Raw genomic sequence first — 57671 nt, forward strand, 5'->3', positions numbered from 1 at the left:
AGTCCGAACGTGAACGTCACCAGCGGTACCTGCGCATCCGCCGCCACCCGGACCTTCGCGGCGTAGTGATCCTGTCTTTCGTCGTCGCTGCCGAAGTCGGGAACCGGCGGGATGGTCACGTCGTCGGGCGCCGCCGAGACCAGCGTGTCGCGGTAGCGCTCCAACGCCTCCCGGCCGACCGCGTGCTCACCGACCACGAAGATGTTCACGCCGAATCGAACGCATCCGAGCTCGCGGACCGCGCCGATGCGTCGCGCCGTCTCCTCCGGCGACGCGTAGGCGGTGGGGAGCATGCCCAGACCGCCCACCCCACTGACCGCGGCCACCAGCTCGACCGTCGACGGACCACCGGCCATCGGCGCACCGAGGATGGGTATCGACAGCTCGTCCAACGTGAAGGTCATGTCCACACTCCTGACGTGCCGCGGCGATGTGAGTCCAGCAGGTGGGTGTCCACCAACCCGACCGCCTCCATCAGCGCGAACATGGTGGTCGGGCCCACGAAACGGAACCCGCGGGTACGCAGCGCCTTCGACAGCGCCACCGATTCCGGCGACGAGGTGGGGATCTCGTCCAGCGTCCGCGGCCGTGGCGTCTCGACCGGACGGAACGACCAGATGAACTCCGCCAAACCGCCATCGGCCCGCAGGTCCACAGCGGCCCGGGCGTTGCCGATGGTCGCGACGATCTTGGCGCGGTTGCGGATGATCCGGGCGTCGTCCAGCAACCGATCCACATCCGCGTCGTCGAAGGCGGCGACGGCATCGATACGGAAATCCGCGAAGTCCTCGCGGAACGCCGGTCGCTTGCGTAACACGGTGGCCCACGACAACCCCGACTGGAACGCCTCCAACGACAACCGCTCGAAGTGGGCGTCGTCGCCGTGAACGGGCATCCCCCACTCGGAGTCGTAGTAGTCCTGCATCAGACCGGGTGTGGCCGCCCACACCGGCCGCAGCAGGCCGTCGTCGCAGCGCACCGCGCCGGTCGCCGTGTCGCCGTCGACCGGGGTCGGGGAGTCGGCCATCAGGACGCGGCGGTGACCTGGGTGATGCCGGCCTGATAGGTCGACGAGGTGGCGCCCCGCGGGAGCGCGGTGATCCACACCAGGAAGTACTGGGTGGCCCGCGGGTTGGCGATGGTGATGTCGGTGGATGTGGAGTCGAGTGCCGCCGCGGCCACCTGGGTGGTGTCGTCGAAGCTCGCACCCGGCGAGGGCGCCGTCCGGATCTGTACCTGTGCACCCGGGGTGTCGGTGCGGATCGTGACCTTGGTCAACGGCGCCGAACGCTGCATGGTGAATATCAGCCCGAGACCCGATTTGAGGTTCCCGAACTGCGGCCCACCGCGGTAGGCGTCGGTGCGCCAACTGGGCGACGCCCCCGTCAGCACGTTGGGGAGGTTGGCGCTCGAGTCCGGTGGCTGGTTGGAGTAGTCCTTCAGCGCGACACTGGTGAGGGTGACCGGCCCGGCGGGTGCCGCCGGGGCCGGACGTGGCCCCGACGACGACGGGGTCGCCGCTGCGCTGGTGGTCGGGAAGAGTTGCGAGTCGATGTCACCGCTGCTGCTGTCGCTGTCGAGGCCACCGCTGAGCCACACGATCAGCGCGATGATCAGGAACAGGCTCAACAGCACCGCACCACCGATCAGCCCCAACGCGCGCATGGAGCGTTTGCGTTGCGGTCGACCGCCCCGGTCGTGGGCGCGGGAGACGTTGCTGGTCGGCTCCTGACGATCGGAGTCGACCACGGGCAGCAGGTCGGTCTTCTGATCCAGCACGGTGGCCTGGTCGAGCACGTGCTGGACCGTGGCCGCGGTCCGGATACCGCTGTCGCCCTGCAGTGCACGCGCGGCGACTGCCGAGATCTCGAAGGGGACCTCCGTACGGGCCGCACGCGGTTCGACGGGCTTGCCGTCGTCGTCGGGCTCGGCCACCGGCAGCCCGCCGATCGGTTCGCTGACGTCGCGGGAGGTCGCCAGGCCGGCGCCGGTCTCCGGATCCAGGGGCCAGTGGGCCAGCAGCAGGGCGTAGAGCACGGCGCCCAGCCCGCGCACGTCCTGCGAGTTGGCGTCCCCGGCGAGGGTGCCGGGGAAGGCCAGCACCGCGTTGCCGTCGCTGCTGATGCGGATGCGGTCGGGGTGGTCGATGGACAGTGACGTCCCGGTGCGATGAGCGGCCTCCGCGGCGGCGGCGAGGGCGCGGACGGCTCTCGCGGCGCCCACCGGCGACGGATTGGTCTTCGCGACCTCGGCCAGCGAACTGCCCGGCACCCACTCGGAGACCACGATGCCGCCCGACGAACCGCGCACCACGTCCAGCACCCTGGCGATACCTGATGAGTTCACCCGGCCCAGGCGCAGCGTGCGCGACAACACGGCCTGCGGTCCTTCGCGGCGGGCTGAGCCGCGGTCGTCGGGGTCCACCGGCGGTGCGATCTGTTCGGCGTCGACGAAGGTCAGGCCGACGTCGCGGTCGAGGTTGATGTCGCGCGCCCGCCAGAACTGCAGCCCACGACTGCCGCCGTGGTGCTGCAGCAGCCGGTACCGACCGCCGGCGACCGCAGCACCCGGGATCAGGCGCGGTCCGCGTCGCACCGAGTCGGTGTGGTCGGCGGCCGCGGGGGTTCGTGGACCCCCGACGGGAGTCGAGGGACCGGATGCCGGGGGGACGACTCCGGGGACCTCAGGGGTCGACGGCGCGGGTGTGGAGCGATCCGCAGGGGCGGCGTCGGTCGCGCCGGTGACCGGGGCGTCGGGGGTCGTGATCGCCGCGAATCGGCGGGTCTCCTCGGCCGCGGACGGGCGGCTCGGTCGGGCCACGGGACCGGACCCGGCGCTGGTGTCCACAGTGCCCTCGGGGCCTGTGCGATCGGTCGGCGACCCGGCACCCGGAGCGTTGCGGTCGGCCACCTGCCCCACTCCCCTCCTGCGGTATCGCAGATCGCGCGGCATGCCCGGTCGGACGGTGCCGACGGCCCCGCCGCTGTGCTCCGAATATGCCTGCCAACTGGCCGTTCCCTGGTCGAAGCGGCGCAGCACCTGTACCTGACCAGAATACGGGAGCGCCTCGTCGCCGTTGATCCGCGGGAACTGCACGGTCATCGTCGGGGCGACCTCGGTGTCGGGGGTCGACGTCGGCGCCAGCGCGGGGATGAATCGACCCAGCACGCGGCGCAGCGAGACGCTGATGGCGATGACGTCGGGCACCCGCAGCGCCACCAGGGCCAGGTAGGCGAGTCCGAGAGCGAACACCGCGGTCAGCAGCAGATAGCAGATCGAGCCGATCTTGCCGTGCCCGGAGGCGAGGCCGCTGAGCCCGGAGGCCTTCGACAGTGCCCAGATCACCGCACTCGACGCGATACCCGCGATGAGCACCAGTGCGGTGGTGCGGGACACGTTGGTCATGCGCACGTCGCCCAACCGGCGACGCAGCAACCAGTGCCCGACCACCGCACCGACCAGGTACCCCAGCCCGTTGGACAGTGCGAGCCATCGGACCACCAACTCGGGATCGCTGAACAACACCGGACCCAGGTAGGACGCGACCACCTTCACCGCGGTGATCCCGACGACCATCAGCGTCGGCGTCCAGGCATCCTCGCGGGCGTAGAACACCCGCAGCTGCACCAGCGTCATCGCGTACGGGATCATCGTGAACGCACCCCACGACAACACCGATCCGAGCTGGTCGGCGGCGTGCGTGTCGAACTTGCCGAAGTTGAACACGGCCAGCGCGATGGCCGGTCCGAAGAACGTCATGAAGCTGATCACGGGGACCAGTGCGACCATCGTCAGTCGGGTGGCCAGCGACAGGTCGTCGACCACCGCGTTGGTGTCCTTGGCGGCGGCGTTGCGCGACAGCCGCGGCATGATCGCGGTCAGGATGGTCACTCCGAGCACCCCGTACGGCAGCTGCAGCAGCTGCCAGTGGGTGGCGTAGACGCTGACGCCGGACGCCGTCGCGTGGGCGGCGATGCGATAGGTGATGATCAGCCCGACCTGCAGTACGGCCACGTAGAAGACGATGGCCAACGCCATGTTGCCGAACTTCTTGAGTCTGTCGTCGATACCCCACTGCCAGCGCAGCCGTACCCCGGCCCTGCGCAGGTGGGGCAGCAGCACGGTGGCCTGAGCGACCACCCCCAGGGTGGTGCCGATACCCAGGATGAGGAGTTTGGTGTCGCCCATCCGGACCGGGTTCAGCGAGATGTCCCCCGGTGCGACCGCGTAGGCGACCAGGGTGACGATCTGCACGATGTTGTTCAGGACGGGTGCCCAGGCCCCCGGTTTGAAGAGGCCCTTCATGTTGAGGATCGCGATGAACAGGGCCGACATCCCGTAGAAGAGGATCTCGGGGAGGAGCAGGTAGGCCAGGCCGGTGGCCAGTGGACGGTTGACCTTGCCGTCGCCCAGGTTGAGCAGCGTGAGCAACGGCGCGGCGATCAGCGCGATCACCGTGGCCGCCCCGAGCAGCAGCGACGCGACGGTGAAGATCCGGTTGATGAACCCGGCTCCACCGTCGTCGTCCTCGGCCTCCGCCCGGACCAGGACCGGGATGACGATTGCCGTCAGCACCGCCCCCAGCACCACCTCGGCGACCATGTTCGGCAGCACGTACGCGGCCTGGAACGACGAGGCGACAGCCGGTCCGAGCATGGCCAGCACCAGTACGGTGCGGATGAACCCGGTGATACGGCTGGTCAGGGTGGCGATGGCGATGGACCCGCTGGTCCGCAACACGCCGGCGTCACCCTGGTCGCGACGCCTGGCGGGCGCTTCCGGCGGGTCGGCGACGGCGGTGGGGGTGCCGGCCGTGCTGCCACCGGCGGTCGGTGTGTCCGCGACGGGACCCGGGACCGTGGTCTGCGCGCCGACCTGTCGGCGGCGGCGGGTGGACCCGGTGGGGGACGCCTGCGGGTCGGCGGGGGTGGCGGCCCGCGGATCCGGGCCCGCACCGGGGAGCACCCGACGCGGGGCCGCCCGCCGACCCGAGCCGGTGACCGGTGACGACTCGGATCCGGACACCGATGGGGAGGTGTCGGGGTCGCCGCCGTGACCGCTGCTGTGCCGGTCGGTCACGAGTCGGATCCCTCGGTCGGATGCGGTCGGGCGGCTCCGGAGGACGATCGAGACCCCGCGGTGTCCGGCGCCTCACCGGGGAGCAGCACCACGTCGTCGAGCGGTGGTCGCCGTGAACTGTGGTGGAAGTGACTCTGGGCCATCATGCGCTCCCGCTCGTCGGGTTCGGGGCGATCGAGGTCGGCGGGGTCGGGGCGACCGCGGAACCGACGCCAGAGACGCCGGCCCGAGAGCAATACCAGCAGGACCCCGGCGACCACGGTGATCCAGAAGAGTGGCTTTCCATATGCGTTGGAATGTACTGACAGCGACACACCGCTGCCCAACGTCACCCCGGTGGTGGTCGAGAGCGACATGTTGACCCGCACCGACCGCGACGAGTTCGCCGTGGCGGGCACCTGGATCTGCCGGGTGCCCCGTGGCGGGACCTCGATCACTCCGGCGTCGTCGATTTTCAGCTCCTCCGGAGCCGACGTGCTCAACCGCGTCCGGATGGGGACCGGGAGGTCGTTGCGGATGACCAACAGCAGCGGACTGCGCTCGGAGGCGAGCGTGTACCCACCGCCCGGGTCGAGGATGCTGACCGACGCCCGCATGGCCGACAGTGTCGCGGTGGTCGCGGTCAGTCGAGCCTGCGACGCGGCGGCACCGGTCTGCACGTCCGCGACGGTGCCCTCCGGGTTGGTGTGCATCGCCCGCAGCATGTCCTCGTGCAGCGGGGCCAGATAGGTCTGCGGTGAGAGGTCGGCGTCGGAGCGCTGCACCATCGAGCCCTGCAACTGCCACGTACGGTCGGTCACCCCTCGCACGGTGTTCACGGTGCCGGTGGAGACATACGTGCCACCGACGGTGGTGTCCGGCGGCAACACCGATCGACCGGTGGTCGTGGTGCGCGACAGCGCGTCGGACAGGTCGGGCAGCGAGCGGGGGTTGGCCACCCCCGATTCCACCAGCATCGATGCGGTGTCCAGCACCGCCGCGGCGTCGTCACCGGTGGCGTCCCAGATGGGGGGTGGCACCACCAACTCGCTGCGGCCCGCCGCGGACTGCCGCGCGGGGTCGGCGTCCGCGGCGGTGTCGGACGGGATCAGCGGGCTGTACGCCAGCGCCGCGGTGGCGGCGGCACGCCTGCTGACCGCCGACTCGTCGTCGAGCGGGAACCGTTGGTTCGCGCGGGTCAGCGCGGGTGTCGCCGGGGCCCGGCCCAACGCGGCCAACGCGGTGGTGACGGCCGGGTCGTAGGTGGCCACCGTGTCGTCACCGATCCGGAACCGTCCCTCGGCGGCCGGGTCGTCGGTGGTGACGGTGCTCTGGGCCACCACCGCCTTGGCCCCCTTGCCGAGCATGGTCGCGGCCGCGGCCGTGAGCACTCCGTTGGGCGGCAGCGTGAGACCACGCACGCTGCGCACCCCGAGTACCGCATCCACGATGTCCGCGGGAGCCGACAATCCGGCACCGGTCAGCCCCACGTCACCGACACGGGCCAACGCATCCGGGCTGACCTGCGCGAACGGCGTCGCGACGACGCACAGCCGGTCGGCCACCCGGCGCAGACGGTCCAGCCAGGTCTTGGCCGCGGCGGAACCGGTGCCCGCCCGCGTCGGTGCCCGAGGATCGGTGGGGTCGGTGGTCACCTCGTAGTCGCCGGTCATCGCCTGCACCGTGACCAGCAGGTCGGGGTCGACGGCCAGACACAGGCTGCGCGACAGTTTGGAATCGGCGTCGGCGGTCGCGTCGTCCACCGCCGACAACAACCCGGCCAGTCGGCCGTTGCTCAACGACCCGGCGAGACTGTCGCTGATCAGCCGCACCGGTTGGTCGCCCCCACCGGGTACACCCGCGGCGAGCTGCGGTGTCGCCGACAGCGGCCACAGCATGGTGAAGTCGCTGGGTGAGCGGGTGTCCGGGGCGATCGACCCGTTGGTCATCGGGGTCGCGCTGCTGCCGTCGGCGGCGGAGTCCCCGGTGTCGGAGTCGTCCGCGGTGGAATCCTGTGCAACCGTCTCGGCGCGCGCCTTGTCCGGCGGTAGCCCCAGCACGCTCAGCATGGTGCGCGAGTCGTCGAGGCGGGCCTGCTGTCCGTAGTCGGGGGTGCCGTTCACGTTGACCAGCAACGGGAAGACGCCCGGCGTGTCGATCCGCAGACCCCCGTCGGACAACGGGACCTGCAATCGGAACGACACCTGCTGCCCGGCGGCGAGGGTTCCGGGTATGGAGACGAACGGGGTGGTGACGTCGAAGGTGGATGCGTCGCGGGCCAACGCGGCGCGCAGGCCGGGGGCGGTGTTCACCGCCGGTGCCCGCTGTAGCCGGACCGAGATGTCGCGGACCGGTCGGTCGCCGACGTTGCGGATATCGCCGGCCACCGTGACGGTGTCGGGGCTCGTGGTGGTGACCGTCGACGGCGTCAACGACCCCACCTGCACCGACAGGAAGGTGCTGTTCAGGGCACCCGGCGCGGCGGCGGCTCGGGGCAGTCCCGCCGGCAACCATCCGAGCAACACCACGAGCAGCACCACGGCCACGCCGGAGATGGTCGGTCGGACCGACCTGCGCTTCGCGGTCAAGTCGGATCGGGGCCCGAGTCTGCCGCGCCGTTGTCCCGGCCGCGGTCTCCGGTGCCGCCGCGGCCCGCGGTCGCGGGTGACTGCCCGTGCTGCTTCTTACCGCCGCGCCGGCGCCGGCGGGGCCGCCCTGCCACGGGCGGTGTCTCGTTGCGCCGTTGGTTGCGGGCCGCGGCCGCCTTCTCGTAGGCGTTCGGCTGGGTGCGGATGGAGTCCGCCTCCGACTGCGCGATCCGCGACGGATCGGCGGTCAGGTCGGCGATGACGTCTTCGGCGGCCCGTGCCAGGCGTCGCTCGTCGGAGTAGGTCAGGGTGCGACCGAGATCGGTGAAGGGCACCCACGCCACCTCGGCGACCTCGTAGTCGGCGTCGGAGAGCTCACCACCGGTGAACCGCATCAGATAGTGGTGCACGGTCTTGTGTATGCGTTTGCCCTCGCTGACGAACCAGTAGTCGATCTTGCCCAGCGATGCGAGCACCGTCCCCTCGATGCCGGTCTCCTCGGCGACCTCCCGGATCGCGGTCTGCTCGGCGGTCTCCCCGGTCTCGATGTGGCCCTTGGGCAGCGACCACATCATCCGCCCGCGACGGTCCACCCGGCCGATCAACGCGGCGCGCAACGGCTCACCGTCACCCTCGATACCCGAGACCACCAGACCACCGGCGGAGGTCTCCCGCACCGTCCGCATCCGGGGGTGGTTGGCCCCCCGATCGCGGTTGTGGGCCGCCCGACCGCGATCGTGTCCGCCGACGGGTTCGCGTTTCGGGTCGCCCGCGCCCTTGGCCCGGCCGGCCCGGTCGGTCGTCGGCACCCCGGTGGGAGCGCCGACGCCGTCACCGCCCGCCGCGGCGTCGGCGGTTCGCCCGTTGGACCCCGACCGCTGGGCGGAGGTGCCGCGGGCCGCGTTCTGGGCCCGCAGCCGGTGATTACGGCTGACGTCGGACGGTTTCACCGCGCGATTACGGCGCGACCGGCGCGCGGTGTCGGTGGTCGTCAGATCGGCGGGCGAGGGCCCGACTGCCGCGTTGGGTCGGTTCGCCGACGAACCCTGACCCGACGGACCGGGTGTCGCGTGCGTGTCCGGGGCGCCGTCGTCCCAGGCTCCACCGTCGTCGACGTCATCGTTCTGGGCTCCCCTGGGGTGGGGGCCACTGTTCTGGGGGCCGCCCGATCGGTCGGCGGCCGCCGACGATTCACCGGTCGGCTGGGCCTTCTTCTTGCCGCGTGCGCCACGACGCCGTCCGCGGCGGCGCCTGCGCTTGTCACCTCGCTCGCCCGACTCCCCGGTCTGACCTGCCTCGCGGCGGGGTCCGGGCGGCGTCGGCACGGGTTGATGTGCCCCGCTCTCCCCCGCCCGTGACCGGGAGTCGCCCGACCGCGGCGCCGCGACGTCGCGGTTCGGGTCGGTGGAATCGGCGGACACCCCCATGATGCTAGCCGCCGGTAACCTGCTGTTCGTTGACCGGCGCACCTCGGCGAGCACCGTCACCGACCCCTGATCGGTGGGTCTCGCGGGGTCTCGATCCGCGCTCGGGGCATCACCTAAGCTGTCACCCCGTGACAGGTGTACCGGGCCCAGGCGTGTCGGAACCCGGGGCGTCCGAGCGGCGGATGCGGTTGCTGGCGCAGGCCGTGGTGACCTTGCGCGGGGTGAACGACACACTCGAACCCCTCGGTGACCGGTTCGCCGCGGCCGGACACGAGCTGTACCTCGTCGGCGGGTCCGTGCGGGACGCCGTCCTCGGCAGGTTGGGCCAGGACCTGGACTTCACCACCGACGCCCGCCCCGAGCAGGTGCAGGAATTGCTGCGCGGCTGGGCCGACGCGGTGTGGGACACCGGCATCGCCTTCGGCACGGTCAGCGCCCGACACGGCGACCATCAGATCGAGATCACCACCTTCCGTCACGAGGCCTACGACCGGGTCGGTCGCAATCCGGTGGTCACCTACGGCGAGACCCTCGACGCCGACCTGGTCCGCCGGGACTTCACGGTCAACGCGATGGCCGTGCGGATCGGCGCCGGCGGTGAGCAGGAGTTCGTCGACCCGTTGGACGGGATGACGGCCCTGCTGGCCGGGGTCCTCGACACCCCGGCCACGCCGCAGGAGTCCTTCGACGACGATCCGCTGCGGATGTTGCGGGCGGTGCGGTTCGTCGCCCAGCTGGGTTTCACACCCAGCCCGCGGGTCGTCGCGGCCGTCGAGGGGATGGCCCATCAGCTGACCCGCATCACCGTCGAGCGCATCGCCGCCGAGCTGAACAAGCTGATCCTCGGCGAGCACGCGGTGGAGGCGATGGATCTGCTGACGGAGACCGGACTGGCCGCGTTGGTGCTTCCTGAGGTGCCCGGGATGAAGCTCGCCATCGACGAACATCATCAGCACAAGGACGTCTACACCCACTCGCTGACTGTGTTGCAGCAGGCGATCGATCTCGAGACCGGCGACCCCGACCTGATCCTGCGATGGGCGGCCCTCCTGCACGACATCGGCAAGCCGGCCACCCGCAAGTTCGAACCGAACGGCGGCGTCAGCTTCCATCACCACGAGGTGGTGGGCGCGAAGATGGTGCGCAAGCGGCTGCGGGCCCTGAAGTTCCCCAAGGCGACCGTCGACGACGTCGCGCAACTGGTGTTCCTGCACCTGCGGTTCCACGGATACGGCGAGGGCACCTGGACCGACGCCGCGGTTCGCCGCTACGTCACCGACGCCGGACCGTTGCTCGGTCGGCTGCACAAGTTGGTGCGCGCCGACTGCACCACCCGCAATGCCCGCCGCGCGCAGAAGCTGCAGCGCGACTACGACGACCTCGAGCGTCGCATCGCCACGCTCGCGGAGCAGGAGAACCTGCAGAAGGTGCGCCCCGACCTCGACGGGAACGCCATCATGGAGTTGCTCGACGTCCCCCCGGGACCTGAGGTGGGCCGGGCCTGGCGATTCCTCAAGGAGCTGCGGCTGGACCGCGGACCCCTCGAACATGACGAGGCGGTCGCCGAATTGCGCGCCTGGTGGGCCCGCGAACACCCGGGCAGCGAACACCCGGGCAGCGACCATGCCGACGAGGGCCCCGGCTGACCCCAGCCGTCGAACGGGCCGTCATCCCCGTCGAGTGGGCCGAAACCCGCGTCGAGTGGGCCGTCACCGCCCCATCGCCCGCAGCTCGCCGACCAACCGGTCGAGATCGTCGTACCGCACCCCGAGATGGGGGCTGAACCGCAGCACCGACCCGTCGGCGGTCAGTGGCGCCCGCCAGCTATCCGCGCAGGTCACCAGGATCCCGGACGACTGCAATCGGACCTTGGCCGCGAGTACGTCGGCTGGCTCCCATCCGATCGGCGGGGCCAGCGTGACGATCGCCGACGGTTCGTCGACCGACTCACGCAGTACCCACCCGTCGACATCGGCCACTCGCTCCCGGGTCACCGCGCCGACGCGGGCGAGTTCCCGGTGCACCCGTTCGATCCCGACGTCGTGCAGTTCTCGCACTGCGACCCCCAGCCCGAGACGCCCGGCGATGAAGGTCTGTGGATCGTCGATCTCCGCGCGCAGCAATCCGTCGGATCGCACACCGACGAAACCCACGCCGCGCGGGCCGGTGAGCCACTTACGACTGGTGCCGTACACGGCGTCCGCACCGAACGCGCAGTCGGTCTGTCCGAGGGACTGGGCGGCGTCCACCACCACCGGCACCCCAGCCGCGTGGGCGAGCTCGACGATCCGCCCCAGCGGTTGCACCACCCCGTTGTACGAGCCCAGATGACAGAGGTGGATGACGTCGGGTCGCGCCGAGCGCAATCGGCCGGCCAAAGCATCGACGTCCACCCGTGTCCCGACCTCGTCGGTCGACGGCACGGTCTGCACCGTCAGGCCCCGCCGGGCGAATTCGTCGAGGTTCGGACCGTATTCGTTCTCGCCGACCCAGACGGTGGCCGCGGCGGGGAGATCCCACCGGTTCAGCAGCGCGCGCAGGGCGGCCGTCGAACCGTCTCGGAACACCACCTCGTCGGGCCCCATCCCGACCAACGTCGACAGGTCGGCACGGCATTGTTCGAGCCGGCCGGCCACGGCAGCCGCCGCGACATACGAACCGTGTTCGGCCTCCCGCCAGAGGTGCTCGGTCAGGGACTCGATCACCCGGTTCGACGACCGCGCCGCCGACGCCGAGTCGAGGTGGGTGAGGGCCGGCTCCACGCGCGCGCGATGCCACGGCTCGCCGAGCTCACTGACGTACACGGTCTCAACCTACCGACGCCGTACTCGTGGGCGCGCCGCCGCGACCCACCGGGTGTCGATCATCTCGACCGGGATCAGTTCAGTAGGCGTTGACGGCCTCGTAGTAGCTGAACCCGTGCGCGCCGTTGGCGCAGTAGACCGCCGCATGGAAACCGGTCTTGCAGTACGAGCCGCCGCGGCTCACCTCGGACCCCGACTCGGCGCCGGAGCCGACCGGGTGACCAACCTGCGTGATGGACGGATTACCACCGGGCAGGGTGTTCGGGGTGCCGTCGCCCGGCCCGGGATGTGCGGGCGTGTTCGGGTCGTCGACGACCACCTCGCGGACCTGCTCGACGGTTGTGGTGCTGCCGTCCGCGGCCTTGATGTACATCGTGGTCGGGCTGGTCAGGTCGCAACCCACCCGACCGGAGTCGTCGATCGAGCAGTTGAACGGCCCGGTGGAGAAGTAGGTGGTGGTGTCGGCCTGGGCGTCCCCGGCGCCGATCCCGACCGCGGTGAGCGCCAGTGCCCCCGACAGTGTGCCGATCAGTCGTGTCCGCAGAGCCATGTCGATCTCCCATCCCCGACCCGTGTGTTGTCCGACCCTTTCATTCGTATGTCGAACGAAAGGCATCCCGGTGTTACCCGGGACACCCATCGTGGGGTGAGCCTCGTGCCCCCGCGTCCCCTTCCGGGCCTGTGACGGCACCGCATCCTGCGTGCGGAACCCCCTCACCACCTGGCGCGTCCAAACGGCATGGACCCCGGAATCGCCTACGCGTTCGGCCTCGGTGACGGTGAACTGACGCACTGGCGATCGGCCTCCGACCTCGATGTCGACGGTGACGGCCGGCAGGACGCGGTGCGTGTCGACTTCGACGGCGACGGTCGGTACGACGACGCGATGTGGGACTCCGACGGCAACGGCGATGCCGATCGCGTCGGTCTGGATCTCGACGACGACGGACACCTCGACCACTTCTTCGCCGACGGTGGCCGGGGGTTGTGGGAGCGGTCGGTCGGCGGTCCACACTCCGATGCCTCCGGCCCGGACTCCCCCGCCGCACCGACGGCCACCGCACCCGAACCGGAACCGACCACCGGTCTGGATTACACCGACCCGGGCGGTGCCACCCACCACACCGACACGGCGACCGTGGACGGTGACGGCGACGGGCAGGCCGACGACCTGTTGGTGGACGACGACCATGACGGCCGGGCCGACGGGCTGCTGGTGCGCGGCAGGGTGGCGAGCGGGACGCTGCAGGTGGAACGGATGTACCTGGACACCGACGGCGACGGCGCGTTCGACGCGGTGGTGATCGACACCGACGGGGACGGCACCGCCGACCGCGCCCTCACCCCACGCGACGCCGGCTTCGGGTTCGGCGGACCGGTCAACCGCTGACCGCGGCGTCAGCTCAGCCGCGCCACCGTGCCGCGCGGTGTATCGACGCGGTCGACCACCCGGCGACCGCACAGCACCACCACGACCATCCCGATCGCGTACAGGACCGCACCGAGGGCTGGCAGCCCCGGTGACCGACCGTCGGGAGCGATGGTGAGTGCGGCGCAGGTGATCGCGGCGACGTACGCGACGTTGAACACCGCGTCCTGGAACGAGAAGACCTGCCCGCGGTGGGTGTCGTCGACGTCCATCTGCATGGCCGCGTCCCCGCAGAGCTTCGCTATCTGTCCGATGAGTCCCAGCACCAGCGCCGAGACGCAGATCACCACCGAGTCGAGGGTGACCAGCGATGTCTCCGCCACCACGCCGACCCCCAGTGCGACGAGCAGCGTGCGTTGCCGTCCGATGCGGTTGACGGAGAGCGGGGTGATGACCGCGGCCAGGAACAACCCCCCCGCGGTCAGCGCCGCGACCAGGCTGATACCGGTCAGTCCCCCACCACCGAGGGTGGAGTGTTTGGTCAGCACCAGGAGCATCAGCGTGTTGAGCCCGAAAACCAGCCGGTGCGCACCGATCGCCGAGAGGGCCGACACCACGCTCGGCGCCCGCCAGGCCGCTCGCGCACCGTGCAACAGACCCACGGCCACCGCATGCACCGCGGTGTGCGTCGACTCGTCCGGTTCGTCGGGACCCAATCGGAACCGTTCGAACCCGTTGGCCAGGGCGGCGGCGAGCAGGGCCAGCACCATCCCCGTGGAGATGGTCAGCGCGCTGCCCACGTTGTCGGCGCCGAACATCGCGCGGAACGCGACCGCGAGACCGGCGCCGACCGCCAATGCGACCGCGCCGATGGTGGTGAAGAAGGCGTTGGTCCCCACCAGGCGTTCCCGTTCGATCACATGCGGCAGCGCGGCCGACAGACCGGACGCCACGAAACGACTCGCCCCGGTGACCACCAGCGCCAGCAACAACACCACCGAGTCACCGCAACCGGTCGCCACCGCCACCGCGACCAGGGTGATGCTCAGGGCGCGGAACACGTTGGCCCAGATCAGCACCGTGCGCCGGGCCCAGTGGTCGAGCAGGGCTCCCGCGAACGGGCCGATGAACGAGTACGGCAGCAGCAGGACCGCGAATCCACCGGCCACGGCGAGCGGGTCGGAATGGCGTTCGGGATTGAACAGGATCGCCCCGCCGAGCGCGGCCTGGAACAGACCATCCGTGACCTGACTACCGAGCCGCACCGACAACAACCGGAGAAGCCCCGGCGCGGTCAGAAAACGGCGGAGGGAGGTCACGGTTCGAGAATAGTGCGATGATGACGGGGTGGGAGCGGACGACGAAAGTGATCCCGGGGGGACCGAGGGACCCGACCGACCACGCTCCGACGAGGACACCGTCGACCCCCGCCGCATCCGGGCAGGCACCGCGCTGGTGTCCGCCACGGACCTCTCCGAACCCACCTTTCGGCGCACCGTGGTCTACATCATCGAGCACAACGACGCCGGCAGCCTCGGCGTGGTCATCAATCGGATGAGTCAGACAGCGGTACACAACCTGCTGCCGAGTTGGACCGACATCGCGGCCTCGCCGCGAGCGGTCTTCGTGGGCGGACCGGTCAAGCAGGACTCGGCGCTGTGCATGGGAGTGGTGCGGCGCGGGGTCGACCCCGACCTGGTACCCGGGTTGCGTCCGGTCAACGGTCGGGTTGTGCTCGTCGACCTCGACACGGATCCGGATTTGCTCGCCGGTCAGGTCGAGGGTGTGCGGATCTTCGCGGGATACTCCGGTTGGGGTATCGGACAACTCGAGGACGAACTCGCGCGCGACAGCTGGATCGTGGCCTCGGCCATGCCCGGTGATCTGCTGGCGTCGCCGCAGACCGACGTGTGGTCGGCGGTGTTGCGTCGTCAACCGTGGCCGCTGCCGCTGTTCGCGACCCATCCGATCGACCTCGAACGGAATTGACGAGAGAGCGCGGCTCGACGTCATCTCGGCGACGGGGGCTCAGGCGCCTGGCCCGGCAACCACAGGCACCCCGTCGTCCCGCGACGGCGCCGTCCGGGAGTACCGCCCGGCCAGCCACGCGCAGATCATCAACTGCACCTGGTGGAAGATCATCAGCGGTAGCACGATCAGCCCGATCGGCTGTCCGGTGAACAGCACCGCGGCAATCGGCAGACCGGTGGCGAGGCTCTTCTTGGTCCCGCAGAACTGGATGGCGATCACGTCGGCACGGTCGAAGCCCCAGCGCCGCGCGACCCATCGGGTCGACGACAGCATCACCGCGACGATGACCGCTGCCCCGGCGATCAGCGCGAGGATCTGCCACCAGTCGACCTTCGACCAGATGCCCTCGCGTACGCCTTCGCCGAAGGCGGAGTAGACCACCAGCACGATCGACCCGCGGTCGACCAGCTTGGTGGGTCTGGCGTGCCGGGAGAGGACACCGGCGACCAGCGGTCGCGCCGCCTGACCGACCAGGAACGGCACCAGGATCTCCAGCACGATCGTGACGATCGAGGACGCCGAGATGTGTACGTCACCCGAGGTGGTCAGCAGGGCCAGGGCCAGCAGCGGGGTGACCACCACGCCCAGCAGGTTCGACACCGACGCGCTCACCACCGCTCCGGCCACGTTGCCGCGTGCCATCGAGGTGAACGCGATGGACGACTGCACGGTCGACGGGAGCAGACAGGTGAACAACACACCCACATACAGCGAGGTCCCGAACGTCGGTGCGACCAACGGACGCAGCGCCAATCCCACCAGCGGGAACACGACGAAGGTGAACGCCAGGATGGTCAGGTGCAGCCGCCAGTGGGTCAGGCCCCGCACCGCCTCCCGGGGATGCATCCGCGCGCCGTAGAGGAAGAACAGCAGCGCGATCGCGGCGACCACCACCCACCTGAGCACGTCCACCGCCTCGCCACGAGCGGGGAACACCGTCGCCACCGCGACGGTGGCGAGCAGGACAAGGATGAACCCGTCGACATGGAATCGGCCGGGGTGGAACCGCGCGGCCACGGGTCAGCCCGCGGCGGCGGTGCCGTCGGGGCTGCACGCACCCTGTAACGCGCAGCTGCCGCATCCCCCACCGACGCCGCAGTCGGTCGCGGGTTCTCCCAGCACGGACACCGCGCGGACCGCGTAACCACTGGCCACCCCGGCCACCACCGCACCGGCGACCACACCGAGCACCGCGAACAGCAGCCCGACGCCCCCGCCGATGCCGAGCGCGAGCAGACCGCCCATCGCCACGATCAACCCGGCCCCGATGATCCCGGGTCCGGCGCCGCGGTTGGCCAGCGCGAAATGGTCGGGCGACCGCATCGTCTCCGCCGACCGCACCCCCACCCAGCGGTTCCGCGGGAGTCGACCGACGAGACCGAGGGTGCCGATGCTCACCCAGCCGACCGCGAGCAGCAGGCTCAGGACGGCGACGACGACGGCAGCGACAGACACGCCGATCAGCATACGAGCCGGGAGCGGTCCGCTCCGAATCTGCGCCCGCGGCCCCGGGCCGACCGGTGGCGAAATGGGGTGTCGGCACGCTTTACGCTGGTCCGTGTGACGCAGCACCGCTACACCGCAGAGCTGGCAGGCGAGATCGAGGCCCGCTGGCAGCAGATCTGGAACGATCGCCATTGCTTCGAGGCCCCGAACCCGGTGGGCCCGCTGGGCGGTGACGTCGCGGCCTACGGTTCCGACGACGCGAAGCTGTTCATCCAGGACATGTTCCCCTACCCGTCCGGGTCGGGGTTGCACGTCGGCCACCCGCTCGGCTTCATCGGCAGCGACGTGTTCGCCCGGTATCAGCGGATGAACGGCCGCAACGTGCTGCACACCATGGGCTTCGACTCGTTCGGTCTGCCCGCCGAGCAGTACGCGGTCCAGACCGGCACCCACCCGCGCACCACCACCGAGGCCAACATCGAGCGGTACCTCGCGCAGATCCGGCGCCTGGGACTCGGCCACGACGAGCGGCGGCGGGTGGCGACCACCGACGTGGGGTTCTACCGCTGGACCCAGTGGATCTTCCTGCAGATCTACAACTCCTGGTACGACGCCGAACAGGCCCGGGCCCGGCCCGTCGCCGAGCTCGTCGACGAGTTCGCCGCGGGCACCCGTCCGCTCCCCGCGGGCGCCGTCTGGGACGAGCTGAGTCCGCAGCGTCGCGCCGAGATCATCGACGACCACCGGCTGGTCTATCAGTCCGATTCGCTGGTCAACTGGTGTCCGGGTCTGGGCACCGTGCTGGCCAACGAGGAGGTCACCGCCGACGGCCGCAGCGACCGTGGCAACTTCCCCGTGTTCCGGAAACGTCTGCGGCAGTGGATGATGCGGATCACCGCCTACTCCGACCGGCTGCTCGACGATCTGGACCGACTGGACTGGCCGGACAAGGTGAAGACCATGCAGCGCAATTGGATCGGACGATCCCGCGGTGCCCAGGTGGCCTTCTCCGTCGCCGACTCCGACGCCGTGATCGACGTCTTCACCACCCGTCCGGACACCCTGTTCGGGGCCACGTACATGGTTCTCGCGCCCGAGCACGAGCTGGTGGATCAGGTGACGGCGGCGGCCTGGCCCGCCGACACCGATCCCCGATGGACCGGTGGCGCCGACACCCCCGCCGATGCGATCGCGCGGTACCGCGCGACGATCGCCGCCAAATCCGACCTGGAGCGACAGGAGAACAAGGAGAAGACCGGTGTCTTCACCGGCGCCTTCGCCGTCAACCCGGTCAACGGTGAGCGGGTGCCGGTGTTCATCGCCGACTATGTGCTGCTCGGGTACGGCACCGGTGCGATCATGGCCGTCCCGGCCCACGACATCCGCGACCACGAGTTCGCCACCGCCTTCGGGCTGCCCATCCGCGAGGTCATCGGCTCCGACCAGGGTGTGACCGAGGAGGCCTTCGTCGGCGACGGGCCCGCGGTGAACTCCGACTTCCTGAACGGCCTGGGCGTCGACGCGGCCAAGGCCGCGGTCATCGAGCGGCTGGAGGCCGACGGCTCCGGCCGCGGCACCATCCAGTACAAGCTGCGCGACTGGCTGTTCGCCCGGCAGCGGTACTGGGGCGAACCCTTCCCCATCGTCTACGACGCCGACGGTCGAGCGCACGCCCTGCCGGAGTCGATGCTGCCGGTGCTGCTCCCCGAGGTCGACGACTACGCCCCGGTGTCCTTCGACCCGGACGACGCCGACAGCGAACCCGCTCCCCCGCTGGCCAAGGCCACCGACTGGGTCACCGTCGACCTCGACCTCGGCGACGGCGTGCAGACCTACACCCGCGACACCAACGTGATGCCGCAGTGGGCGGGTAGCTCCTGGTATCAGCTGCGGTACATCGACCCGACCGACGAGTCACGCTTCGTCGCGCCGGAGAACGAGGCCTACTGGATGGGGCCGCGCCCCGATCTGCACGGACCCGACGACCCGGGTGGCCTCGACCTGTACGTCGGCGGGGTGGAACACGCCGTGTTGCATCTGCTCTACTCCCGGTTCTGGCACAAGGTGCTGTTCGACCTGGGCCACGTGTCGTCGTCGGAGCCGTATCGGCGCCTCTACAACCAGGGCATGATCCAGGCCTACGCCTTCACCGACGACCGCGGTGTGTACGTGCCCGCCGAGGCCGTCGAGGAGACCGCGGACGGATTCTCCTACGCCGGCGACCCGGTCACCCGGGAGTACGGCAAGATGGGCAAATCCCTGAAGAATTCCGTTGCGCCGGACGACATCTGCCGCGACTACGGCGCCGACACCCTGCGGGTGTACGAGATGTTCATGGGTCCGCTCGATCAGTCCCGCCCCTGGGCGACCAAGGACGTGGTCGGCGCGCAGCGCTTCCTGCAGCGGGTGTGGCGGTTGGTGGTCGACGAGGAGACCGGTGCCGTCCGGGTCACCGGCGACGAGCCGTCCGACGAGGCGAACAAGCTGGTGCACAAGACGATCGCCGGAGTCCGTGAGGACTACGCCGCGCTGCGCAACAACACCGCGATCGCGAAACTGACCGAACTCACCAACCTGCTGACCAAGAACTACGGAGCGGGTGCGCCGCGATCGGCGGTGGAACCCCTCGTCGCGATGGCGGCACCGGTGGCGCCGCACCTGGCCGAGGAACTGTGGGCCCGTCTCGGCCACGACACCCCGCTGGCCGTCTCGGCCTTCCCCGTCGCCGACGAGACCTGGCTGGTCGAGGAGACCATCGAACTGCCGGTGCAGGTGAACGGCAAGGTGCGCACCCGTATCACCGTCGCCGTGGACGCCGACAACGACGCTGCGCAGGCCGCGGCGCTGGCCGACCCGAAGATCATCCCGCTCCTCGACGGCAAGGAGCCGCGCAAGGTGATCGTGGTGCCGGGACGGATGGTCAACGTCGTCGTCTGACCCCCGTCGGTGGCACGCTCCCGACCTCTCACGGCGCTCAGCTCTTGGGCGGCAGGGTTCGCACGACGTCCGCGGCACGGTCGATCCACTCCTGGAGTTGTTCGTCGGTACCGATCCCCTCGGCCGTCACCCGGACCCACCCGCGGGCCTGTCGTCCGCTCATCACCATCGGTTGCACATGCGGCAGCACCAGCAGCGCATCGGTGTCATCCGGCGCGACCCGGGTCATCAGCCCACCGTTGCCGCTCGCGGCCACGGCCATGTGACCCTGCACCAGGAAAGCGAGTCCGCCGAACATGCGCTTCTCGGTCACCACGCCCTCGGTCTCCATCAGGTCGCGGATGCGGTCGGCGAGGGCGGCGTCGTAGGCCATACCCGATTGTCACCCCGAGTCGACCCTGACGGGAGTCTTTCGCCGGTGAACATCACTCCCCGGTGAACGACGGGGGCCGCTTCTCGAAGATGGCGCTGATGGCCTCGCCGATGTCCTTGGACGGCAGGAATGCGGCGTTCCAGGCTGCGACGTAGCGCAGGCCGTCGTCCACGGTTCCGGTCAGCGGCCAGTCCAGGACGTCCTTGACCCCCTGCACCACCAACGGCGGATTCGCGGCGATCTGCGCCGCGGTCGCCCGTGCGGTGGCCAGCGCCGCGTCGGCATCGGGCAGTACGTCGTTGACCAGATTGATGCGCAGCGCGGCGTCGGCGTCGATGTCCTTGGCCGTGAACGCCAGCTCACGGGTGTGGGCATCACCGATGATGGCGGGCAGCCGCTGCAGCGACCCCATGTCGGCGACCATGCCCACCTTGGCCTCGCGGACGCTGAACGTGGCGTCGGCAGACGCGTAGCGGATGTCGGCGGCGGCGATGAGATCCACCCCCCCGCCGATGCACCACCCCTGGATCACCGCGACCACGGGGGTTCGGGACCGCGCGACCGCGGTGGTCGCACCCTGCATCCGCAGCACCATGCGATGGAACTCCGTACGCGTCTTGGCCAGGGCATCGCCGGCGAGAACCGGTCCCAGCTCACCGGCCATCGCGGACAGATCGAGACCGAAGGAGAAGTGCTTACCGCGGCCGGCCAGCACCACGGCGCGCACCTCGGTGTCGGCGTCGAGCTCGGCGAACACCTCCGGCAGCTCCCGCCAGAAGTCGGGACCCATGGCGTTGCCCTTACCCGGGCCGATCAGTGTCACCTCGGCGACGTGGTCGGCGACGGTGACCTCGAATGCTGTCCACTGACTCATCACCGCAGCGTATCGGCCGGGTCGGGAACATGGTCGTCGGCCTGCCGCCTGCTAACAGTACGCACGTCCGGTATATGACAACGAGCGTTGACGTGACAATCGGTGTTGACAAGAAATCAGATGTTACCTAGCGTCACAGGTAAGAAACCGACCTCGTACCCCGGGGTCGGCCGCGCCACAGAAAGGTCCCGGAATGTCGCAAGCAATCAAGTACGTGCCCCAGGCACCGGAAAGCGACGACACCGACTACGGACAGATCCTCGACGACCTGTCGTCGGCCTCCGTACATCGCAACTTCGACCCGTACATCGACATCCACTGGGACTCCCCCGAGATGGCGCTGGTGGACGACGACGAACGGTGGATCCTGTCCTACGACGTGGACCCCATCGGTCGGCACAAGTGGTACCAGGAGCAGCCGGTCGAGAAGCAGATCGCGATCGGCATGTGGCGCCAGGCCAATGTCGCCAAGGTGGGGCTGCAGTTCGAGTCCATCCTCATCCGCGGGTTGATGCAGTACAGCTTCAAGCTGCCCAACGGGGCCAAGGAGTTCCGTTACACCACCCATGAGGCCAAAGAAGAGTGCAACCACACTCTGATGTTCCAGGAGTTCGTGAACCGCACCGGGGTGAAGGTGCCCGGCGCCAAGGTCGGATACCGTCTCATCTCCCCGCTGGTGCCGCTGGCCTCCACCGTGTTCCCCACCATCTTCTTCTTCGGGGTGCTCGGCGGCGAAGAGCCCATCGACCACATCCAGAAGGACTTCCTGCGCACCGGGGCCAGCCTGCACCCGACGATGGCCGCGGTGATGCAGCTGCACGTCGCCGAGGAAGCTCGGCACATCTCGTTCGCGCACAACCACCTGCGCGAGACCATCCCCCGCAAGGGGCGGATCCCGCGGTTCCTGCTCTCGCTCACCTTCCCGGTGGTCATGCGTGTCCTGTGTGGTGCCATCTGCGTCCCGCCGAACGCGTTCCAGCGTGAGTTCGACGTCCCGGACTCGGTCATGAAGGACATCTTCTGGCGGTCGGACGAGTCGAAGAAGTTCCTGCGCAATGTGTTCGGAGACGTGCGCATGCTCGGCGAGCAGTGCGGCCTGATGAACCCGGTGTCGCGTGCGCTGTGGAAGTTGCTCGGCATCGGCGGCCGTCCGTCGCGATTCCGCAGCGAGCCGACGTACACGGCAGCGTAATCCGTGCCGCACGTCGTCACCCAGGCGTGTTGTGGGGACGCCTCCTGCGTCTATGCATGCCCGGTCAACTGCATCCACCCGACGCCGGATGAGCCGGACTTCCTGACCTCGGAGATGCTCTACATCGATCCATCGACCTGTGTCGACTGCGGCGCCTGCGTCAGCGCCTGTCCGGTCGGGGCCATCGTCCCCGGCCATCGGTTGGCCGACGAACAGCTCCGTTATCTCGACGTGAACGCGGCCCACTACGCCGAGCCCGAGCCCGACGCGGTGCGCTTCCCGGTCGATCCGGGATGGCGGTTGCCGCTGGCGCCGATCCAGAAGCCCAAACCCCTGCAGGTGCCGGGCGGTGGCGATGTGGAGGTGGCGGTCGTCGGCTCCGGTCCGTCGGCGATGTACGCCGCGGACGAGCTGCTGCGCTACCCCAATGTCCGGATCCGGATGTATGAGCGGCTCGACCGTCCGTTCGGATTGGCGCGGTTCGGGGTGGCGCCCGACCATCTGTCCACCCGCAAGGTCATGCGGTTGTTCGACGACGTGGCCCGCAACCCCAATCTCGAGATCCTGCTGAACACCGAGATCGGCCGAGACATCTCGTTGGCGGACCTGCGCGCGCGCTCGCATGCGGTGATCTGGGCCGGCGGTGCCGAGACCGACCGACGGCTGCAGATCCCCGGGGCCGACGTCGCCGGCGTGTGCAGCGCCACCGAATTCGTCGGCTGGTACAACGGTCACCCCGACTTCGCGGACCGCACCTTCGACCTCTCCACGCCGCGCGTGGTGATCGTGGGCAACGGCAACGTGGCGCTGGACGTGGCCCGCATCCTCACCGCCGACCCGGAATCGCTTGCGAGCACCTCCATCTCGCGCGAGGCGCTCACCGCGCTACGTGCGTCCAAGGTGGAGGAGGTGATGGTGGTGGGCAGGCGCGACGCCGGTGCAGCCGCCTTCACCCTGCCGGAGCTGATCGGACTCATCGACGGCGGCGCCTCGGTGACGGTGGACGCGGGTGACCTGGCTCAGCTGGGCACCGCATCCGACACGGTCACCGCGACCAAACTCGACCTGCTGACCGAGGCGGCCGGTGCACCGCACCGCGACGGCCCGGTCATCCGGTTCGCTTTCCTGCGGTCCCCGCACGAGATCGTCTCCGGAGCGAACGGATCCGTCGCCGGCATCCGGTTCATCCGCAACGAGATGTCACCCGCCGGGGCCGTGGTACCCACCGATCGGTTCGACGACGTCGACACCGGCCTGGTGCTGACCTCGATCGGATACCGCGGGTTGGCGTTGCCGGGACTGCCCTTCGACGAGGCACGCGGGGTCATCCCCAACGACGCGGGCCGGGTGGTCGGCGACGACGGCCCGATGCCGGGGATGTACGTCACCGGGTGGATCAAGCGGGGCCCGTCGGGGTTCATCGGCACCAACAAGACCGACTCCGCCGACACCATCGCCTCGTTCCGCGCCGATCTCGAGGCGGGTCTGCTGCGCGCGCCCACCCAGCCCGTGCGTCCCTGAACCCGCCCGCCGGCATCAGCCCCCGAAAAGCAGGTACAGCCCCATGAAGGTGTACATCACCATGGTCACCATCATGGTCAGCTGCCCGGTCAGCTGACGGCCGCGGGGGAGTAAACGTAGTGCCGCGTCGTGGGCGGCGGCGACCCCGACGATGTGTCCGCCCACCACGCAGACGACCTTCAACGTGACGGTCACCGTGGGATGTTCCGACATGACGAACTCGGGATGAGTGTCACTGAGCCACAGTACATTCCAGCCGCGGTCCAGCGGATCGCCGAGAGCGAACACGGCCTCCTGTCCGCGTTCCACCAGGTACTGCAGATAGTGGGCGAGCACGTAACCGATCACGATGGGGATCAGCGAATGCGCCATCGCACCGGGTAACCGCCGCCGGGTGGCGGACGACACCCCACCGACCGCACGGGCTGCCGACCAGAAGGTCACCGCGACCACCAGCACGAACACGAGCAGACCGGCGGTGGACACCGCGCACGCCGCGGCGGTGTGCGCCATGTCGGTGAGTCCGGACGTCAGCTCGGCGACGAACCGCTTCCACGACGGGAAGGCCGAAAAGCTGTCGTAGGCGGTCGATCCCAGCAACACGGCCAGCAGGGCCACCGTCCCCGGCCGTACCGGGAGCGACGGCAGATTGTTCAGCGGACTGGTGACCACCAACCGCCCGGTGCGCACATCACGACGAAACATCGATAACCTCGACGTCACCAGGCTGTACACACCGAACGGATCGGCGCGATCGAGCCAGGTCTCACCACAGATCACCGTGCCGAGCACCGTGACGATCAGATAGCAGAGCAACCAGGCGCGTATCGCGGGCACCGAACTCGGTGCAGGCGAGGCCAGCTCGAGCCAGACGAATGCGAACAGCCCCACGACGGCGGGCCGGTGTCCCCACGCGTCCGGGTAGCGCCGAAACCCGGTGAAGCGATGGCCGCCTCCGGTCAGCCTTACCACGGTGCGGATGGGGGACAGCAGCCGCCAGGCGGGACCCACCAGCAGAGATAGCACCACCAGACCGACCCACAGCAGGACATAGAACGCAGCGGGCAGGGGGTTCTCGTCGGCGTCCGGACCGAACAGCGCGGCCATGATCAACCAAGCGGTCAGGGTGAGCGCGAGACCGGCGACCAGACCCCGGGTGACGGACGAGTCCACCACCGCCGCCAGCCGGTTCGGTAGCGGGCGCCCGGCATCGACGCGACCGTACCGTGGTGTACGCCATGCGAGAGCGATGATGGCGAACGAGATGGTCAGAGCCCAGGCACCGCCGATCAGCACCCCGGTGAGGGGAACCGGCAGGTACTGCGAACCACCGAGTCCGTGCGCCAGCACCGTCACGGATCGGGGATCACTCATCCAGGTTGCCCTTCTCCGGACCGTCGGACGCGATCGTGGCGGAGCCGGTGTCGATCCCGTCGTCCTCGTCGGTGTCGTCGTCACAGTCTCCGTGGCGGCGGCGGTCTCGGACCGCGATGACGACGATGATGCCGACGAGCAGGAAGGCGGGCACCACGGCAGGTAGCGCCAGCAGCAGGGAGTGCGTCGCCAGGACGCCTGTGGTCATCGGTGCATCAGGGTTGCGGCTGCAGCGACGACGGTCGCCGCCGGGTGGTTCCGGCGCCGGAGGCCTCGTGATCGTTGACCCGACCGGCACCCCAGGACAGCGCCGCGATGAGGGCCAATGAACACACCAGCACCACCACGGACGCGGCCGGATACAGCCAGGCGGGCACGTCGAAGGTGCGTTCGCGCTGGAGGACCTTGATCTCGGCGATGAGGGGTTTGGTCGAATTCGGTTCGGCCGGTTCGCCCGCGGCGCCGATCGCGGCGTCGGAGGGCAAGTACACCGGCACCGCGGCCATCGTGTAACCGTCCTGGACCCGCAGCAGGGTCTTCCAGTCACCGGTGATCGGTACCGGCTCGGTGGATCGGTAGTGACCGGGCCCGACCTTCTCGAGACGGTCGATGACCAACCCGCGTTGGTTGTCCAGACCACCCTGCCAGGCCAGGAGCGTCACCCACTCCGGGTTATCACCGACCACGTCGGCCGGACGCAGTGTCACATCCGCGGTTGCGCCGAGTTGGCCTGCCGACGTCTGGGTCTGGGTGAGTGCGATGGTGGCGGTGGTGTTATCGGGCACCGTGGTCTGCAGCCCGTTGGCGACGGCACCGGCGATGATCAGCACCGTCAGCAACACGGCACCTATACCGACGGAACGCCGCGGGAGCTTCTCGCCGACCGCGACAACGGCGAGCAGCCCGCCGCACAATCCGGTGGCGACACCCACCGGGACCGCCATGGCCAGCCCCTCACCCCACATGCTGGTCGGCCACGGGTAGTGGTAGACGGCGTCGATCCAGAACGACTCGATCCACAGGCCGACGGTGGAGACTCCGAGTCCCGCGACGAGGCCGAACAGCAGCCGGCGTTTGACGAGGGGGGTCAGCGCCAGCACCTCGACGACCAGTGCGGCACCGAGGTAGAGCGGCAGTACGTTGATCGGCGCGCCCAACACCGGCCCGACGACAAGTGCGACCACCCCGCGGACAGCGATGGCGAACACTGCGGCCAGGATGGCGCTCCCCGGGCCGAGGGTGAGACGACCGGCCACCAGTGCGAGCGATGCCGCACCGGCGATCATCATGGGCTGCAACACCAGCCGGAACTGCTCCACGCCGAAGTCGTACTCGATCTGGAACACCGACAGCCCGATCAGCAGACCGCCGAACGCCAGGCAGCGGACCAGCCAGTTGCCTCGCTTGTCGGCGGGTGCGTCGGGACCCATTGCGGCTTTGCCCTCACGATCCAGGATGACCACCGCGATGAGCGACAGTCCCGCGCCACCGATGAGCATCAGGTGCGTAGGTCCCCACAGCGTGACGTCCTGACCGAAGATGCGGTGCCAGATGTCGTCCAGCGGGAATCCGAGAAGCGCGTAGAAACCGGCGGCGCTCAACAAGATCCCACCGACCGGGGCATGCCAGGTACGGGTGATACGCACCGCCGAACGGCCCGGCTTGTCGTAGGGCAGGAAGACCGAGAGCATGCCTGCGATGAAGAGCAGAAACAGACCCACCAGGATGAAATAGTGCGCCGGATTGGCCAGCGGGCCGGCGTCGCGGCCCTTGCCGATGTGCAGGCTGACATCCCACAGGAAGCCGAACAGCGCGCAGATGATGGTGCTGACGAAGAGAAAGATGGGCAGTGCGGCCCATGGTGGCCGATTGAGCCGTCGCCCCGCCCATTCGGCCAGGGTGGTCAGCCAGGTGATCTTGCGGGCGCGGTGCAGATAGCCCACCCAGAGCAGGCCCGCGGAGACGACGGCCGCAGCCGCCGACATGCCGAAAACCTGGTCGAGGGCGGCTCCACCACCCGCGGCGGCCAGAGGTTGAATGGCGACACCGCTCGTTGACATGGTCGAAGTATGCGGTATCCGTGGCGGTTAGGGAAGAAGTTCGTCATTGTTCACCACGCCGGGGCAGGATGATGCGAACGGGTCGACACACACTCGCCGATCTGTGTCACAACCTCGTCGAGAACCGGTGCGGGAGAAGAGCTCTCCCGCACCGGTTCGGCGGACCACAGTTCAGGCGGCGACAGTGCCCGACGCGACGGCGGGTTCGAGCGCGAGCGCGACGATCTCCGCGACGTCGGTCATCGGTCGCACCGTGAGGGCGTCGAGAACCTCGGCGGGTACATCGTCGAGATCGGGCTCGTTGCGCTGAGGGACGAACACGGTGCCCAGGCCGTTGCGTTGGGCGGCGAGCAGTTTCTGCTTCACCCCACCGATGGGCAGCACCCGACCGTTGAGTGTCACCTCACCGGTCATCCCGACGTCCGACCGCACGCGACGGCCGGTGGCCATCGACACCAACGCGGTGACCATGGTGACCCCCGCGGACGGTCCGTCCTTGGGTACCGCACCGGCGGGTACGTGGATGTGGATACGCCGGTCCAACGCGGCGGGGTCCACGCCGAGCTCGCGTGCGTGGGATCGCACGTACGACAGGGCGATCTGTGCGGACTCGCGCATCACCTCCCCGAGTTGACCGGTCATCTGCAGGGCCGGGTCACCGTCGGTCGCACTCGCCTCGATGTACAACACGTCACCGCCCATCCCGGTCACCGCGAGGCCGGTGGCCACACCGGGGACCGCGGTGCGCTCCTCGACGTCCGGGGTGAATCGTGGTCGACCCAGATGGTCGACGAGTTGTTCCACCCCGATCTGCACCGGTGCCGTCGTCGTGCCCGACGCGATGTTGGTGGCGACCTTGCGTAACGCCTTGGCCAGCAGGCGGTCGAACTGTCGGACGCCCGGCTCGCGGGTGTAGTCCGCCGCGATCTCCCGCAGAGCATCGTCGGTGATGGTCACCTCCGACTCCGCGAGCGCGGCGCGTTCCCGCTGCCGCGGCAACAGGAAATCACGGGCGATGGCGACCTTGTCGTCTGCGGTGTATCCGTCGATGGTCACCAACTCCATCCGGTCCAACAACGCCGCCGGGATGTTCTCGATCACGTTGGCGGTGGCCAGGAACAGCACATCCGAGAGGTCCAGGTCCAGATCGAGGTAGTGATCGCGGAAGGTGTGGTTCTGCGCCGGGTCGAGCACCTCGAGCAGGGCAGCCGCCGGGTCGCCCCGGAAATCCGAACCGACCTTGTCGATCTCGTCGAGCAGCACCACCGGGTTCATCGACCCCGCCTCACCGATGGCCCGCACGATGCGACCGGGCAGCGCGCCGACGTAGGTACGGCGGTGCCCACGGATCTCCGCCTCATCGCGCACGCCACCGAGGGCCACGCGCACGAACTTCCGGCCGAGCGCTCGAGCCACCGATTCACCGAGCGACGTCTTACCGACCCCGGGAGGACCGGCCAGCACCAGCACCGCACCGGACCCGCGACCGCCGACCACCTGCAGTCCGCGTTCGGCCCGACGGGCCCGCACGGCCAGGTACTCCACGATGCGGTCCTTGACGTCGACGAGCCCGTGGTGGTCGGCGTCCAGGATCTCCCGGGCACCCTTGATGTCGGTGGAGTCGTCGGTGGTCACCGACCACGGCAACTCCAGCACGGTGTCCAGCCAGGTCCGGATCCACCCGGTCTCGGGCGACTGGTCGCTGGCGCGTTCGAGTTTGTCCACCTCGCGCAGAGCGGCGTCGCGCACCTTGTCGGGCAGCTCGGCGGACTCGACGCGGGCGCGGTAGTCGTCGGTGCCGTCGGGTTCACCCTCACCGAGTTCCTTGCGGATCGCGGCCAGCTGTTGACGCAGCAGGAACTCCTTCTGTGTCTTCTCCATGCCGTTGCGTACGTCGTCGGCGATCTTGTCGCTGACCTCGGTCTCGGCGATGTGCTCGGCGGTCCAGTCGATCAGCGTGCGCAACCGGGCGGCCACGTCGGGAGTCTCCACCAGCTCGCGCTTCTGCACGTCGGTGAGCCAGGAGGCGTAACCGGAGGTGTCCGCCAGGGCTGACGGGTCGGTCATCCGGTTCACCCCGTCGATGAGCTGCCAGGCCTCGCGACGCTGCAGCAGGGCCAACACCAGCTTCTTGTATTCCGCGGCCAGGGCGCGGACCTCGTCGGTGATCGGCGGGTCGGCGACCTCGGTCACCTCCACCCAGAGTGCGGCACCCGGACCGGTGGTCCCGGCACCGATGTGCGCGCGTCGTTCACCTTTCACCACGGCCGCCCGCTGGCCGTCGGCCATCCGTCCCACCTGCACGATCGTCGCGATCACCCCGTAGGAGGGGTAGCGGTCCTCGAGGCGCGGGGCGACCAGCAGTTTGCCGGACTCGGTGGCCTGTGCGGCGTCGACGGCCGCGGTCGCGGTCTCGTCGAGGGGGAGTGGCACCACCATCCCGGGCAGCAGCACGGGGTCGGTGACGAACAGAACGGGGACGGTCGAGATCGGTGCGGAGTCGGGGTTGGTCATGGATCCTCCATCATTGAGCCTGCCGGACTCAACCATCGGTGCGGACCAGACCATCCCCGATCGGTGTTCGCCCTGAGCGAAGGGCGGCCCGGGCCGGGACGCCGCCGTCATCGGCGATACTCGGACCATGCCCCTCGACACCCGGACCACCCGGATCGCGACCCCCGCAGGCGAGCTGATCGCCGACGTCGCCGACGGTGTGGTCCGCGCCCGGGGGATCCCCTACGGTGTCGCCGAACGCTTCCGGCGTCCGCATCCGCATCCGGGATGGACGGAGCCCCGCGACGCCCGGGTCCGCGGTCCGGCGGCCCCGCAGATCTCGGCCGGGGTCGACAGCGTGGCCGGTGCCGTCGTCGACGATCTCGAGCAGAGCGAGAACTGTCAGGTGCTGTCGGTGTTCGCACCCGTCGACGCCGTCGACGCACCGGTGATGGTGTGGCTACACGGTGGCGCCTACATGTCCGGAGCCGGTGAGTCGCCGAAATACGACGCCGACGACCTGGCCCGCGAAGGCGTGGTCGTGGTCACCGTGACCTACCGGCTCGGCGTCCTCGGCTACCTCAACCCGTGCGATCCCGCTGCGGAGAACCTCGGTCTTCGCGATCAGCTGCTGGCGCTCGAGTGGGTGCGCGACTCCGTGGCCGCTTTCGGCGGTGACCCGGGTTCGGTGACGGTGTTCGGGCATTCGGCAGGTGGCGATTCGGTGGTCGCCCTGATGCTGGCGCCGCCGGCCACCGGGTTGTTCACCCGGGCGATCGTGCAGAGCGCTCCGCTCTCGTTGCGGAGCGGACGGGACCGGGTGACCGAGGCCCAACGTGTCGTGCTGCGCGACGAGCTCGCCGATCCGGTCGCCGCGTCGGTCGGCGAGGTGCTCGCCGCGCAGCTGCGGGCGGTGGTGCGGGCGGCCGACTTCGGGAGGGTCGGCGGGCTGCCGTTCGCGCCGGTGCAGGGGTGTCCGCCGGTGGCACCCACGACCGAGGCCGACGCCCGGTTGGCCGACGCCGCGTCCCGCATCGAGCTGTTGATCGGTCACACCGTCGACGACGCCACACCGTTCGTCGCAGAGGATCCACGGGCCATGCGGGTGGCCCGTCTCGGCCGAGTGGGCCGTGCCGTCCTGCGGGTCGTGGCCCGGCGGATCACCGCGCAGATGTTCGCCGGCCCCGCGCACGACTTCGCCGCCGCCTGGCGCCGTCATGGTGGTCGCTGCGCCACCTACGTCTTCGACTGGGCGCCGCGGGACTCGCCGCACGGTTCCTGCCACTCCATCGAGCTGCCCTTCCTGTTCGGAGCGGACGGTGCCTGGGCTGATGCGCCGATGCTGGCCGGTGAACGCCCCGACCCGGACCTGGCGGCCCGCATGCGTCGCATCTGGGCTGCTTTCGCTCGCGACGGTCTCCAGGGCCTCCCCGCCGACTCGCTGCGCCTCGCCGCCATTTGAGGCCGATCGGACCCTCGCCCGAGGTCACGAAGCGATAACGGCCGCGGAAGCAGTGTTGCGATTCGTCGATGACCGACCCCCGCGCATGCGTCGAACGGCATGTGTCGGCACACTCGATACAAGTGGGTTCGCCCCGCGGCAGATCGTCGCGGCGTGATGCGAACCCCCGAGGAAGGAATGCTGTGACCACGGTCAACGCATACGTCGCCACCGCCGCCGACCAACCGTTGGAGAAGCGCGCCATCGAGCGTCGCGAACTCGGCCCGAAGGATGTCCTCATCGACATCAAATTCGCGGGGATCTGCCACTCCGACATCCACACCGCCCGCAACGAATGGAAAGGGACCACCTACCCCGTCGTCCCTGGGCACGAGATCGCCGGCATCGTCGAGGCCGTCGGATCGGAGGTCACCGCCCACAAGGTCGGCGATCGCGTGGGCGTGGGGTGTTTCGTCGACTCCTGCGGTGAGTGTGCCGCCTGCAAGAACGGTGACGAGCAGTACTGCGAGAAGGGCGTCGTCCAGACGTACAACTCGAACACCTACGAAGGTGAGTTCACCAACGGTGGGTACTCGGAGAAGGTGGTGGTGACGGAGAAGTTCGTCCTACGGATCCCCGAGGGTGTGGAACTCGACGTCGCCGCGCCGCTGCTCTGCGCCGGGATCACGCTGTACGCACCGCTCAAGCACTGGGGTGCCGGCCCGGGCAAGAAGGTCGCGATCATCGGCCTGGGTGGACTCGGTCACGTCGGAGTGAAGATCGCCCACGCTCTCGGTGCCGAGGTGACCGTGCTCAGCCAGACGCTGAACAAGGAGGAGGACGGCAAGAAGTTCGGCGCCGACCACTACTACGCCACCAAGGACAACGATCAGTTGTTCTCCGACCATGCAAACGAATTCGACCTGATCATCAACACCGTCTCGGTGAACCTCCCGCTGGACAAGTACCTGCGCTTGCTCGCCGTCGACGGGACCCTCGTGGAGCTCGGGGTGCCCACCAAGCCGCTCGAGGTCGCAGCGTTCTCGTTGCTGGCCAATCGACGTTCGTTGGCCGGTTCCATGGTCGGGGGGATCCCGCTGACCCAGGAGATGCTCGACTTCTGCGCCGAACACCACATCGGTGCCGAGATCGAGAAGATCGGCGCCGATGAGATCAACGACGCCTACGACCGGGTGGTCGACAGCGACGTTCGCTATCGCTTCGTCATCGACACCGCCACCCTGGCCGGCTGAGCCGACCCCTCGTCGACCGGGCGATCTCCGCTGACCTGCCTGCCTGCCCGCCCGGCCCGCTTCGCGGCACTACCATGACGCCCATGGGCGAACCGGTGGGACAACGGGAAGCGGGCTGGCGGGACGGGTTGCGCGACGTCGACGACTCGCTGTTCGACGGTCGGGAACAGCAACCGGTCGAGTCGGAGTACGCGTCGTTGACCTACGAGGTGACCGACCGGATCGCCCGCATCACCTTCAACCGTCCGCACCGCGGCAACACGATCACCGCTGACACCCCGCGCGAGCTGGTGGAGGTGGTGGAGCGGGCCGACCTCGACCCCGAGGTACACGTCATCCTGCTGTCCGGCCGGGGCAAGGGATTCTGCGGCGGTTACGACCTCGGTATCTACGCCGAGGCCGACGGGTCGGAGACGGCGCCTCGCGGCCCGTCGACCACCGGCACGGTCATCGACCCCATCGTGCAGGCTCGCAATCACAACCCCCACGGTCAGTGGGACCCGATGGTCGACTACGCGATGATGAGCAGGTTCACCAGGGCGTTCTCCTGCCTGATGCACGCCGACAAGCCGACCGTGGCGAAGATCCACGGGTTCTGTGTGGCGGGCGGAACCGACATCGCGTTGCACTGCGATCAGATCATCGCTGCCGACGACACCAAGATCGGGTATCCGCCGACGCGGGTCTGGGGGGTGCCCTCGGCGGGGTTGTGGGCCCATCGGCTCGGCGACCAACGCGCCAAACGACTGCTGTTCACCGGTGACTGCATCACCGGTGAGCAGGCCGCTGAGTGGGGGCTGGCTGTCGAATCCGCACCCGCTGACCAGCTCGACGACCGCACGGAGGAACTCGTCGCGCGGATCGCGCGGATGCCGACCAACCAGCTGATGATGGTGAAATTGGCGCTGAACAGCGCGCTGGACACCCAGGGCGTGTCCACGTCGGCGATGATCAGCACGGTGTTCGACGGCGTGTCCCGCCACACCCGTGAGGGGTACGCGTTCCAGCAGCGGGCCGCGACCGTCGGTTTCCGGGAGGCGGTACGCGAACGCGACGAGGTGTTCGGCGATCACAAGCGGAACGCCATGAAGGACCGATCGGCCGGACCCACCGACTGAGACGAGCGCCTGGGGGGCCGGGGAGCTCGTGCGTGCTGGTGGCGCGCGATCAGGTGATGGCCACGGTGGCGGTCGCCCGCCCGAAGATGCGCTTGTCGTCGACGGTGGCGGTGATGGCCAGGACCGCGGTCTTGGCCTCCTCGTCCACCGACTTCACCCGCCCGCTGTAGGTGATCGCCGCAGGTTCCTGGGCGCTGACCGGCGCGATGCCGGTGAACCGCACCTTGTAGTCCACCAGCGCCAACGGATGCACCAACTCGTTGGTCAGATAGGACGCACCCAGGCCCATCGTGAGCATCCCGTGCGCGATGGTCGACTTCAGTCCCACTTTGTGCGCGATGTAGTCGCTGTAGTGGATGGGGTTGAGATCACCGGACACCCCGGCGAAGTCGATCAGGTCGACCAGCGCCACCCGCGGGGTCCAGGTCGGCAGCGGATCACCGAGCGCGATGGCCGCGGCGTGGTCGCGGATCGCCGGGTCGTCGCCGGTGGGGGTCTCCGGCAGTTCGGCCACCGCGGCCGGGATGTCGATGGTGTGGAATCCACCCGAGTCGTGCAACAAGGCGCGGTCGCCGAGCACCGCGTTGGCCGCGGCCATGATCTCGTCGTCGTTCGGATTGCCCGCCCGGCCCAGCACGGTCGACCGGGAGGCCGCCGCGACCGTGCCGTGCTGGTTCACCAGGTAGCCGTCGAAGATGATGATGTCACCGCCGGCCTTGGTGCGGATGGGCAGCAAGGCGATGATCGAACGGATCTCGTCGCCCGCGCGCATCGGGTGGTAGTAGGTGAACGTCTGATCCGTGTGGATCGTCCCGCTCATCCCGTATCTGGCGAGTTCGCCGGCAGCGAGCCACCGCATGGCGCGTGTCCCCATCTTCGACGCGAACGTCGGCGGGGTCAGCAGGGTCGCGTTGTCGTCCCCCTCGAACCAGTGCGCGGCGTTGTCGGCACGCACGGTGCGGGCGAAGTCACGGACGTCCTCCCGTCCGACGACGAAGATGTCGTTGGACTCGAAGAACTTCCAGCCGTCGAATCTCGCCAGATCGTTCACTTCGCGCAGGTGAATTGCATGACGTCGATGTACCCCTTACGGAAGAAATCTGCACAACCGGTGAGGTAGTGCATGTAGGTGTCGAAGGTCTCCTGCGACGCGATCTGCACCGCCTCGTCGTGCTTCGCTTGGAGGTTCTCCGCCCAGATGTCCAGCGTGTGAGCGTAGTGCAGCTGCAACGGCTGGACCAACTCAACGGTGAAACCCGCAGCCTCGGCGCGGGCCTCCACCTTGGCGGGCGGCGGCAACTCTCCACCGGGGAAGATCTCGGTGGCGATGAACTTGGCGAATTCGATCACCGGACGGTCGATCGGCAGGCCCTTGGCGCGGATGTCGGAACGCTCCCAGGCGACGATCGTGTGCAGCAGCATCCGACCGTCCGGTGGCAGCAGTCGGTAGATCTTCTCGAAGAACGGGTCGTAGCGCTCCTTACGGAAGTGCTCGAACGCGCCGATGCTGACCACGCGGTCGACGGGCTCGTCGAACTCCTCCCAGCCCTGCAGCCGAACCTCGGCCTGCTCGGGCCCGAGTCCGCGGTCGCGGAAGAGCTGGTTGACCCGCTCGTACTGGTTCTTGCTGAGCGTGAGACCGACGACCTTCACGTCGTACTGATCGATGGCACGCAGCATGGTGGCGCCCCAACCGCAGCCGACATCCAGCAGCCGCATACCCGGCTGCAGCCCCAGCTTGCCCAGCGACAGGTCGACCTTGGCCCGTTGTGCCTGCTCGAGGGTGTAGTCGTCCTCCTTGAAGTAGGCGCAGCTGTAGGTCCGCGAGGGGTCGAGGAACAGTTCGAAGAAGTCGTCGGACAGGTCGTAGTGCGCCTGTACGTTGTCGAAGAAAGGCTCGAGTTCGGCCATCGAGGTCGGTATCCCATCGTTGTGAGCGGCGGACCGTGGACTGACCGGCATCGCACGTGCGGGGACGCGCTGTGGTCGTCGGTGGCCATTGGCTGCGATCTGTGGACTGTGAAAAAGGGCGCACCGAGGGGCTACAGTGCTCAAGCCCGGCCGGCCGTTCACCCCCGTTGAGCAGGGGCTATGACCAGAGCGGTAGCTGCACCCCACAGCTACCGATCGCCGGACTCGCCTGCCCATTGTGCCCTGAGCAGGGCGGGTGTCAAACGATTCCGGCGCAGGTCGCCGAGTCGCCACATCTGGCGCGGTGATGGCCGGGCGCGCTATCTTACTGTGGAGTAAGGTAACCGCTGATCGAAGGGCCGTTCGCGATGACGATCAACCTCGAACTCTCCGAAGCACTGCAGCAGACCGTCGAGCGCACCCATCTGGCCGCCGAACACGTGTTGCGTCCGATCTCCCGCAAGTACGACCTCGCCGAACACACCTACCCGGTCGAGCTCGACGAGTTGGCCAAGGTGGCCGACGAGGCGCAACGGCAGGCGGCCGAGAAGAAGGCCGCCGAGAAGCAGAACGGGGCGTCGGTGAGTGGCGCCGCGTCCACCGACGCCGGTGCCACGATGCAGGCACTGTTGAGTTCCTTGGAGATGTCCTGGGGCGATCTGGGACTGCTGCTCTCCCTGCCGGGTCGCGGACTGGGCAACGCCGCGATCGCCGCGGTCGCCACCCCGCAGCAGCGCGAGAAGTTCGCGGGTGTGTGGGCGGCCATGGCGATCACCGAGCCCGGCTTCGGTTCCGACTCCGCCGCGGTGTCCACGACCGCCACCCGCGACGGCGACGACTACGTCATCAACGGGGAGAAGATCTTCGTCACCGCGGGTTCCCGTGCCGATCACATCGTCGTCTGGGCCACCGTGGACAAGAGCGCGGGCCGCGCGGCCATCAAGAGCTTCGTCGTCCCGCGCGAGAGCCCCGGCGTGACGGTGGCGCGGGTGGAGGACAAGCTCGGCATCAAGTCGTCCGATACCGCCGTGGTCCGGTTCGAGGACTGCCGGGTCCCCGCCGAGAACCTGCTCGGGTCACCCGAGGTCAACACCGAGAAGAGCTTCGGTGGTGTCATGCAGACCTTCGACAACACCCGACCGTTGGTCGCGGCGATGGCGGTCGGTATCTCGCGGGCAGCCCTCGAAGAACTACGCCGGCTCCTCGAGGAGGCCGGTCTCGAGATCGACTACGACCGGCCGGTCGCCGCCCAACACGCGGCGGTCGCCGAGTACATCCGGTTGGAGGCCGACTACGAGGCCACCTACCTGCTCGCGCTGCGGGCGGCATGGATGGCCGACCACGGGCGTCCGAACTCCGCGGAGGCCTCGATGTCCAAGGCCAAGGGCGGCCGCACGGTCACCGACCTGACCACCAAGACGGTGGAGCTGGTGGGCACCCTGGGCTATTCCGAGGAATTGATGCTGGAGAAGTGGGCCCGCGACGCCAAGATCCTCGACATCTTCGAGGGCACACAGCAGATCCAGAACCTGATCATCGCGCGGCGACTGCTGGACAAGAGCAGCGCCGAGCTGAGGTGACGCGTCCGACCGGCGGACGGTGTCTCACCTGACGGTGTTTCATCTGACCGCGCTTCACATGATTGCCGCCAGCATCGCCAGCTTCTCGTGACTCGACGATCCCGGTGTCGCGGTGTAGACGAGCAGTGACTGCGTCTGGTCGGGATCGAGCAGCACCTGACAGTGCACCTCGATCGCGCCCAGTTCCGGATGTACCAGGTGTTTGATCCCGTCGGTCAGCTGCACGCTGATGTCGTGTTCGGCCCAGATCCGCGCGAAGTCGTCGCTGACCGACAGCAGTTCCCGGCTGACGGCGGCGGCCCGCGAACCGGGCCCCTCGCGGGTGACCGCCTGTCGCAGCCGACCGGCATGCGCGCGGGCATGCCGGTCGTGGTCGGCGGCACGGATCCGGGCGCGCTGCTCGGCGTCGGTGAACCAGCGGTACACCACGCTGCGGCGCAACCCGGTGTACTCGGCGTGGTCGCCGAACAGGGCACGTGCGGGTTCGGTCTGGATCAGGGTCTCGCCGGCGCCGTTGATCACCTGCGCCGGGGTGTCGCCCAGCCGGTCCAGGATGCGCATCATGCCCGGGCTCACGTGATCACCGCGGGCGACCCGCTGCGGCGTGTTCTGCCCGGCCAACCGGAACAGGTGATCTCGCTCGTCCAGGGTCAGGTGCAGCGCCCGGGCGATGGCCGCCAACATCTGGTCCGACGGCTGGGGTCCGCGCTGCTGTTCGATCCGGCTGTAGTAGTCGGTCGACATCCCGGCCAGGGCTGCCACCTCCTCACGTCGCAGCCCGGTGGTGCGGCGTCGGACGCCGCGCGGCAGCCCCACGTCCTCGGGTTGCAGCGCCTCGCGTCGGTGCCGCAGGAATTCGGCAAGACCCGTTCGATCCACTCGTCCTCCGATGCCGCCGATGGGTGTCGATCCCAGTGTGCGGCGAATCGGGTGCAGGTCGCCAGGACCTGTCGATCCCTGCCTGAGTCCTCTGGTTCGGGACGAGCGGGGCCGGTCAGGGGCCGGACGCCGGCGAGCAGGTGGTCGCCATCGCCTGCTGACCCATCGGTCGCGGTTCCACCCAGCCGGCGCAGCGGTACAGCAGCCGCGCGACCCGCGTCCGCAGTGAATGCGTCGCGCGTCCGGAACCCTGTGCCGCAGAACGTCTCCGGCGCCGATCGGCTTCATCGTGGAGGTCGGCGATCCGCGAGTACGCGGCACTCATCACGGGGTCGCTCGTCAACCTCTGGTAGGTGCGGTACTCGTTCATGCCCACCAGTGAACAACTTTCGGCCGTGGCTGCGAAACCTATTTTTTCGGTAGCGAATTGCGGTGCTGACCGGTGACGGTTCGGCTGCGTCCGTAGATCGCCTCGTAGGATCGTTTCGCCCGTTCGCGCTCCCGCGCGACGCGCACCGGTTCGATCGCCGGATCGAGGCCGTGTTGATGTAGGCGGCGAGCGCGATTCTGCACCATGTACGCGGCCGAATAGATCAGCGCCAGAATGAGTCCCAGTGCGGTCATGGCGAGGCGTAGCCAGATCGCGCCGGGTAGCAGCAGGAAGATGACGAAGATCGGGACAAAGGGGACCATCCCGCGGATCAGGTGCCGAGACAACGCATGTGGTCCGGTGAGATCGTTGCGCACCCAGTCCCGCAGGTCGACGGGCAGGGGGCGTCCGAAGCAGTAGAGCACCCACTGCACCGGGGTGGGGCGACGTCGCGCACTCATCGGGTGCGCTCACCCGGTGCCGAGACGGCGGTCTGCGCGGCTCGGTTGATCTTCCACAACACGGCACGCAGCTCTTCGAGATCGTCGAGGGTGACCCCCAGAGTGGCGACCACGGCAGGCGGAATCTTCAGAGCCCGCTCGCGGAGGACCCGTCCGGTGTCGGTGAGCGCGACGTCGAGCTGACGTTCGTCGTCGACGGCGCGCTGTCGGGTGAGCAGCCCGGCCTTCTCCAACCGCTTGAGCAGGGGGGACAGGGTGGCCGAGTCGAGCATCAGAGCGTTTCCGATGTCCCGCACCGACCGGGGGTCGCGCTCCCACAGCGCCAGCATCACCAGATACTGCGGGTGGGTGAGGCCCAGGGGCTCCAGCAGCGGTCGGTAGATGTTCAGCACGGTGCGGTTGGTGACGGCCAGCGCGAAGCACACCTGCCGATCGAGTTGCAGCAGGTCGTCGGAAGGAGCGACGGGATTCAGGGCCACGAGATCCAGAGTAGCCGATTGAATCGTGTAGCACTAGTTAGTGCATTAACTACTCGAGTGACTGGTCCTCGAGCTATGCGCGTGATCGCTCAGGCGCGTCCGGTGGGGCGCAACACGATCTCGGTGGGGTGGGCGTCCGCGGGGGTGGTGACGGCAGAGACCACCGCCCGTGCGACGGTCTCGGGGGTGAGGAACTTCGAGGGGTCGTACTCGTCACCCTCGATGGCCACCAGTTCGCGCTGCATGTCGGTATCGATCCGGCCGGGATAGACCGACGTCACCCGCAGGTCCGGCTCTTCCCCGCGCAACGAGTCGGCAAAGGCTCGCAACCCGAACTTGCTGGCCGCGTATGCGCCCCACCCCGGTCGTGCGTTGCGCCCGGCGCCGGAGTTGATGAACACCACGTGTCCGGAGGCCGTGCGCAATGCGGGTAACAGCAGCCGGGTGACCTCGGCGGCGGCGATCAGGTTCACCGCGAGGATCCGCTGCCACTCCTCGGTCGAGAGGTCCTCGACCGGCGCGATGCCCCCGACGCCCGCGGAGTGCACCAGTACGTCGAGCTCGGAGATGGCCTCGGTGGCCGCCTCCACCTCGTCGGGATCGGTGAGCTCGACCGGCCAGGTGCTGGCACCGTCCAGCTCGGTGGCCAGCGCATCGAGTTCGGCCGACGGGCGACCGCCGAGCAACAGATCGTGGGTGGGGGCGAGCTGGCGGGCGATCGCGGCGCCGACGCCGCGGCTCGCGCCGGTGATCAGAGCGGTGGGCATCAGCCCAGGCTAGCCACCGCAGGTCGGCGGAAATCCGGCACAGGGGCAACAATGACCGGATGCCCCACGTCGGATTCACCTCAACCCAGCTGTCGGCGCGGGCCGCCTACCTGCTCCGCGGCAACGACCTGGGCACCATGACCACTGCGGCGCCGAAGCTGTACCCGCACATGTGGAGTTGGGACGCGGCCTTCGTGAGCGTGGGTCTGGCCCCCCTCAGTGTCGAGCGCGCGGTGATGGAACTGGACACGCTGCTGTCGGCGCAGTGGAGCAACGGGATGATCCCGCACATCGTGTTCGCCAACGGGATGGACGGGTACTTCCCCGGTCCGGCGCGCTGGGAGTGTTCCGTGGTCACCGACAAGGCACCCGGCCTGGTCGAGACCTCCGGCATCACCCAGCCGCCGGTGCACGCCATCGCTGTCCAGCGAATCCTCGACCACGCGCGACGGCGGGGACGCACCACCCGCGCGATGACCAACGAGTTCCTCGACAGGCGGTGGGGTGATCTGGTGCGGTGGCATCGCTGGCTGGCGCGGGCTCGGGATCCGGAGGGTCGGGGTCGGATCACCATCTTCCACGGCTGGGAGTCGGGGATGGACAACTCGCCACGCTGGGATGCGGCGTACGCCAACGTCGTTCCCGGACCTGACCTCCCGCCGTATCGGCGGGCCGATCTCGAGCACGTCGTCGACGCGAGTATGCGCCCGAGTAATCTCGAATACGACCGCTACATCTGGCTGCTGGAACAGATGAAACGTGCGGGATACGACGACACGGTGCTGCCCAAGGTCATGGACTTCGCGGTCGAGGACGTCTTCGTCAGTGCCATCTTCGCGGTTGCCTGCGACGTTCTCGCGACCATCGGCGAGGACTATGCGAAACCCCGCTCGGACGTCCGCGACCTGCGGGCCTGGGCCGACCGGTTTCGATCGGGCGTCGTCGCCGCGTCGAGTGAACGCAACGGCGCCGCTGCCGACTACGACCTGCGCGCCCGCCGGTGGATCCACACCGAGACCATCGCGAACTTCGCCCCGCTGCTCTGTGGGGGACTGCCCAGGGAACGCGAGCGGGCGCTGCTGCGGTTGTTCGACGGTCCGCGGTTCTGTGGCCATCCCGACCTCAGGTACGCGGTCCCGCCGTCCAACTCACCCATCTCCGGTGACTTCCGGCCCCGCGAGTACTGGCGCGGTCCGGTATGGCCGGTGATGACGTGGCTGTTCTCGTGGGCCTTCGCGCGGCGCGGTTGGCCGGAGCGGGCCGCGCGGCTGCGGGAGGAGGGGTTGCGGCAGGCCGAGGACGGCGCCTTCGCCGAGTACTACGAACCGTTCACCGGCGAACCACTGGGCAGCATGCAGCAGAGCTGGACCGCGGCTGCCGTCCTCGACTGGCTCGACTGACCGCCCACTCGCCACGAACAACGGCCCACTCAACACGAACAACGGCCCACTCGACGGTTGAACCCGTCGAGTGGGCCGACATCAGCGTCGAGCGTGCCTTACATCTCCTCGTTGCCCACCAGGGCGGCGCCGGCCGGGACCTCGTGCGAGTCTGCCTTCGCCGACCGCACCAGCGACACCGCGACGACGGCGACCACGCAATAGCCTGCCGCGAACCAGAACGGCGTGGACGTGCTGTGGAACCAGTCGGCGAGGTGGGCGCACAGCACCGCGGCGACCGCGGCACCGAACCACCGCAGGAAGTTGTACCCCGCACTCGCGACCGATCGAGGTGCGTCGCCCGCAGCCATCGCGACACCGGTGAACAGCGTGTTGAGCACGCCCGACGGGATCCCGGAGATCACCACCACCGCCATGATCAGCGGGACGTTGCCGATGACCACGGCCCAGGCCGCCACCGCCATCACCACGGCGTACACGCCGATCGCACTCATCACGCCCGCCTTCTCGCCGATCAGCTGTGCGACACGGGGGCCGATGAACACACCGCTGAGTGCGACGAACAGACCCCAACCGAAGAAGACCAGCCCGGCGTAGATCGGCCGCAGACCCATCACCAGCGGGGCCCACGCGATGACCGTGAAGAAGGCGCCGGTGTAGAACGCCGACCCCAGGCCGGTGATGAAGAGCGTGCGGTTGCGCAGCGCGCGGATCGGGTCGAGCAGCGAGACCGGTTGCCGGGTCGACCGGGGTGCGTCCTCGGGCAGCATCCACGCGCACAGGATGGCGCCGATGAGCATCAGGATCGCGGTGCCGCCGAACGGTGCCCGCCAGGTCCACTCGCCGAGGGTGGCACCGACCAGCGGGCCGATGGCCAGGCCGACGCCCAGTGCGGCCTCGTAGAGCAGGATCGCGCCCTGCTGTCCGCCGCGGGCCGATCCGACGATGAACGCCAGTGCGGTCGCGATGAACAACGCATTGCCCAGCCCCCACAGCACGCGTAGGGCAATGAGTTCGTCGATGCCACCCGCGGTCGCGGAGACGGCGGCGGCGATCACGATGCACACCAGCCCGACGGTCAGCGTGCGTTTCGGCCCGAACCGGTAGGCCGACCACCCGGTGAGCAGCATCGCGACGACCTGCACCCCCATGTACACACCGAACAACAGGGTGAGCTTCTCGGGCGGCGCGTTGAGCGCCTCGGCGATGGTGTTGAGAATCGGGTCCACCAGTCCGATGCCCATGAAGGCGATCACCGCGGCGAAGGCGGTGACCCAGACGGCCCGCGGTTGTCCGCGGAACGCGTCGGTCAGCGACGGGTGGCCGTGTTGCCGGGGGTGACTCTGCTCGGCCCGGGTGGGCAGGTCCTGTGTTGTCGTCATTCAGTTCTCCGAATCGGTTGCAGCAGATTCGGGGCGGCCGTTCGCCTCGAGAAGGTGCTTGAGTTCCACCAGAGCGGGTACCGCTCGACCGAGTGCTGCGATGTCGTCGGACGACATCTGTTGCAGCGCCGACACCAGGACCTCGTCTCGACGTCCGGCGACGTCGGTGAGGACCTCGGCACCGTGGGCGCTCAGTTGCACCAACACGGCCCGCCGGTCCTCGGGGTCGGGTGTCCGCTCGGCCAGGCCCTGCCTGCTCAGGCCGTCCACCAACGCTGTCGCGGTCGGCATCCGGACGCCTTCGCGATCGGCGAGTTCCCCCATCCGCAGGGGACCGTGATCGAGCAGCGTCACCAACGCCGTCGCCTGAGCCGCCGTGTATTCGGTGACGGCGGTGCGCCGACGCAGGATCTGATGCAGGCGACCGATGGTCGGACGCAACGCGCCGGCCAGGGTGCCGAGATCGGGAGCAGTCGTGGTGGACATAGTTAGTAACACTAACACTTAGTGAAACTAACTACTACCGCTCCGAGCGTCATCGAGGTGTGATCTGTGGAACTCCTCAGGCCACCGAACCGGTCTCCACGTCACCGGCCCGGCGGTACTGGCCGAAGACCACGCCGTTCGGCGTCACCAGGCTGTCGACCATGGTGAACGCGGCCGCGGACGTGCCCTCGCCGAACAGCCTCTTGCCGACGCCGAGCGTGATCGGGAACGTCATCAGCTGTAATTCATCTACGAGGTCGTGTTCCAGCAGGGTCTGTGCGAGACCGCCGCTGCCGTGCACCTTGAGGGTGGGACCGTCGGACGCCTTGAGCTCACGGATGGCCTCGACACCGTCGAGGAAGACGACGTGGGGCCAGTCCGAGGTGTTCTCGTCGACCGTTCGGGACACGACGTATTTGGTGACGTCGTTGATACCGGGCCACATCTCGGCATGACTCGGCCAGTACCCGGAGAAGATGTCATAGGTGGTGCGGCCGAGCAGCAGGTCGGTCGACTCCATCCACTTCGCCATGACGTCACCGGCTGCCGCGTCGGCCTCGGCGAAATACGGTGCGGTCCAGCCTCCGAACGGGAATCGTCCGGACTCGTCCTCTTCCGGTCCGCCCGGTGCCTGCATGACACCGTCCAGAGTCAGGAATTCCTGGACGATGAGTTTTCTGGTGTTCGACATCGCTTCTCCTCTGGTTCGCGGCTCCGGTGGTACCGGGCTCGTCGGGGGAGTAGACCGTGCCGTGCTGCGAAACTCATCGGAGCCGCGGGGGAGGGGTCGGACGCCGAACAGGAACTCGTCGGTGGTGAACTCCTGATGGGAGACCAGCCGATGTGTGATGTCGCGTCCCGAGATCGGGATCACCACGCCATGGTGGCGACACCGCGAGGACCGGGTGACCGCGAGCGAACGCGGTCACCCGGTCATCGGGTCATCGGGTCAGCCGTTGCGCTGATCCCGCCAGCGGCAGAGCGCCTCGAGCGCGGTCAGGTCGTAGTCGGGGCCACCGGTGCCGACGGTGATCATCCCCACCCCGGCGTCCGCCAGCTCGTCGGCGCTGCGCAACAGTTCGTCGACCCCGTTGTCGAACCGCAGACCCGCCGACCGCTCGATCTCGGCCGGGTCGCGTCCGATGTCGGCGCAGTGTCGGGCCAGCACCTCCGACTTGTGCAGGTAGGACTCCAGATCGACGAAGTAGTGCCAGATCTGGGCGTACTGGGCGACGTACTTCAGGGTCTTCTTCTCGCCACCGCCGCCGATGAGGACGGGGATGTCGCGGGCGGGGGCGGGGTTGAGCTTTGACCAGCGTTCGGTGATACGGGGAAGCGCCTCGCCGAGGGCGTCGAGGCGCGTGCCCGCGGTACCGAACTCGTAGCCGTACTCGGTGTAGTCGCGTTCGAACCATCCCGAACCTATGCCGAAGATCAGGCGTCCACCGGAGATGTTGTCGACGGTGCGGGCCATGTCGGCCAGCAGGTCGGGGTTGCGGTACGAGTTGCAGGTGACCAGCGCGCCGATCTCGATGTTCGACGTCTGTTCGGCCCAGGCCCCGAGCATCGTCCAGCACTCGTAGTGCGGACCGTCCGGGTCGTCGTACAGCGGAAAGAAGTGATCCCAGTTGAACGCGATGTCGGTCCCGGCGTCCTCCGCGCGTCTGAGCGCGTCACGGATGGGGCCGTATTCCGGACTTTGTTGGGGTTGGATCTGTACACCGATACGGATGGAATTCGCCATGGCTCCAGTCTGCCCGAGACTGCAGGACCGTGATGCGGACGGCGGCGTCGGCTACCGACTCACCGCATCGTGGAGTGGTGGTCCGACCCGCTCGAGATCGTCGAGGACCGCACCGACGGTCTCCTCCGCACAGGTCTTGTTGGTGCCGATGAAACCGCGCGGTCCACGCTTGATCCATCCGGTGACGTAGACCCCGGGCTCGACCCGCCCGCGATCGTTCGGGATGGTGCCGGTCACCTCGTCGAACGGTAGTCCGGTGACCGGTCGGCCGCGATGGCCGATGGCGCGGACGACAAGGCCGGCGTCGATGATCTCATCGGCGTCATCGTGGCCCGTGTTCGCGACCCGTACCCCCGTCACGCCGTGCCCGTCGCCGATGATCTCGATGGGTGTGGTCGCGAAGCGCAGGACGATGCGTGTGACACCGGGGGTCGACGGCTGCGGGCGTTCGGCCAGTTCACGGAGCAAGCGGCTGCGTGTGTCGGCACCGGTCAGCGTGTCGGGTTCGGCGTCCACCACGACGTCGACGTCGGTGAGCGTCGACAACCCGATCAGTTCGGGAACGGTGAAGGCGGCGTCGGCCGGACCCCGACGGCCGAGGACGACGACCTCGTCGACGGTGCTGCCGTACAGCTCGCCCAGGGCTCCTGAGGCGATGTCGGTGTGTGTTTCCAGCCATTCCGGATCGCGGGTGAGCATGCGCGCGACGTCGAGCGCGACGTTGCCGTTGCCGATGACCACCGCACGATTGTGGGTGAGCGGCACGTCGACGTCGGCGTGGTCGGGATCGCCGTTGTACCAACCCACCACCTGGGTCGCGGCCAACGAACCCCGCAGGTCCTCTCCGGGGATCAGCAGCCGTCGGTCGGCGGGGGCACCGACGGCCACGATGACCCCGTTGTAACGAGACCGGAGCTCGTCGATGGTGATGTCCGTCCCCACGCTCACACCGAAGTGGTAGGCGAACCGCGGTTGAGCCTCGATGGCGGCGAAGAGGTCCGCCACCTTCTTGGTGTCGGTGTGGTCGGGAGCCACCCCGCGACGGGCCAGCCCATACGGCGTCGACTGCCGTTCGAACACGTCGACCGCGGCGATCTCGGGGTGCTTGAGGAGTTCATCGGCCGCGAACATCCCGGCCGGACCCGCACCGATCACGGCGATGCGGAACGGACCCCCGGCGCGCAGGCGGCGCTGCGGCGTGAGTGGGGACAGGATGGGTCGATCGTCGTGGGGGAACTCGTCGTAGTACGTCCTGTTCAGTTCCGCGAACGGCAACTGTGTTGGCATCAGCGAGGATTCGTTGGCGATGGCACCGACGGGGCAGGCGCCGACGCAGTTGCCGCAGCCGACGCATGCGGCGGGGTCGATGAAGAGCATCTCGGTTGTCCCGAATCCCGGCTCACCCGGGGTGGGGTGGATGCAGTTCACCGGGCACGCTGCGACGCAGGACGCGTCGACGCAACACGATTGGGTGATCACATAGGCCATCGGGCGACTAGCCGGCCGCGCGTCGCGGCTCGTTGCGGAAACGCGACGGACGGCCGTCGATCTTCATGGCACGCCACATCCGCGCCGCGGCCGGGGTCATTAGATCCAGCTCTTCGACCAGCATCCGGGCGTCGCCGAAGATGTCGCGGAGCATGCGCTGTGAATCGGGACTGTCCCACCACGCCTCGTCGACCACGCTCTGCGGGATCTGTAGGTCCCGGCACATCTGCTTGCCGGGTTTCATGATCACGTCGCACAGCACTCGCATGACGACCGGGGTGGCCAACGCGACCAGGAATCGTTGCCGCGCGGTGAGATTGGTGACGGTGTGCTGCAGGTACTCGTGGGCGAAGCCGATGTGTCGTGCTTCCTCGGCGATGTGGATCTGCATGATGCGCGACAGCAGCGGGTGCAGTTCCGACTCGCTGCGCAGAATGGTCTTCTGCATGTAGTCGATCGGTTCCTCGCCGGCGAGCACGCCGACGAAGAAGCCGAAGGGCACCACACCGGCGGCATAGGACATCAGCGGGCCGAGGCGACGGAACCATCGGGGACCGCCGCGAACCGGCGCCCCGATCCGGTTGACCAGTTCCTGGAACATCTGGGTGTGATGACATTCCTCGGTCGCCTCGTGGGTGGCGTAACGGAACTCGGGTGAGCCGTTGGGCAGTCGCATCGCGAAGTTCATGATCCCGCCGATCAGGATCTGCTCGAACTGGAGGCCGACCTTGACGATGCTGGCCTGCCGGTACATGCCGATCTCGATCTGCCGGTGCAGCGGCAGGCCTCGGTACCAGTCGGTGGCGCCCAGCAGATCGGCGGCGGGCAGGACCCAGCGGGGATCATCGGGGATGATCTCGAACCGGGGGTCGTCCCAGGAGATGTCGGCGAACGCGTCGAAGTGGCGCTCGACCGACGCCTCCGACAGCGTCTTCAACAATTCCTCGTAGTCCGAGCGCACCGCGACCGTCATCGTGCTTCTCCTCTGGCTGTGTCGCGATGGTCGGCTCGGCGCCGCGTCACCACAACACGTCGGATATCTGTGACAACACGTTACACATAAGTACCGGGTGCCGCGCAAGGATGGACGTCGGATCTTTATGCGGGTCGCGGGTCTGCGCGTGTGTCAGGTGTACGAGACGAACTCGTACCACCCACCTCCCAGATCCTTGAGGGTGGAGAAAGGGTAGTAGGAGGGCCGTTGATGTACCGCGTACACCCATCCGGCAAAGCTCAATGTGGCATCGGCGTCGTACAGGTATATCCCCTTGTCTTCGGATCGCAGGGTCGCCGCCTTGATGTCGAACGGTCCGATGTGCACGTTCGTGTAGGAACCAGACGGATTCGCGGCCACACGCTGCGCCAACGCGTCGAAGTGTGAGCGTTCGTCGTCGAAGGTCGTCGGTCCTGGGACCACCGCGACCACCGCCGCCGACAGGACGATCGACGGGACGAGAGCACATCGCATGCTCCACGCACCTCGGTTGACGAGGGTCAGGCTCGTACGGATGAGCCAGAGAGTGGCAGTGGGTAACAGAACGATCAATGCGATGGCGATCAGCTCGAGATGTCCGGTGTTCGTCAGGTTCTTTCCGACCGGCCACCAGTCATATCTCGCGCAGAGGAGTAACCCCATGCCGAGAGTTGCGGAGGTCGCCAGGCCGAGGCCCGGCGGACCGCGCCACCCTTCCGGCCGATCATGTCCTGTTGCTTGAGCAGACACCGCCGCCTCCGCCGTTGATGTGACCCACACGGTAATGAACTCGCGCGGTAACGCGCCGGTCGTCGCAGCGTCAGGCGGCCAGGGGTTGGTCGTGGGGCGTCGCGGACGGGGGGCCCGCCGGAGGCGGTGGTCGCGATCCCGGTCTCGGCTTCCAACTCCTCGAGGGCCATGACGACGATGACCTGTGCCGGTAAGCCTCGGTGCTGACCCAACGCCCCCGACTCGCTGATGGTTCTGAGCATCAGGGTGAACGCGTCATGGTTGCGTTGCACCGCCGACCGGTGGTCACGTTTTGCTGCGGCGGCGAGAACGTCGGCGTCGGCCTGCTCGTCGTCCAACTCCACAAACCACCCGCCGACCAACCTGTCGGACAGAGCTTCCCGCACCGTGAGCAGCTCGTCGGTGTCAAAGTCTCCCAGTGCAGCGAACACCGACGACAAGTCGCGTGCGCGACCCGCGGCGGAGTCGGCGGTCAGACTGGGGAGCATATGTTCGAGTCTGCCTGCGGCCATGTTGTGCAGCGATGTATTGACAAGATTGCCGCTCACAGAGACTGATGCATGTTCTCACCGTGCGTCTGAGGTCAATAGCGCGACGTCTGGTTTGCCTGCGCCCACGCCTGTTCGGCATCGGATCCTCCCGGCGGCGGCACCAGGCCGTTGATCATCCACAACTGGTCGCTGGTTTCGTCGATGTGGAACTCCCAGTGTCGAACCGCTGCCCTGTCCAGGTGAGGTTGAACGATGTCGCCGACCCATCGAGCGGTGCGACGTCGACCCTTCTCGTCGGGGTTTCGGCGGGCGATGTGGTCGATGGAGATGCGAACGACACTATCGGGGGCAATGCCACCCACGTAGATGTTCTTCGCGGTCACCTCATGGAAGACGACGATCACATAGAACCGGGGCAACCCGACCGCCGCGTAATGGTCGGTGATGTCGGAGGCCAGCGCGCTCTTGTCATCGTCGGTGAGAGTCCCTGGTGTGTGGTGGATGGTCCACATGGGCATGGCGGAGGTCCGATCTGTGCGATGACGAGGGCTGGCTAATCTTGGCGTTAGCCAGATGCAACCACGATCCTCTGAGTAACGCAATGGTTATGTAGCTAGGATGGTGTGGTGCCCATGCGACTCGAGACGCGGTTGAGCGACCGCCGGCGGTGGTCTGCCGGTGACGACTGCTCTGCGGCAAAGGTGCTGAACCTACTCAGCACCAAGACCGTGTTCCTCGTCGTTCGCGAGTGTTTTTACGGCACCACGCGGTTCGAGGATTTCGTGGAGCGAGTGGGTGCTTCTGCACCCGCCATCTCGCGCGCACTGAAACAGCTGGAAACGGGGGGCGTACTCCACCGCGTTCCGTACCGCGAAGCCGGCGACCGGCGTCGTGAGGAGTATCGACTCTCCGACGCGGGCGAGGAGTTGCTGCCGATCTTCCTGGCCCTGATGTCGTGGGGTGACGATCACCTCCAGGACGGTCAACCACCCCTCACCTTCGTGCACGCGGAGACCGGCCAACCGGTCCGCATCTGCGTCACCGGAGATGAACCCGCCGAGACCACCTCCGACGAGATCGAGATCCGCGCGAGTCGACGGCATGACCCACGGGGTCGACGAACGTCCTGAGTCGAGGATGTGCGGAGGCGGGTGTCCGCCCCTCATGCGAACATATGTTCTATGCCTCGATTTTCGGCCGGCGGACGAGAGGACGCGTCGATCCTGCACGCGGACCTCGACTCGTTCTATGCCTCGGTGGAGCAGCGTGACGACCCCGCCCTGCGTGGGCGACCGGTGATCGTCGGGATGGGCGTGGTGCTCGCCGCGAGCTACGAGGCCAAAGCACACGGCGTCCGCACGCCGATGAACGGTCGTGAGGCCCTCGCCCTGTGTCCATCGGCGGTGGTCGTGCGGCCCCGCTTCGATGCGTACACCGCGGCTTCGCGGACGGTCTTCGATGTCTTCGCCGACACCACCCCGCTGGTGGAGGGGATATCGGTCGATGAGGCGTTCCTCGACGTCGGTGGTCTGCGGCGCCTCCGTGGGACCCCGGTGGAGATCGCCGACCGCTTACGCGCAGAGGTGCGCGATCGGGCGGGTCTGCCCATCACCGTCGGGGTCGCCCGGACCAAATTCCTGGCCAAGGTGGCCAGTGCCGTCGGCAAACCCGACGGACTGCTGGAGGTGCCACCCGACGGCGAACTCGAGTTCCTGCATCCGCTACCCGTCGAACGACTCTGGGGCGTAGGTGCGGTCACCTCCCGCAAGCTCCGTGAGGCCGGAATCGGCACCGTCGGCGACCTCGCCGCCACCGGGGAGACGACCCTCGGCTCGCTGCTCGGGCGGGCAGCGGGTCGCCATCTCCACGCACTGTCGATGGCCCGCGACCCCCGGCCGGTGCAGGTGGGCACCCGGCGCCGATCCATCGGCTCCCAGCGTGCCCTCGGCCGCCGCCCCAAGGGCCCGGCCGAACTGGAGGCCACCGTCGTCGCCATCGTCGATCGACTCGGCAAACGATTGCGCGCGGCCGAACGGATCTGTCGAACCGTGGTGCTACGCCTCCGTTTCGACGACTTCACCCGCGCAACCCGATCGCACACGCTGTTCGAGGCGACCGACCGGACCGACGTGCTGATGACCGCGGGCCGCGGCTTGCTGGCCGATGCGTCACCGCTGATCTCCGAACGCGGATGCACCCTGATCGGACTGTCGCTGACCAACCTCGGCGACACGTTGTCGGTACAACTGGCACTGCCCTTCGAGGAGCACCATCGCGAAGAACTCGACATCGCGATGGACGGTCTACGCGACCGCTTCGGCTCGTCGGCGCTGACCCGCGCGGTGCTGTTGGGTCGCGACGACGGGATGCAGGTGCCGATGCTGCCCGACTGAGCCGCGCTAGTCGACCGCCGGATCCCCGGGGTGGGCGTCCTGGAAGTCGGCCACCGAACCACTGTGCTCATAACCCCACTGGTTCAGCGCCTCGATGGGGTCGATCAACGTACCGCCGAGTTCGGTCAGTCGGTAGGACACCTGCCCCGATGTCACGATGCGATCGACCAATCCGTAGCCCTGCAACTTGCGGAGCGTCTGCGTGAGCACCTTGCGGGAGACACCGCCGATCACCTCGGCGAGCTCACCGTGGCGACGGGGTCGCTGGCCGAGCGCGAACAGCACCAGCACCGACCACTTGTCACCCATGATCTCGACCGTCAGCCGAGCCGGACAGTCGACGAGCTGACCGGACTTCGCCGTGGACTCCACACCTCGAAGGTACCAACCGGTAACCGGGGACTTCCTAGCGTCGTGTGTGCCCGGTCCACACCCGGAATCGCGGCCTGTCACGAAGATCGGAGTTTCCATGTCACGAGTCGTCGTCTTCGACGAGACCGGTGCACCCGACGTCCTGCGCGTCGTCGACGAGTTCGTCGATGAACCGGGCCCGGGCGAGGTGCGCATCCGCATCGAGGCCGTCGGAGTGAACCGGCTCGACGCGATGATGCGTACCGGTGGCTACCCGCGACCGATCCGCTCGCCGCACACCCGCCTCGGTTGTGAGGGAACCGGGATCATCGACGCGATCGGTGACGGTGTCGAGGGCTGGGAGGTCGGTGACGCCGTCATCGTCGCGGCGTTGCCGACCATGGACCTCAACGGCACCTATGCCGACCACACGGTGGTACCGGCCGATGCCGTCGTCACCCGCCCCGACGGGCTCGACCCGACACACGCTGCGGCGCTCTGGGTCGGCGGCTCCACCGCATATGGCGCGCTGATCGAGAAGGCCGGTATGCGCCCCGCCGACCACGTGCTGATCACCGCCGCTTCCAGCGGGGTGGGACTCGCGGCGATACAGGTGGCCAACCAGATCGGAGCGACCCCCATCGCGGTCACCCGGCGCAGCGCCAAGCGGGATGCGCTGCTGGCCGCCGGAGCGGCCGCGGTGATCGCCACCGACACCGACGACCTGGCCGACGAGGTACGTCGTCTGACCCGAGGCGTCGGGGCCGATATCATCCTGGACTCGGTGATGGGCCCCGGTCTGTCCGGCCTGGCGCAGAACGTCAGGGCCGGCGGCACCCTGGTCACCGTCGGGTGGCTCGACCCGCGTCCGGCCCCCTTCCCGATGACCGGACCGCTCACCATCCACCGCTACGTCGGGTTCGAGTTGCTCGCAGACCCGGCCGCGGTCCGACGGATGGCCGCCTTCCTCGGCGCGGGGGTGCGTAGCGGGACCCTGATCCCGACGATCGACTCGGTGTTCACCCTCGACGATGTGGTGGACGCTCACCGGCGCCTCGACACCGGTGATCTGCTCGGCAAGATCGTGCTGACCACGTGATCCGTTGGCCCGCAGGGCATCGACGATTGGGGGGAGTCCCAGATCTCGAGCTAGTACTCCAGGTTCAGCGATACGTCACCGAACTGATTAAGAGGCGAAGAGATTCCATCAAGCGGTATCCAACCTAACGCCCATAAAACCAAATGCAGCCCAATCGTAAAAGTCAAACGCCTTTACGTCAGCGCTACCCGCCAGTGTGGGTGCACCATACTTGTTGAAGGTTTCGTTCGCGCGGCCAATGGACGTCTCCCGAAGCCAGGCCAGTGCACGGACGTAGCTTTCGTAAGCGTCATCTATACCGAATTCATCAGATGAACCGAACCCTTTGGTGCTCAGGGATTCGTAGAAGGCTGCTGCGAAACCGAATCCTACAGGATCGCTAATCGCCCAAGTAGTTCCGATCGTCGCGCAAACCCCAGCGTAGTACGATGCAGTCTGGATGCTTAGCATCTCATCATCATTTCGTGCCAGACCGGACTCGCAGGACCCAAAATATGCGAGAGCTGCGCAGGCCTCTATCGAGAGGATCTGCATAACGCTTACGGGCTGACCATGCGTAAACAAGCTTGACTGCAGAGGGTCGAAACTCGACTTAGAATGGCCAGTGAAGTGTAAGATCGTCGCCGTCCGCAGCGACTCGGTAATTGAGCCCGCTGTCGCGTCGTGCGTTACGACCTCCCAGGTTTCTGGGACCGACTTCTTAACTAAAGCGGGTTCGTGCTTTGACCAGTTTAGGGGTGGAATGCCGGCTACGTCATACGCCGCCTCAATCGCTATCGTACGCAACAAGCGCTTTGAGCTCGGCCGCCTGTTCTCGAGTTCGTACGCCACGGATCGAGATGGCACGGTAGTAATCCGCTTTGTGCCTTCAAGCAGCCGAGTGCCCAGATCGCCAACAGCCCACAGTGGAAAACCCTGGTAATAGCCGCCAGGTATAAGAGCGACAACATCCGTCGTATTCTTGCAGATCCAAGCGCTTAGCTCGGTCAACATAGACTCAATCCGCTGAGCCGAACTCCTCGCCGCGGCTCGGTCAGCCGATCCAGCTACTAGCAGGCCTCCGAGAGCGAAACTCATTAACTCGCCGGTCAGGTCTTTCCCTGAAAGCTTAGGAAAACAGGCACCCGAGAAGCGGTCGTTTTGTCGCACAATGGCGTAGCTCGACTGTGGGCTATGTGTAACGTGGACCCATGAAATCTCGTCGCTAAAAGAGTCGAACAGAGTCGGATCGTTGGCAATCGTTTTCGATGACTTAAGCCCGCGTGACGCCTCAAGCATTAGGTAGGCGTCTTTCCAAGCCTCCAACCTCGCAAGTTGGCAAGCTGCAAACCTAAACGATAACTGATCGCTTCTAAGAACGGATTGGATGTCGTCTTCTGACCACATTGCCCTGAAAAACACTAAACACTGGTAGATCCGCCTACACAATCGAAGAATGTCCTCATCGGAGAGAGCGACAGCGAGATCCTCCCAAGAGATTAGGGGGGTTACTGCGTTAAAGAATACTTCCTTCTGGCCGGAATCCCAGATGCTGTCAAGGGCGCGAATAGGTGGCGCAGGAGGGCCTCCGCACGCCGTAATTGCGGATCGTAATTTGAACAGCGCCAGTTCGAGTGTGTCGTGCTTTAACGTGCTTGCGCCTAAGTAGGCTTCAGCGGCTTCCATATCTGTACTGAAATCCGGCACTGCGTCGATCGCGCTGCTCACAACCGCGGGTTCGCTTGGAAGCCACTCTGGCTCATCGGCATATCCAAAAACGATCGGGTTCGCCCTTGCGAGGCGTGCGTATTCTGCGGTAGGAATCCCCCAATCTTCTGGATTCGTGTCGCTCGATGGGACGCAGGATTCATACTTGGTGTGTCGAGCTCGAACGACCTCAAAACTGAACCAGTCGAGCAGTAGCTCGAGTACGTTCTGATGATAGGTGGCTTTGAGCCCCACGGGAATCGAGTCAAGCTTCTTGAAAACTCGCATGGCACGTTTAAGGTAAAGGCGGGCCCGCGAATACGCGAGGGTTTTCTCCGAATCTCTCAAGTAGCTAGCCATTCTCCGCTCGGCCAATGCCAAATTGAAAGCGCTATACGCGTAGTCGGCGCTGTTCTTCCTTCGCATCGAAATGGTTTGATTGCAGAGTTTCCTGGCGTGATGCAATTGATCCCGCGACGGCGTGGACATCTCTAGAAGGCATAACGCGCCGTTTGTCAGCGCGATAGCGGCCATCTCTCGATCGCGGTGTTGCTGGCAAAATTCGCCAAGTTGCAAAAATAGCTCGCTGGCCCTAGCGCGAAATATATCGCGTTTGGGTGCCTGAACTGATGCCAGGAGCTGCGCATACCGGCTAAGCGCATCTTTTTCTAAATAGTAGAATTTATTGTCGCGGGCTACGGACACGCATTCTCCGTAGAGTTGTGCAGCCTCCTGAGCATCGGCGGGTGATGCAGATTGCACGTTGAGCAGGTTTGCTCTGTCGAGCTTTGGTTCCGCGAGGGTTCGAATCGCGTCATTGCTCAACCCTGAATATTTCCCCGGGTTCATGCCCCCGTCGTAGGCAGCCTCAATCTCGCTAAGAAGTTGGTGCGTTGGCGAAGACACGCTCACATGGTAGATGCAGGACTGCTGCCCAACATTCGAGTACGTGCTGCGCGCGCTGATACGAATCTAGACGGTTGCGCTGCCCCGGCCCGCAACCCCCGACGAAACGCCGGGTGTCACCACATACCGTCTAGGGGCAATTCAGGTCGCTACCTCAGGATTGCTGTTACCTACGCGCGTCATGCCACCTATTGCTCGAATGAGAGCAACTGGTGCGGATGTGGTTCAGGCCAAGACGGCTACCCACGCGGAGTTCCGCGATCGTGAGTGAACTGGACGTACCTGTAGATCGACGACGGCCCGTCGCCTCGCCGAGGCGACGGGCCGTCGTCGATGACGACGATCAGGAATCGGCTCCGATGATGAACTCCTCCAGCTGCGTGCGCGCGACGTCGTCGGCGAGCTGCTTCGGGGGGCTCTTCATCAGGTAGGCCGAGGCCGGCAGCACGGGTCCGCCGATGCCGCGGTCCTGAGCGATCTTCGCGGCGCGAACGGCGTCGATGATGATGCCTGCCGAGTTGGGGGAGTCCCAGACCTCGAGCTTGTACTCCAGGTTCAGCGGCACGTCACCGAAAGCGCGACCCTCGAGGCGCACGTAGGCCCACTTGCGGTCGTCGAGCCATGCGACGTGGTCCGACGGCCCGATGTGGACGTTCTTGTCCTCGATCTTGCCGGCCAGCGAACCGTTGAGGTTGGAGGTCACGGCCTGGGTCTTGGAGACCTTCTTCGACTCCAGACGCTCACGCTCGAGCATGTTCTTGAAGTCCATGTTGCCGCCGACGTTGAGCTGGTAGGTGCGGTCCAGCGCCACGCCGCGGTCCTCGAACAGCTTGGCCATCACGCGGTGGGTGATGGTCGCGCCCACCTGGCTCTTGATGTCGTCACCGACGATCGGCACACCGGCCGCGCGGAACTTCTCGGCCCATTCGGGATCGGAGGCGATGAACACCGGCAGCGCGTTGACGAAGGCGACACCAGCGTCGATGCAGCACTGTGCGTAGAACTTGTCGGCCTCGTCGGACCCGACCGGCAGATACGAGACCAGCACGTCGACGTCGTTGTCCTTGAGCGCCTGCACCACGTCCACACCGTCGCCGGGAGCCTCGGTGATGGTCTGCAGGTAGTACTTGCCCAGGCCGTCGAGCGTGTGCCCGCGCTGCACCTGCACACCGGTCGGCTCCACGTCGGAGATCTTGATGGTGTTGTTCTCCGACGCGAAGATCGCTTCCGAGAGGTCGAAACCGACCTTCTTGGCGTCCACGTCGAAGGCGGCGACGAACTCGACGTCACGCACGTGGTACTGGCCGAACTTCACGTGCATGAGGCCCGGAACGGTGGCGTTCTCGTCGGCGTCCTTGTAGTACTGCACGCCCTGGACCAGGGATGAGGCGCAGTTTCCCACGCCCACGATGGCCACGCGCACTGTGTTTCGTTCACCCATGGTCGGGCTCTCCTTCTACTTTCGGTGTAACTGGTCGTGCCGTGCCGGTCGTGGCCGGCTCCGCAGTTGTGGTGGCGGGTGCGGCGTCGATGCCGTCCGCCATGTCGAATCCGGCCCCCGGATCCCCGGGGAGGTCGGCGACGCCCTCGGGGCCCACCCCGGACGTCTCCGCCGCGATGAGCTCGTTGAGCCATCGCACCTCGCGTTCACTGGACTCCAGGCTCAGCTGATGCAGCTGCCGGGTGTAGCGGTCGACCGCTCGGTTCGACCGTCCGACGGCTTCGCGAAGCCCTTCGCGGCGCTCCTCGACCTGACGGCGGCGGCCTTCCAGGATCCGCATCCGGGCGACGGCCGGGGTGCGACTGAAGAACGCGAGGTGCACGCCGAACCCGTCGTCGGTGTAGTTCTGCGGGCCGGTGTCGGCCACCAGTTCGGTGAACCGCTGCCGACCGTCGGTCGTCAACCTGTAGACGCGACGGGCTCGGCGCTTCAGGGTTCCCTGTGGTCCCACCTCCTCGGCGATGAGGCCGTCGGCCTGCATACGCCGCAGGGTGGGGTACAGCGAGCCGTAGGAGAAGGCGCGGAACGCACCGAGCAGCCCGGTCAAGCGCTTGCGCAACTCGTACCCGTGCATCGGGGACTCCAGCAGCAGTCCCAGGATCGCCAGCTCGAGCATTCCCGCACCACCTCCTGATGTTTCCCGACATGTTGATCGAACGCGTCTGGGCGATGCTACCCCACAATGTATCGGGCCGATATAACCGGGTGGGTTGATCAGACGTGAATCACGGTCGACTCAGAGATGACGCGGGCGTCGACAGCACGTGATGACCTGTCCCGGCCGACGAATCGGGCGGGCGGGCGACCAGCGCCACCGCACGGACGTACCCTGGTCGGGTGCAACGACAGACCGTGGACTACGCGCTCCAGCGCAAGTCGGTGCTGGCCGGGGTCTACTCCGGGCGCACCGCGGTGGCTGAGGTCTGTGACGCCGACCCCTACCTGCTGCGTGCTGCGAAGTTCCACGGGCGGCCCAGCCCGGTGATGTGCCCGGTGTGCCGTAAGGAGCAGTTGACGCTGGTCTCGTGGGTGTACGGTGACAAACTCGGCCAGGTCAACGGGTCGGCTCGATCCCGCGAGGAGATCGGAAAGCTCGCGACCACCGCCGAGGAGTTCTCGGTCCATGTGGTGGAGGTCTGCCGCACCTGCCGGTGGAATCACCTGGTGCAGTCCTACATCGACGGATTACCTGCGCGGCCGCGTACCCGCCGCACC

51 protein-coding genes (2 of these 51 only partly in view) are annotated in these 57671 nt (G+C 67.7%); 15 read left to right on the top strand and 36 right to left on the bottom strand.

Features of this window, described 5'->3' with window-relative positions; genetic code table 11:
* The 5 genes in view from BW971_RS10080 to BW971_RS10100 are tightly spaced (at most 38 nt apart) and all read right to left on the bottom strand, a layout consistent with a single transcriptional unit that may run on beyond the window.
* A protein-coding gene (locus tag BW971_RS10080; protein ID WP_076479393.1) for a nitronate monooxygenase crosses the window boundary here: on the bottom strand, positions 1 to 404 show its beginning. The gene continues 661 nt to the left of window position 1, outside the view; only the first 404 of its 1065 coding nucleotides appear in the window; the start codon lies at positions 402 to 404; the stop codon falls past the left edge of the window.
* On the bottom strand, positions 401 to 1027 hold the full coding sequence (locus BW971_RS10085; protein ID WP_076479130.1) for a DNA-3-methyladenine glycosylase I: 627 nt from the start codon (positions 1025 to 1027) through the stop codon (positions 401 to 403). Before BW971_RS10085 ends, BW971_RS10080 begins: the two co-directional genes overlap by 4 nt.
* Positions 1027 to 5079: a murein biosynthesis integral membrane protein MurJ gene (locus tag BW971_RS10090; protein WP_407701210.1), complete on the bottom strand. Its 4053-nt coding sequence runs from the start codon at positions 5077 to 5079 to the stop codon at positions 1027 to 1029. Before BW971_RS10090 ends, BW971_RS10085 begins: the two co-directional genes overlap by 1 nt.
* Complete coding sequence (locus BW971_RS10095; RefSeq protein ID WP_143690297.1) at positions 5076 to 7604, bottom strand: DUF6049 family protein; 2529 nt, start codon at positions 7602 to 7604, stop codon at positions 5076 to 5078. Before BW971_RS10095 ends, BW971_RS10090 begins: the two co-directional genes overlap by 4 nt.
* Positions 7605 to 7642: 38 nt before the next feature.
* Positions 7643 to 9067, bottom strand: a complete 1425-nt coding sequence (locus tag BW971_RS10100; protein WP_327201066.1) for an NUDIX hydrolase — start codon at positions 9065 to 9067, stop codon at positions 7643 to 7645.
* Between the two features lie 188 nt (positions 9068 to 9255).
* On the opposite strand from BW971_RS10100, the gene BW971_RS10105 reads away from it, so the two are divergent.
* A complete protein-coding gene (locus tag BW971_RS10105; protein ID WP_076479395.1) occupies positions 9256 to 10719 on the top strand; it encodes a CCA tRNA nucleotidyltransferase in 1464 nt (487 codons plus the stop codon).
* A gap of 63 nt (positions 10720 to 10782) precedes the next feature.
* Here BW971_RS10105 and BW971_RS10110 read toward each other — a convergent pair whose 3' ends face one another.
* The gene (locus tag BW971_RS10110; RefSeq protein WP_076479134.1) at positions 10783 to 11877 is read right to left on the bottom strand and encodes an aminotransferase class V-fold PLP-dependent enzyme; all 1095 of its coding nucleotides are present in this window, start codon (positions 11875 to 11877) and stop codon (positions 10783 to 10785) included.
* 79 nt (positions 11878 to 11956) lie between these two features.
* Positions 11957 to 12427 (bottom strand): hypothetical protein, encoded by a 471-nt coding sequence (locus BW971_RS10115; RefSeq protein WP_076479136.1) that lies wholly within the window; start codon positions 12425 to 12427, stop codon positions 11957 to 11959.
* A gap of 189 nt (positions 12428 to 12616) precedes the next feature.
* Here BW971_RS10115 and BW971_RS10120 point away from each other — a divergent pair, with 189 nt between their 5' ends.
* Positions 12617 to 13267, top strand: a complete 651-nt coding sequence (locus BW971_RS10120) for a hypothetical protein (protein ID WP_076479138.1) — start codon at positions 12617 to 12619, stop codon at positions 13265 to 13267.
* Between the two features lie 8 nt (positions 13268 to 13275).
* Here the strand turns inward: BW971_RS10120 and BW971_RS10125 are convergent, their stop codons facing one another.
* The gene (locus BW971_RS10125) at positions 13276 to 14565 is read right to left on the bottom strand and encodes an MFS transporter (protein ID WP_076479140.1); all 1290 of its coding nucleotides are present in this window, start codon (positions 14563 to 14565) and stop codon (positions 13276 to 13278) included.
* A gap of 28 nt (positions 14566 to 14593) precedes the next feature.
* Between BW971_RS10125 and BW971_RS10130 the strand changes: the two genes are divergently transcribed.
* Entirely contained in the window at positions 14594 to 15235 is a 642-nt protein-coding gene (locus BW971_RS10130; protein ID WP_076479142.1) for a YqgE/AlgH family protein, read from the top strand.
* 39 nt (positions 15236 to 15274) lie between these two features.
* Here the strand turns inward: BW971_RS10130 and BW971_RS10135 are convergent, their stop codons facing one another.
* A complete protein-coding gene (locus BW971_RS10135; protein ID WP_076479144.1) occupies positions 15275 to 16294 on the bottom strand; it encodes a bile acid:sodium symporter family protein in 1020 nt (339 codons plus the stop codon).
* Between the two features lie 3 nt (positions 16295 to 16297).
* On the bottom strand, positions 16298 to 16732 hold the full coding sequence (locus tag BW971_RS10140) for an SdpI family protein (protein ID WP_234974337.1): 435 nt from the start codon (positions 16730 to 16732) through the stop codon (positions 16298 to 16300).
* A gap of 105 nt (positions 16733 to 16837) precedes the next feature.
* Here BW971_RS10140 and leuS point away from each other — a divergent pair, with 105 nt between their 5' ends.
* The gene (gene leuS, locus BW971_RS10145; RefSeq protein ID WP_200799405.1) at positions 16838 to 19660 is read left to right on the top strand and encodes a leucine--tRNA ligase; all 2823 of its coding nucleotides are present in this window, start codon (positions 16838 to 16840) and stop codon (positions 19658 to 19660) included.
* Positions 19661 to 19697: 37 nt separating this feature from the next.
* Here the strand turns inward: leuS and BW971_RS10150 are convergent, their stop codons facing one another.
* Entirely contained in the window at positions 19698 to 20033 is a 336-nt protein-coding gene (locus BW971_RS10150) for a TfoX/Sxy family protein (protein WP_076479150.1), read from the bottom strand.
* A 52-nt stretch (positions 20034 to 20085) separates the two neighbouring features.
* On the bottom strand, positions 20086 to 20907 hold the full coding sequence (locus BW971_RS10155; protein ID WP_076479152.1) for a crotonase/enoyl-CoA hydratase family protein: 822 nt from the start codon (positions 20905 to 20907) through the stop codon (positions 20086 to 20088).
* A 193-nt stretch (positions 20908 to 21100) separates the two neighbouring features.
* Between BW971_RS10155 and BW971_RS10160 the strand changes: the two genes are divergently transcribed.
* Positions 21101 to 22099 (top strand): AurF N-oxygenase family protein, encoded by a 999-nt coding sequence (locus BW971_RS10160; protein WP_076479153.1) that lies wholly within the window; start codon positions 21101 to 21103, stop codon positions 22097 to 22099.
* A 3-nt stretch (positions 22100 to 22102) separates the two neighbouring features.
* Positions 22103 to 23620, top strand: a complete 1518-nt coding sequence (locus tag BW971_RS10165) for a 4Fe-4S binding protein (RefSeq protein ID WP_076479155.1) — start codon at positions 22103 to 22105, stop codon at positions 23618 to 23620.
* A 15-nt stretch (positions 23621 to 23635) separates the two neighbouring features.
* Here the strand turns inward: BW971_RS10165 and BW971_RS10170 are convergent, their stop codons facing one another.
* The 4 genes from BW971_RS10170 to lon all read right to left on the bottom strand — a co-directional run bounded on the left by BW971_RS10170 (position 23636) and on the right by lon (position 29568).
* Positions 23636 to 24994, bottom strand: a complete 1359-nt coding sequence (locus BW971_RS10170; protein WP_076479156.1) for a hypothetical protein — start codon at positions 24992 to 24994, stop codon at positions 23636 to 23638.
* On the bottom strand, positions 24987 to 25202 hold the full coding sequence (locus BW971_RS10175; RefSeq protein WP_076479158.1) for a hypothetical protein: 216 nt from the start codon (positions 25200 to 25202) through the stop codon (positions 24987 to 24989). The genes BW971_RS10170 and BW971_RS10175 overlap by 8 nt, the downstream gene beginning before the upstream one ends.
* Positions 25203 to 25209: 7 nt before the next feature.
* A complete protein-coding gene (locus BW971_RS10180; protein ID WP_076479160.1) occupies positions 25210 to 27054 on the bottom strand; it encodes a hypothetical protein in 1845 nt (614 codons plus the stop codon).
* A 171-nt stretch (positions 27055 to 27225) separates the two neighbouring features.
* Entirely contained in the window at positions 27226 to 29568 is a 2343-nt protein-coding gene (gene lon / locus BW971_RS10185) for an endopeptidase La (protein ID WP_076479397.1), read from the bottom strand.
* 127 nt (positions 29569 to 29695) lie between these two features.
* Here lon and BW971_RS10190 point away from each other — a divergent pair, with 127 nt between their 5' ends.
* The 3 genes from BW971_RS10190 to BW971_RS10200 all read left to right on the top strand — a co-directional run bounded on the left by BW971_RS10190 (position 29696) and on the right by BW971_RS10200 (position 33359).
* On the top strand, positions 29696 to 31009 hold the full coding sequence (locus BW971_RS10190) for a carboxylesterase family protein (RefSeq protein ID WP_076479162.1): 1314 nt from the start codon (positions 29696 to 29698) through the stop codon (positions 31007 to 31009).
* A gap of 182 nt (positions 31010 to 31191) precedes the next feature.
* Complete coding sequence (locus BW971_RS10195) at positions 31192 to 32241, top strand: NAD(P)-dependent alcohol dehydrogenase (RefSeq protein WP_076479164.1); 1050 nt, start codon at positions 31192 to 31194, stop codon at positions 32239 to 32241.
* A gap of 83 nt (positions 32242 to 32324) precedes the next feature.
* The gene (locus tag BW971_RS10200; RefSeq protein WP_407701211.1) at positions 32325 to 33359 is read left to right on the top strand and encodes a crotonase/enoyl-CoA hydratase family protein; all 1035 of its coding nucleotides are present in this window, start codon (positions 32325 to 32327) and stop codon (positions 33357 to 33359) included.
* 49 nt (positions 33360 to 33408) lie between these two features.
* Here BW971_RS10200 and BW971_RS10205 read toward each other — a convergent pair whose 3' ends face one another.
* Both BW971_RS10205 and BW971_RS10210 read right to left on the bottom strand, forming a co-directional pair.
* Entirely contained in the window at positions 33409 to 34410 is a 1002-nt protein-coding gene (locus BW971_RS10205) for an FAS1-like dehydratase domain-containing protein (RefSeq protein ID WP_076479168.1), read from the bottom strand.
* A complete protein-coding gene (locus BW971_RS10210; protein ID WP_076479399.1) occupies positions 34407 to 35270 on the bottom strand; it encodes a cyclopropane mycolic acid synthase family methyltransferase in 864 nt (287 codons plus the stop codon). Before BW971_RS10210 ends, BW971_RS10205 begins: the two co-directional genes overlap by 4 nt.
* Before the next feature lie 368 nt (positions 35271 to 35638).
* Between BW971_RS10210 and BW971_RS10215 the strand changes: the two genes are divergently transcribed.
* On the top strand, positions 35639 to 36850 hold the full coding sequence (locus BW971_RS10215; protein ID WP_076479170.1) for an acyl-CoA dehydrogenase family protein: 1212 nt from the start codon (positions 35639 to 35641) through the stop codon (positions 36848 to 36850).
* Positions 36851 to 36904: 54 nt separating this feature from the next.
* Here BW971_RS10215 and BW971_RS10220 read toward each other — a convergent pair whose 3' ends face one another.
* The 5 genes from BW971_RS10220 to BW971_RS10240 all read right to left on the bottom strand — a co-directional run bounded on the left by BW971_RS10220 (position 36905) and on the right by BW971_RS10240 (position 39806).
* Complete coding sequence (locus BW971_RS10220) at positions 36905 to 37729, bottom strand: helix-turn-helix transcriptional regulator (protein WP_076479172.1); 825 nt, start codon at positions 37727 to 37729, stop codon at positions 36905 to 36907.
* A 115-nt stretch (positions 37730 to 37844) separates the two neighbouring features.
* Positions 37845 to 38099 (bottom strand): hypothetical protein, encoded by a 255-nt coding sequence (locus BW971_RS21890; protein ID WP_076479174.1) that lies wholly within the window; start codon positions 38097 to 38099, stop codon positions 37845 to 37847.
* Positions 38100 to 38137: 38 nt separating this feature from the next.
* Positions 38138 to 38560 carry a DUF5313 family protein gene (locus tag BW971_RS10230; protein WP_076479176.1) on the bottom strand — a complete coding sequence of 141 codons (423 nt, stop codon included), beginning with the start codon at positions 38558 to 38560 and terminating at the stop codon, positions 38138 to 38140.
* The gene (locus tag BW971_RS10235) at positions 38557 to 39039 is read right to left on the bottom strand and encodes a MarR family winged helix-turn-helix transcriptional regulator (protein WP_234974338.1); all 483 of its coding nucleotides are present in this window, start codon (positions 39037 to 39039) and stop codon (positions 38557 to 38559) included. Before BW971_RS10235 ends, BW971_RS10230 begins: the two co-directional genes overlap by 4 nt.
* Before the next feature lie 89 nt (positions 39040 to 39128).
* A complete protein-coding gene (locus BW971_RS10240) occupies positions 39129 to 39806 on the bottom strand; it encodes an SDR family oxidoreductase (RefSeq protein WP_076479180.1) in 678 nt (225 codons plus the stop codon).
* A 59-nt stretch (positions 39807 to 39865) separates the two neighbouring features.
* On the opposite strand from BW971_RS10240, the gene ggh reads away from it, so the two are divergent.
* Complete coding sequence (gene ggh, locus BW971_RS10245; RefSeq protein WP_076479182.1) at positions 39866 to 41206, top strand: glucosylglycerate hydrolase; 1341 nt, start codon at positions 39866 to 39868, stop codon at positions 41204 to 41206.
* 98 nt (positions 41207 to 41304) lie between these two features.
* Here ggh and BW971_RS10250 read toward each other — a convergent pair whose 3' ends face one another.
* From BW971_RS10250 to BW971_RS10290, 9 genes are all read right to left on the bottom strand, one after another.
* Entirely contained in the window at positions 41305 to 42588 is a 1284-nt protein-coding gene (locus tag BW971_RS10250) for an MFS transporter (RefSeq protein WP_083709660.1), read from the bottom strand.
* Positions 42589 to 43074, bottom strand: a complete 486-nt coding sequence (locus BW971_RS10255) for a MarR family winged helix-turn-helix transcriptional regulator (RefSeq protein WP_076479184.1) — start codon at positions 43072 to 43074, stop codon at positions 42589 to 42591.
* Between the two features lie 76 nt (positions 43075 to 43150).
* Positions 43151 to 43765, bottom strand: a complete 615-nt coding sequence (locus BW971_RS10260) for a dihydrofolate reductase family protein (RefSeq protein WP_076479403.1) — start codon at positions 43763 to 43765, stop codon at positions 43151 to 43153.
* A gap of 258 nt (positions 43766 to 44023) precedes the next feature.
* Positions 44024 to 44818, bottom strand: a complete 795-nt coding sequence (locus tag BW971_RS10265) for an LLM class F420-dependent oxidoreductase (RefSeq protein ID WP_076479186.1) — start codon at positions 44816 to 44818, stop codon at positions 44024 to 44026.
* A 51-nt stretch (positions 44819 to 44869) separates the two neighbouring features.
* Complete coding sequence (locus BW971_RS10270; RefSeq protein WP_076479188.1) at positions 44870 to 46306, bottom strand: FAD-dependent oxidoreductase; 1437 nt, start codon at positions 46304 to 46306, stop codon at positions 44870 to 44872.
* 7 nt (positions 46307 to 46313) lie between these two features.
* Positions 46314 to 47279: an AurF N-oxygenase family protein gene (locus tag BW971_RS10275; protein ID WP_076479190.1), complete on the bottom strand. Its 966-nt coding sequence runs from the start codon at positions 47277 to 47279 to the stop codon at positions 46314 to 46316.
* Between the two features lie 153 nt (positions 47280 to 47432).
* Positions 47433 to 47774 carry a hypothetical protein gene (locus tag BW971_RS10280; RefSeq protein WP_076479192.1) on the bottom strand — a complete coding sequence of 114 codons (342 nt, stop codon included), beginning with the start codon at positions 47772 to 47774 and terminating at the stop codon, positions 47433 to 47435.
* 113 nt (positions 47775 to 47887) lie between these two features.
* Positions 47888 to 48517 (bottom strand): DUF222 domain-containing protein, encoded by a 630-nt coding sequence (locus tag BW971_RS22145; protein WP_076479194.1) that lies wholly within the window; start codon positions 48515 to 48517, stop codon positions 47888 to 47890.
* A 95-nt stretch (positions 48518 to 48612) separates the two neighbouring features.
* Positions 48613 to 49038 (bottom strand): tautomerase family protein, encoded by a 426-nt coding sequence (locus BW971_RS10290; protein WP_076479196.1) that lies wholly within the window; start codon positions 49036 to 49038, stop codon positions 48613 to 48615.
* 114 nt (positions 49039 to 49152) lie between these two features.
* On the opposite strand from BW971_RS10290, the gene BW971_RS10295 reads away from it, so the two are divergent.
* The gene (locus BW971_RS10295) at positions 49153 to 49650 is read left to right on the top strand and encodes a winged helix-turn-helix transcriptional regulator (RefSeq protein ID WP_076479198.1); all 498 of its coding nucleotides are present in this window, start codon (positions 49153 to 49155) and stop codon (positions 49648 to 49650) included.
* 51 nt (positions 49651 to 49701) lie between these two features.
* The gene (gene dinB, locus BW971_RS10300; protein WP_076479200.1) at positions 49702 to 50913 is read left to right on the top strand and encodes a DNA polymerase IV; all 1212 of its coding nucleotides are present in this window, start codon (positions 49702 to 49704) and stop codon (positions 50911 to 50913) included.
* A gap of 6 nt (positions 50914 to 50919) precedes the next feature.
* On the opposite strand, the gene BW971_RS10305 is transcribed toward dinB, so the two are convergent.
* The gene (locus tag BW971_RS10305) at positions 50920 to 51285 is read right to left on the bottom strand and encodes a winged helix-turn-helix transcriptional regulator (RefSeq protein ID WP_076479202.1); all 366 of its coding nucleotides are present in this window, start codon (positions 51283 to 51285) and stop codon (positions 50920 to 50922) included.
* A gap of 97 nt (positions 51286 to 51382) precedes the next feature.
* Here BW971_RS10305 and BW971_RS10310 point away from each other — a divergent pair, with 97 nt between their 5' ends.
* Positions 51383 to 52363, top strand: coding sequence for a zinc-dependent alcohol dehydrogenase family protein (locus BW971_RS10310; protein ID WP_076479204.1), 981 nt, complete (start codon positions 51383 to 51385; stop codon positions 52361 to 52363).
* A gap of 108 nt (positions 52364 to 52471) precedes the next feature.
* Here the strand turns inward: BW971_RS10310 and BW971_RS10315 are convergent, their stop codons facing one another.
* The 3 genes from BW971_RS10315 to BW971_RS10325 form a co-directional block, all read right to left on the bottom strand.
* Positions 52472 to 54955 carry a CHAT domain-containing protein gene (locus BW971_RS10315; RefSeq protein WP_143690298.1) on the bottom strand — a complete coding sequence of 828 codons (2484 nt, stop codon included), beginning with the start codon at positions 54953 to 54955 and terminating at the stop codon, positions 52472 to 52474.
* Positions 54956 to 55298: 343 nt separating this feature from the next.
* Complete coding sequence (locus tag BW971_RS10320) at positions 55299 to 56396, bottom strand: inositol-3-phosphate synthase (protein WP_076479208.1); 1098 nt, start codon at positions 56394 to 56396, stop codon at positions 55299 to 55301.
* Complete coding sequence (locus BW971_RS10325) at positions 56389 to 57072, bottom strand: PadR family transcriptional regulator (protein WP_076479210.1); 684 nt, start codon at positions 57070 to 57072, stop codon at positions 56389 to 56391. The genes BW971_RS10320 and BW971_RS10325 overlap by 8 nt, the downstream gene beginning before the upstream one ends.
* Positions 57073 to 57293: 221 nt before the next feature.
* Between BW971_RS10325 and BW971_RS10330 the strand changes: the two genes are divergently transcribed.
* Positions 57294 to 57671: the 5' portion of a DUF5318 family protein gene (locus tag BW971_RS10330; protein ID WP_076479212.1), read on the top strand. The gene runs 27 nt beyond the window's last position; the window shows 378 of its 405 coding nt (coding positions 1-378); it begins with the start codon at positions 57294 to 57296; its stop codon lies beyond the right edge, outside the window.

The organism is Williamsia sterculiae (assembly GCF_900156495.1).
Classification (GTDB): domain Bacteria; phylum Actinomycetota; class Actinomycetes; order Mycobacteriales; family Mycobacteriaceae; genus Williamsia_B; species Williamsia_B sterculiae.

Coding starts and splice junctions, on each gene's coding strand:
- BW971_RS10085 (WP_076479130.1), bottom strand. CDS start 1,027: ATGGCCGACTCCCCGACCCCGGTCGACGGCGACACGGCGACCGGCGCG.
- BW971_RS10105 (WP_076479395.1), top strand. CDS start 9,256: ATGCGGTTGCTGGCGCAGGCCGTGGTGACCTTGCGCGGGGTGAACGAC.
- BW971_RS10115 (WP_076479136.1), bottom strand. CDS start 12,427: ATGGCTCTGCGGACACGACTGATCGGCACACTGTCGGGGGCACTGGCG.
- BW971_RS10120 (WP_076479138.1), top strand. CDS start 12,617: ATGGACCCCGGAATCGCCTACGCGTTCGGCCTCGGTGACGGTGAACTG.
- BW971_RS10150 (WP_076479150.1), bottom strand. CDS start 20,033: ATGGCCTACGACGCCGCCCTCGCCGACCGCATCCGCGACCTGATGGAG.
- BW971_RS10155 (WP_076479152.1), bottom strand. CDS start 20,907: ATGAGTCAGTGGACAGCATTCGAGGTCACCGTCGCCGACCACGTCGCC.
- BW971_RS10160 (WP_076479153.1), top strand. CDS start 21,101: ATGTCGCAAGCAATCAAGTACGTGCCCCAGGCACCGGAAAGCGACGAC.
- BW971_RS10170 (WP_076479156.1), bottom strand. CDS start 24,994: ATGAGTGATCCCCGATCCGTGACGGTGCTGGCGCACGGACTCGGTGGT.
- BW971_RS10175 (WP_076479158.1), bottom strand. CDS start 25,202: ATGACCACAGGCGTCCTGGCGACGCACTCCCTGCTGCTGGCGCTACCT.
- BW971_RS10180 (WP_076479160.1), bottom strand. CDS start 27,054: ATGTCAACGAGCGGTGTCGCCATTCAACCTCTGGCCGCCGCGGGTGGT.
- lon (WP_076479397.1), bottom strand. CDS start 29,568: ATGACCAACCCCGACTCCGCACCGATCTCGACCGTCCCCGTTCTGTTC.
- BW971_RS10190 (WP_076479162.1), top strand. CDS start 29,696: ATGCCCCTCGACACCCGGACCACCCGGATCGCGACCCCCGCAGGCGAG.
- BW971_RS10200 (WP_407701211.1), top strand. CDS start 32,325: ATGGGCGAACCGGTGGGACAACGGGAAGCGGGCTGGCGGGACGGGTTG.
- BW971_RS10210 (WP_076479399.1), bottom strand. CDS start 35,270: ATGGCCGAACTCGAGCCTTTCTTCGACAACGTACAGGCGCACTACGAC.
- BW971_RS10215 (WP_076479170.1), top strand. CDS start 35,639: ATGACGATCAACCTCGAACTCTCCGAAGCACTGCAGCAGACCGTCGAG.
- BW971_RS21890 (WP_076479174.1), bottom strand. CDS start 38,099: ATGAACGAGTACCGCACCTACCAGAGGTTGACGAGCGACCCCGTGATG.
- BW971_RS10230 (WP_076479176.1), bottom strand. CDS start 38,560: ATGAGTGCGCGACGTCGCCCCACCCCGGTGCAGTGGGTGCTCTACTGC.
- BW971_RS10240 (WP_076479180.1), bottom strand. CDS start 39,806: ATGCCCACCGCTCTGATCACCGGCGCGAGCCGCGGCGTCGGCGCCGCG.
- ggh (WP_076479182.1), top strand. CDS start 39,866: ATGCCCCACGTCGGATTCACCTCAACCCAGCTGTCGGCGCGGGCCGCC.
- BW971_RS10250 (WP_083709660.1), bottom strand. CDS start 42,588: ATGACGACAACACAGGACCTGCCCACCCGGGCCGAGCAGAGTCACCCC.
- BW971_RS10255 (WP_076479184.1), bottom strand. CDS start 43,074: ATGTCCACCACGACTGCTCCCGATCTCGGCACCCTGGCCGGCGCGTTG.
- BW971_RS10260 (WP_076479403.1), bottom strand. CDS start 43,765: ATGTCGAACACCAGAAAACTCATCGTCCAGGAATTCCTGACTCTGGAC.
- BW971_RS10265 (WP_076479186.1), bottom strand. CDS start 44,818: ATGGCGAATTCCATCCGTATCGGTGTACAGATCCAACCCCAACAAAGT.
- BW971_RS10270 (WP_076479188.1), bottom strand. CDS start 46,306: ATGGCCTATGTGATCACCCAATCGTGTTGCGTCGACGCGTCCTGCGTC.
- BW971_RS10275 (WP_076479190.1), bottom strand. CDS start 47,279: ATGACGGTCGCGGTGCGCTCGGACTACGAGGAATTGTTGAAGACGCTG.
- BW971_RS10280 (WP_076479192.1), bottom strand. CDS start 47,774: ATGCGATGTGCTCTCGTCCCGTCGATCGTCCTGTCGGCGGCGGTGGTC.
- BW971_RS22145 (WP_076479194.1), bottom strand. CDS start 48,517: ATGCTCCCCAGTCTGACCGCCGACTCCGCCGCGGGTCGCGCACGCGAC.
- BW971_RS10290 (WP_076479196.1), bottom strand. CDS start 49,038: ATGCCCATGTGGACCATCCACCACACACCAGGGACTCTCACCGACGAT.
- BW971_RS10295 (WP_076479198.1), top strand. CDS start 49,153: ATGCGACTCGAGACGCGGTTGAGCGACCGCCGGCGGTGGTCTGCCGGT.
- dinB (WP_076479200.1), top strand. CDS start 49,702: ATGCCTCGATTTTCGGCCGGCGGACGAGAGGACGCGTCGATCCTGCAC.
- BW971_RS10310 (WP_076479204.1), top strand. CDS start 51,383: ATGTCACGAGTCGTCGTCTTCGACGAGACCGGTGCACCCGACGTCCTG.
- BW971_RS10320 (WP_076479208.1), bottom strand. CDS start 56,396: ATGGGTGAACGAAACACAGTGCGCGTGGCCATCGTGGGCGTGGGAAAC.
- BW971_RS10325 (WP_076479210.1), bottom strand. CDS start 57,072: ATGCTCGAGCTGGCGATCCTGGGACTGCTGCTGGAGTCCCCGATGCAC.